55 protein-coding genes and 1 tRNA gene (1 of these 56 cut by a window edge) are annotated in these 56,680 nt (G+C 53.5%); 29 read left to right on the top strand and 27 right to left on the bottom strand.

Annotation, left to right across the window (positions count from 1 at the left end):
* The 3 genes from WBP50_RS01690 to WBP50_RS01680 form a co-directional block, all read right to left on the bottom strand.
* On the bottom strand, positions 1-45 hold the start of the coding sequence (locus tag WBP50_RS01690) for a hypothetical protein (protein ID WP_423931330.1). Its footprint begins 357 nt before the window's first position; the window shows 45 of its 402 coding nt (coding positions 1-45); the start codon lies at positions 43-45; its stop codon lies beyond the left edge, outside the window.
* A 78-nt stretch (positions 46-123) separates the two neighbouring features.
* Positions 124-732, bottom strand: a complete 609-nt coding sequence (locus WBP50_RS01685) for an RNA polymerase sigma factor (protein WP_423931329.1) — start codon at positions 730-732, stop codon at positions 124-126.
* Positions 733-903: 171 nt separating this feature from the next.
* The gene (locus WBP50_RS01680) at positions 904-2,286 is read right to left on the bottom strand and encodes a phosphoglucomutase/phosphomannomutase family protein (protein WP_423931328.1); all 1,383 of its coding nucleotides are present in this window, start codon (positions 2,284-2,286) and stop codon (positions 904-906) included.
* Positions 2,287-2,393: 107 nt separating this feature from the next.
* On the opposite strand from WBP50_RS01680, the gene lpxB reads away from it, so the two are divergent.
* Positions 2,394-3,536 carry a lipid-A-disaccharide synthase gene (gene lpxB, locus WBP50_RS01675; RefSeq protein ID WP_423931327.1) on the top strand — a complete coding sequence of 381 codons (1,143 nt, stop codon included), beginning with the start codon at positions 2,394-2,396 and terminating at the stop codon, positions 3,534-3,536.
* A gap of 7 nt (positions 3,537-3,543) precedes the next feature.
* Positions 3,544-3,819, top strand: a complete 276-nt coding sequence (locus tag WBP50_RS01670) for a hypothetical protein (RefSeq protein ID WP_423931326.1) — start codon at positions 3,544-3,546, stop codon at positions 3,817-3,819.
* A 20-nt stretch (positions 3,820-3,839) separates the two neighbouring features.
* Here the strand turns inward: WBP50_RS01670 and WBP50_RS01665 are convergent, their stop codons facing one another.
* The 4 genes from WBP50_RS01665 to ychF form a co-directional block, all read right to left on the bottom strand.
* The gene (locus tag WBP50_RS01665) at positions 3,840-5,816 is read right to left on the bottom strand and encodes an FAD-dependent oxidoreductase (protein WP_423931325.1); all 1,977 of its coding nucleotides are present in this window, start codon (positions 5,814-5,816) and stop codon (positions 3,840-3,842) included.
* Between the two features lie 38 nt (positions 5,817-5,854).
* Complete coding sequence (locus tag WBP50_RS01660; protein WP_423931324.1) at positions 5,855-6,820, bottom strand: 4-hydroxy-3-methylbut-2-enyl diphosphate reductase; 966 nt, start codon at positions 6,818-6,820, stop codon at positions 5,855-5,857.
* 124 nt (positions 6,821-6,944) lie between these two features.
* On the bottom strand, positions 6,945-7,763 hold the full coding sequence (gene murI / locus WBP50_RS01655; protein ID WP_423931323.1) for a glutamate racemase: 819 nt from the start codon (positions 7,761-7,763) through the stop codon (positions 6,945-6,947).
* 23 nt (positions 7,764-7,786) lie between these two features.
* Positions 7,787-8,878, bottom strand: a complete 1,092-nt coding sequence (gene ychF / locus WBP50_RS01650; protein ID WP_423931322.1) for a redox-regulated ATPase YchF — start codon at positions 8,876-8,878, stop codon at positions 7,787-7,789.
* A gap of 121 nt (positions 8,879-8,999) precedes the next feature.
* Here ychF and cmk point away from each other — a divergent pair, with 121 nt between their 5' ends.
* Both cmk and rpsA read left to right on the top strand, forming a co-directional pair.
* On the top strand, positions 9,000-9,713 hold the full coding sequence (cmk, locus tag WBP50_RS01645; RefSeq protein ID WP_423931321.1) for a (d)CMP kinase: 714 nt from the start codon (positions 9,000-9,002) through the stop codon (positions 9,711-9,713).
* A 108-nt stretch (positions 9,714-9,821) separates the two neighbouring features.
* Positions 9,822-11,603 carry a 30S ribosomal protein S1 gene (rpsA, locus tag WBP50_RS01640; RefSeq protein ID WP_423931320.1) on the top strand — a complete coding sequence of 594 codons (1,782 nt, stop codon included), beginning with the start codon at positions 9,822-9,824 and terminating at the stop codon, positions 11,601-11,603.
* Positions 11,604-11,725: 122 nt separating this feature from the next.
* Here rpsA and era read toward each other — a convergent pair whose 3' ends face one another.
* Positions 11,726-12,643, bottom strand: coding sequence for a GTPase Era (gene era, locus WBP50_RS01635; RefSeq protein WP_423931319.1), 918 nt, complete (start codon positions 12,641-12,643; stop codon positions 11,726-11,728).
* 101 nt (positions 12,644-12,744) lie between these two features.
* Between era and rodA the strand changes: the two genes are divergently transcribed.
* Positions 12,745-13,968, top strand: a complete 1,224-nt coding sequence (gene rodA, locus WBP50_RS01630; protein WP_423931318.1) for a rod shape-determining protein RodA — start codon at positions 12,745-12,747, stop codon at positions 13,966-13,968.
* A gap of 111 nt (positions 13,969-14,079) precedes the next feature.
* Here rodA and WBP50_RS01625 read toward each other — a convergent pair whose 3' ends face one another.
* Positions 14,080-14,847 carry a hypothetical protein gene (locus WBP50_RS01625; RefSeq protein ID WP_423931343.1) on the bottom strand — a complete coding sequence of 256 codons (768 nt, stop codon included), beginning with the start codon at positions 14,845-14,847 and terminating at the stop codon, positions 14,080-14,082.
* Here WBP50_RS01625 and WBP50_RS01620 point away from each other — a divergent pair.
* The 4 genes from WBP50_RS01620 to WBP50_RS01605 are packed head-to-tail and all read left to right on the top strand — an operon-like array spanning position 14,737 to position 18,523.
* On the top strand, positions 14,737-16,062 hold the full coding sequence (locus WBP50_RS01620; protein WP_423931342.1) for a MiaB/RimO family radical SAM methylthiotransferase: 1,326 nt from the start codon (positions 14,737-14,739) through the stop codon (positions 16,060-16,062). The genes WBP50_RS01625 and WBP50_RS01620 overlap by 111 nt on opposite strands.
* 54 nt (positions 16,063-16,116) lie before the next feature.
* Positions 16,117-16,650, top strand: coding sequence for an adenine phosphoribosyltransferase (locus WBP50_RS01615; RefSeq protein ID WP_423931317.1), 534 nt, complete (start codon positions 16,117-16,119; stop codon positions 16,648-16,650).
* Between the two features lie 34 nt (positions 16,651-16,684).
* Entirely contained in the window at positions 16,685-18,124 is a 1,440-nt protein-coding gene (locus WBP50_RS01610) for a sodium:proton antiporter (RefSeq protein WP_423931316.1), read from the top strand.
* Between the two features lie 12 nt (positions 18,125-18,136).
* Positions 18,137-18,523: a hypothetical protein gene (locus tag WBP50_RS01605; protein WP_423931315.1), complete on the top strand. Its 387-nt coding sequence runs from the start codon at positions 18,137-18,139 to the stop codon at positions 18,521-18,523.
* Between the two features lie 79 nt (positions 18,524-18,602).
* On the opposite strand, the gene WBP50_RS01600 is transcribed toward WBP50_RS01605, so the two are convergent.
* The 3 genes from WBP50_RS01600 to ftsH are packed head-to-tail and all read right to left on the bottom strand — an operon-like array spanning position 18,603 to position 21,313.
* Positions 18,603-18,911: an HU family DNA-binding protein gene (locus WBP50_RS01600; protein ID WP_423931314.1), complete on the bottom strand. Its 309-nt coding sequence runs from the start codon at positions 18,909-18,911 to the stop codon at positions 18,603-18,605.
* Between the two features lie 35 nt (positions 18,912-18,946).
* Positions 18,947-19,312 carry a sulfite exporter TauE/SafE family protein gene (locus WBP50_RS01595; RefSeq protein WP_423931313.1) on the bottom strand — a complete coding sequence of 122 codons (366 nt, stop codon included), beginning with the start codon at positions 19,310-19,312 and terminating at the stop codon, positions 18,947-18,949.
* A 42-nt stretch (positions 19,313-19,354) separates the two neighbouring features.
* Positions 19,355-21,313 (bottom strand): ATP-dependent zinc metalloprotease FtsH, encoded by a 1,959-nt coding sequence (gene ftsH, locus WBP50_RS01590; protein WP_423931312.1) that lies wholly within the window; start codon positions 21,311-21,313, stop codon positions 19,355-19,357.
* Positions 21,314-21,590: 277 nt separating this feature from the next.
* Between ftsH and gltX the strand changes: the two genes are divergently transcribed.
* The 5 genes from gltX to WBP50_RS01565 all read left to right on the top strand — a co-directional run bounded on the left by gltX (position 21,591) and on the right by WBP50_RS01565 (position 26,565).
* A complete protein-coding gene (gltX, locus tag WBP50_RS01585; RefSeq protein WP_423931311.1) occupies positions 21,591-23,099 on the top strand; it encodes a glutamate--tRNA ligase in 1,509 nt (502 codons plus the stop codon).
* Between the two features lie 115 nt (positions 23,100-23,214).
* Positions 23,215-23,290: transfer RNA gene (locus tag WBP50_RS01580), tRNA-Phe, on the top strand.
* 142 nt (positions 23,291-23,432) lie between these two features.
* Positions 23,433-24,560 carry a carotenoid 1,2-hydratase gene (locus WBP50_RS01575; RefSeq protein WP_423931310.1) on the top strand — a complete coding sequence of 376 codons (1,128 nt, stop codon included), beginning with the start codon at positions 23,433-23,435 and terminating at the stop codon, positions 24,558-24,560.
* A 136-nt stretch (positions 24,561-24,696) separates the two neighbouring features.
* The gene (locus WBP50_RS01570; RefSeq protein ID WP_423931309.1) at positions 24,697-25,242 is read left to right on the top strand and encodes a ubiquinol-cytochrome c reductase iron-sulfur subunit; all 546 of its coding nucleotides are present in this window, start codon (positions 24,697-24,699) and stop codon (positions 25,240-25,242) included.
* A gap of 36 nt (positions 25,243-25,278) precedes the next feature.
* The gene (locus WBP50_RS01565; protein ID WP_423931308.1) at positions 25,279-26,565 is read left to right on the top strand and encodes a cytochrome b; all 1,287 of its coding nucleotides are present in this window, start codon (positions 25,279-25,281) and stop codon (positions 26,563-26,565) included.
* Between the two features lie 187 nt (positions 26,566-26,752).
* On the opposite strand, the gene WBP50_RS01560 is transcribed toward WBP50_RS01565, so the two are convergent.
* From WBP50_RS01560 to WBP50_RS01535, 6 genes are all read right to left on the bottom strand, one after another.
* Complete coding sequence (locus WBP50_RS01560; protein ID WP_423931307.1) at positions 26,753-30,268, bottom strand: alpha-amylase family glycosyl hydrolase; 3,516 nt, start codon at positions 30,266-30,268, stop codon at positions 26,753-26,755.
* Between the two features lie 201 nt (positions 30,269-30,469).
* Positions 30,470-30,859 (bottom strand): hypothetical protein, encoded by a 390-nt coding sequence (locus WBP50_RS01555; protein ID WP_423931306.1) that lies wholly within the window; start codon positions 30,857-30,859, stop codon positions 30,470-30,472.
* The gene (locus WBP50_RS01550) at positions 30,846-31,241 is read right to left on the bottom strand and encodes a phage holin family protein (RefSeq protein WP_423931305.1); all 396 of its coding nucleotides are present in this window, start codon (positions 31,239-31,241) and stop codon (positions 30,846-30,848) included. Before WBP50_RS01550 ends, WBP50_RS01555 begins: the two co-directional genes overlap by 14 nt.
* Before the next feature lie 29 nt (positions 31,242-31,270).
* On the bottom strand, positions 31,271-31,540 hold the full coding sequence (locus tag WBP50_RS01545) for a hypothetical protein (RefSeq protein WP_423931304.1): 270 nt from the start codon (positions 31,538-31,540) through the stop codon (positions 31,271-31,273).
* Between the two features lie 56 nt (positions 31,541-31,596).
* Positions 31,597-32,334 carry an SDR family NAD(P)-dependent oxidoreductase gene (locus WBP50_RS01540; RefSeq protein WP_423931303.1) on the bottom strand — a complete coding sequence of 246 codons (738 nt, stop codon included), beginning with the start codon at positions 32,332-32,334 and terminating at the stop codon, positions 31,597-31,599.
* A gap of 277 nt (positions 32,335-32,611) precedes the next feature.
* A complete protein-coding gene (locus WBP50_RS01535) occupies positions 32,612-33,037 on the bottom strand; it encodes a TOBE domain-containing protein (RefSeq protein WP_423931302.1) in 426 nt (141 codons plus the stop codon).
* 587 nt (positions 33,038-33,624) lie between these two features.
* Here WBP50_RS01535 and nifH point away from each other — a divergent pair.
* The 10 genes from nifH to WBP50_RS01485 all read left to right on the top strand — a co-directional run bounded on the left by nifH (position 33,625) and on the right by WBP50_RS01485 (position 43,389).
* Complete coding sequence (gene nifH / locus WBP50_RS01530; RefSeq protein WP_423931301.1) at positions 33,625-34,446, top strand: nitrogenase iron protein; 822 nt, start codon at positions 33,625-33,627, stop codon at positions 34,444-34,446.
* Between the two features lie 21 nt (positions 34,447-34,467).
* Positions 34,468-34,785, top strand: a complete 318-nt coding sequence (locus tag WBP50_RS01525) for a P-II family nitrogen regulator (protein ID WP_423931300.1) — start codon at positions 34,468-34,470, stop codon at positions 34,783-34,785.
* A gap of 12 nt (positions 34,786-34,797) precedes the next feature.
* Complete coding sequence (locus tag WBP50_RS01520) at positions 34,798-35,163, top strand: P-II family nitrogen regulator (protein WP_423931299.1); 366 nt, start codon at positions 34,798-34,800, stop codon at positions 35,161-35,163.
* Between the two features lie 35 nt (positions 35,164-35,198).
* The gene (gene anfD, locus WBP50_RS01515) at positions 35,199-36,749 is read left to right on the top strand and encodes a nitrogenase iron-iron protein, alpha chain (RefSeq protein WP_423931298.1); all 1,551 of its coding nucleotides are present in this window, start codon (positions 35,199-35,201) and stop codon (positions 36,747-36,749) included.
* A gap of 12 nt (positions 36,750-36,761) precedes the next feature.
* Complete coding sequence (gene anfG, locus WBP50_RS01510; protein ID WP_423931297.1) at positions 36,762-37,109, top strand: Fe-only nitrogenase subunit delta; 348 nt, start codon at positions 36,762-36,764, stop codon at positions 37,107-37,109.
* Positions 37,110-37,165: 56 nt separating this feature from the next.
* On the top strand, positions 37,166-38,554 hold the full coding sequence (gene anfK / locus WBP50_RS01505; RefSeq protein ID WP_423931296.1) for a Fe-only nitrogenase subunit beta: 1,389 nt from the start codon (positions 37,166-37,168) through the stop codon (positions 38,552-38,554).
* A gap of 99 nt (positions 38,555-38,653) precedes the next feature.
* Positions 38,654-39,145, top strand: coding sequence for a pyridoxamine 5'-phosphate oxidase family protein (locus WBP50_RS01500; protein ID WP_423931295.1), 492 nt, complete (start codon positions 38,654-38,656; stop codon positions 39,143-39,145).
* Between the two features lie 67 nt (positions 39,146-39,212).
* The gene (anfO, locus tag WBP50_RS01495; protein WP_423931294.1) at positions 39,213-39,893 is read left to right on the top strand and encodes a Fe-only nitrogenase accessory protein AnfO; all 681 of its coding nucleotides are present in this window, start codon (positions 39,213-39,215) and stop codon (positions 39,891-39,893) included.
* Between the two features lie 73 nt (positions 39,894-39,966).
* Positions 39,967-41,241 carry a nitrogenase cofactor biosynthesis protein NifB gene (gene nifB, locus WBP50_RS01490; protein WP_423931293.1) on the top strand — a complete coding sequence of 425 codons (1,275 nt, stop codon included), beginning with the start codon at positions 39,967-39,969 and terminating at the stop codon, positions 41,239-41,241.
* A gap of 552 nt (positions 41,242-41,793) precedes the next feature.
* Entirely contained in the window at positions 41,794-43,389 is a 1,596-nt protein-coding gene (locus tag WBP50_RS01485; RefSeq protein ID WP_423931292.1) for a sigma-54 interaction domain-containing protein, read from the top strand.
* 116 nt (positions 43,390-43,505) lie between these two features.
* On the opposite strand, the gene WBP50_RS01480 is transcribed toward WBP50_RS01485, so the two are convergent.
* Positions 43,506-44,624 carry a YeiH family protein gene (locus WBP50_RS01480; RefSeq protein ID WP_423931291.1) on the bottom strand — a complete coding sequence of 373 codons (1,119 nt, stop codon included), beginning with the start codon at positions 44,622-44,624 and terminating at the stop codon, positions 43,506-43,508.
* A gap of 236 nt (positions 44,625-44,860) precedes the next feature.
* Positions 44,861-45,772 carry a LysR substrate-binding domain-containing protein gene (locus WBP50_RS01475; RefSeq protein WP_423931290.1) on the bottom strand — a complete coding sequence of 304 codons (912 nt, stop codon included), beginning with the start codon at positions 45,770-45,772 and terminating at the stop codon, positions 44,861-44,863.
* Between the two features lie 157 nt (positions 45,773-45,929).
* On the opposite strand from WBP50_RS01475, the gene WBP50_RS01470 reads away from it, so the two are divergent.
* The 3 genes from WBP50_RS01470 (at position 45,930) to WBP50_RS01460 (ending at position 49,693) form a co-directional block, all read left to right on the top strand.
* Positions 45,930-46,745 (top strand): uroporphyrinogen-III C-methyltransferase, encoded by an 816-nt coding sequence (locus WBP50_RS01470; RefSeq protein ID WP_423931289.1) that lies wholly within the window; start codon positions 45,930-45,932, stop codon positions 46,743-46,745.
* 279 nt (positions 46,746-47,024) lie between these two features.
* Complete coding sequence (locus WBP50_RS01465) at positions 47,025-48,917, top strand: TonB-dependent receptor plug domain-containing protein (RefSeq protein WP_423931288.1); 1,893 nt, start codon at positions 47,025-47,027, stop codon at positions 48,915-48,917.
* A gap of 389 nt (positions 48,918-49,306) precedes the next feature.
* Positions 49,307-49,693, top strand: a complete 387-nt coding sequence (locus WBP50_RS01460; protein WP_423931287.1) for a c-type cytochrome — start codon at positions 49,307-49,309, stop codon at positions 49,691-49,693.
* A 25-nt stretch (positions 49,694-49,718) separates the two neighbouring features.
* On the opposite strand, the gene WBP50_RS01455 is transcribed toward WBP50_RS01460, so the two are convergent.
* Genes WBP50_RS01455 through modD form a run of 6 tightly spaced genes read right to left on the bottom strand, consistent with a single transcriptional unit; the run spans position 49,719 to position 54,422 of the window.
* Complete coding sequence (locus WBP50_RS01455) at positions 49,719-50,600, bottom strand: ABC transporter ATP-binding protein (protein WP_423931286.1); 882 nt, start codon at positions 50,598-50,600, stop codon at positions 49,719-49,721.
* A complete protein-coding gene (locus WBP50_RS01450) occupies positions 50,597-51,025 on the bottom strand; it encodes a TOBE domain-containing protein (protein WP_423931285.1) in 429 nt (142 codons plus the stop codon). The genes WBP50_RS01455 and WBP50_RS01450 overlap by 4 nt, the downstream gene beginning before the upstream one ends.
* Before the next feature lie 3 nt (positions 51,026-51,028).
* The gene (gene modC, locus WBP50_RS01445) at positions 51,029-52,084 is read right to left on the bottom strand and encodes a molybdenum ABC transporter ATP-binding protein (protein WP_423931284.1); all 1,056 of its coding nucleotides are present in this window, start codon (positions 52,082-52,084) and stop codon (positions 51,029-51,031) included.
* Positions 52,081-52,767, bottom strand: a complete 687-nt coding sequence (gene modB, locus WBP50_RS01440; protein ID WP_423931341.1) for a molybdate ABC transporter permease subunit — start codon at positions 52,765-52,767, stop codon at positions 52,081-52,083. Before modB ends, modC begins: the two co-directional genes overlap by 4 nt.
* A 36-nt stretch (positions 52,768-52,803) precedes the next feature.
* Positions 52,804-53,553, bottom strand: coding sequence for a molybdate ABC transporter substrate-binding protein (gene modA, locus WBP50_RS01435; protein WP_423931283.1), 750 nt, complete (start codon positions 53,551-53,553; stop codon positions 52,804-52,806).
* Positions 53,554-53,573: 20 nt separating this feature from the next.
* Positions 53,574-54,422 carry a ModD protein gene (gene modD, locus WBP50_RS01430; RefSeq protein ID WP_423931282.1) on the bottom strand — a complete coding sequence of 283 codons (849 nt, stop codon included), beginning with the start codon at positions 54,420-54,422 and terminating at the stop codon, positions 53,574-53,576.
* Between the two features lie 638 nt (positions 54,423-55,060).
* Between modD and phoU the strand changes: the two genes are divergently transcribed.
* The gene (phoU, locus tag WBP50_RS01425) at positions 55,061-55,759 is read left to right on the top strand and encodes a phosphate signaling complex protein PhoU (protein ID WP_423931281.1); all 699 of its coding nucleotides are present in this window, start codon (positions 55,061-55,063) and stop codon (positions 55,757-55,759) included.
* A gap of 46 nt (positions 55,760-55,805) precedes the next feature.
* Positions 55,806-56,246 (top strand): arsenate reductase ArsC, encoded by a 441-nt coding sequence (locus tag WBP50_RS01420; protein ID WP_423931280.1) that lies wholly within the window; start codon positions 55,806-55,808, stop codon positions 56,244-56,246.
* Between the two features lie 105 nt (positions 56,247-56,351).
* On the opposite strand, the gene WBP50_RS01415 is transcribed toward WBP50_RS01420, so the two are convergent.
* A partial coding sequence (locus WBP50_RS01415; RefSeq protein WP_423931279.1) for a molybdopterin dinucleotide binding domain-containing protein occupies positions 56,352-56,680 on the bottom strand: 329 nt, incomplete at its 5' end.

The raw sequence follows: 56,680 nt of genomic DNA, 5'->3' as shown, positions 1-56,680 counted from the left end.
GGTTCTCCTGATCTCTGCCTCTATGTGTTCATCTGGTCTTTTCATGATGTTTTCCTGTTTTCATCTCTTTTGACGACAGCTTTCTGAAAACCTTGCACGCCACTTTTCCGGTTGTTGTTATCCTCAGTTGTTTGTATAGTATCGCGAAAGCTTGTCGTGCAGATTTTTCTTTGCACGGTGAATCAGCGATTCGACTGCCGAAACCGAGGTCTGGAGAATGTCGGCAATTTCACTGTTGGTGTATCCGTCCTGCTTGCTGAGCAGAAAAGCGGTTTTCTGGTTATCGGGAAGCGTGTTGAGCGCGTCCTGCAGAATGCCTGCCCGTTCTTTGCCTGCAAGAGCCTGTTCCGGGTTGTCGCCTGATGTTGACGGCAGATCTTCGGCCGGATCGTCGATGCCTATGATTCTTTTGATGGATGAAAAGCGTTTCTTTCTTTTCATTCTTCTCAGGTGATCGAGGGATTTTGTTACCGCGATCCGGTATATCCAGGTAGAGAGTTTCGACTCCTCCCTGAAGCTTTCAAGTGAGCGGTGAACTTCGACGAAAACATCCTGTGCGAGATCTTCCGCGTCTTGCCTGTTCATGACAAAACGATAACAGGTATTGAGCACCATATCCTGGTGTTCGGCAACGAGAGCCCTGAAAAGCTCATTATTCGATGTTACAGCGTTATTGCCCAAGCTTCTGCTCTTTACCTCTGCCGTTAATGCGATTTCTCCAGCTTCTTCCATAAACAAGTATCGACTGATCTGCAGGTGCGGTTGGGCGTTCGGGTATCCGTTGTTCAATGATCCTCCCGCAAGGGTGTTTCGTTGGTCCCTCCCCGCCGGAATCGGAACCCTGCAGGTTTGACGTCATATTTCGGCTGTTCCTGCAGGTGTTCATCGAAAAAAAACGCTTTTTCAGGCGAGTCCCGCAGCAAACGCCAGTACTTTATCGACCTTGTCCTCGGAGTCGGCTTCGCAGTAGAGGCGCAGAACCGGTTCGGTGCCTGAGGCACGGATGAGCAGCCATCCACCCTCGAAGTGATACTTGCATCCGTCAAGATTGCTGAACTTCACTACCGGGTATCCGGCAATCGATGGGAGATCGCCGGTTGCAGCCCGGGTGATGATGGCCAGTTTTTTCTCTTCGCTGACATGCAGGTCGTTGCGTTTGTAACAGAAAAAGCCGTATTCGTCGTAAAGTTCCTGAACGAGTTCCGAAAGGGTTTTTTCCTTCCGGGTCATGATTTCAAGAATCAGGAGCCCGATGTAAACGCCGTCGCGTTCCGGAAGGAATGCGGTAATGCCGATGCCTCCGGACTCTTCGCCTCCGATGAGGATATCGTTGGTCGTCATGAGCTGGCTTACATACTTGAACCCTACCGGCAGTTCATGCATGATCAGTGCGTGTTTTTGGCAGATTCTGTCGATAATATCGGTCAGGGCGAACGTTTTTGCCACTTCGCCGTGCTGCTGACGGTCTTCGACAAGGTATTTGAGTATAAGGGCGAAAAGCTTGTGGGAATCAACGAAGCAGGCGTGTTCGTCAAGCATGCCGACCCTGTCCGCATCTCCGTCGTTGATGATAGCCACATCGGTTTCGACCTCCCGGAAAAATTCCACGAATTCTCCGATGTACTGCGGCATCGGTTCCGGATTGATGCCGCCGAATCCGGGATTGATGGTGCAGTGGTAGCAGTTCACCATGGACTCGTCGAAAAGCCGGTTGATGATGTCCTGTCCGGCTCCGTACATGGCGTTATGGGCGATTCTGATGCGCGAGTTGCGAATGAGCTGCAGATCGACGTTCGCCTTGATGTGGTTCATGTAGAATGTTTTCAGATCGGCTGTTTCAATCAGCTTGCTGTCGGGCGTGACATTCGTGTCGGGATCGATTTCGGCAAGGTAGCGCTCGATTTCAGCAATCGCTTCAGGATGGGCAGGTCCTCCGTAGGCGGCCTTGACCTTGAATCCGTTATAGACAGGAGGGTTATGAGATGCGGTAATGACGATGCCTCCGGCAAGCTGCCGGGCTTTGGTGAAAAGCGATACCGCCGGGGTGGACACAAAACTGTCGGCGAGATATACCTTGATACCCTGCGAGGAGATCACTCCTGCGGTGAATTCCGCAAACTCTTTCGACATGAACCGGGTGTCGTATCCGATGCATATTCCTTTTGCCTTTTCGGGTCGGGTATGAATATATCGGGCCGTTGCCAGTGCGGCAAGCTTGAGGTTGTCGAATGTATAATCCTTTGCGATAATCGCACGCCATCCGTCAGTACCGAATTTGACTTGCATTCTTTTCTGTTTTTGATATAATGGGATTTGAAATGCCGTACGGCGTTTTTTTTCAGATGACTAAAATACAGTTTCCCTTTCGTTCATCCAATTATCAGCCGTTTTTGATGCCGAGGAAGCTTTTTGTTCTGGCCGGAGAGGTTTCGGGCGACATGCACGCAGCAGGGGTGATTGCCTGCCTGCTCGACCGGAGGCCCGATGTCAGGGTGTTCGGCATCGGAGGGGAGCGGCTTCGGGGACTTGGAGCCGAACTTGCTTACGATACCCGTCAGATGAGCATCATGGGGTTTGTCGATGTGCTGCGTCACGCAGGTTTTCTCAAAAAGGTGATACGGGAGATGAAGGCGCTGATAATGGAGGAGAAACCCGATGTGGCTCTGCTGGTCGACTATCCCGGCATGAATCTCATGATGTCCCGTTTTCTTCATGATCTCGGCATTCCGGTCATCTACTACATTGCTCCTCAGGTATGGGCATGGAAAGAGGGCAGGGTTAGGAAAATACGCGAAACGGTAGATCGTCTGCTGGTGATTTTCGATTTTGAGGTCGCGTTCTACCGTCGTCACGGCGTGATGGCCGAATTTGTCGGTAATCCGGTTATCGAAGAGCTTCATGAAGAACCGCTTCATTCTTCCTCCGATTTCAGGATGGCACACGGAATCGAAGAAGGCGCGGTATTGGTCGGCCTGCTTCCCGGAAGCCGGCGTCAGGAGATATCGATGATGCTGCCCGAGATGCTCGGAGCTGCAGGGATGCTCGCCGGGACCCGCAATGCGGTTTTTCTTCTCGGTCGGGCGCCTCACCTCGACTATCGCTGGCAGGAGTACGCTCCGGGAGACAGCCGGATAAGGATTGTCGAATGCCCCGGCCATGACGTGATGAAGTACAGCTCCGTGGCGCTTGTCACCTCAGGGACGGCGACACTCGAAGCGCTCTGTTTCGGGCTTCCGATGGTTGTGGTTTACCGGACGGGGTGGCTGAACTACCAGATCGGAAAACGGCTCGTGAAACTCAAAAGCATCTCTCTGGCCAACATTGTCGCCAGGGGGCTCGGTTCTTCGGACCAGGCCGTGCCGGAGCTTATTCAGCATGAGGCAAATGCTGCAGGGATGGCAAGGGAGGTCGGGCTTCTGCTCGATGATCCCGTCCGTGCCGGCCTCATGCGCAAGGAACTGCTCGAAGCTCGCGACAAACTTGCCAGCGCGTCCCCTTCAAAGGCCGTTTCGATGGTTATCGAGGAATATTTATAACAGGAACATGGAACAGTTTTTCGAACTCCTCTCCGGAAATCCGCTGCTGCTTTCGGTCGTGCTTGTCGCCGCCGTTCTGGCAGTGTTTTCGTTTTTCAGAAGAGCTCTTCAGCTTCTTGTTGTCGCCGTCGCTGCGGGATTGCTCTATGCAGCCTGGCTTCAGCTGAGTGGCGGTGATGCCCCTGAATTCTTCCGCCAGGCGAAGGATACCGTTTCCTTGTCGCTCGTCCGTCTCGGAGCCATGCTCAAAGAGCTGTTCGGACTGTTGAAATCCTTAAAATAAAATACTTTGCGGTATCTTGCCTAACGGTTCACCAGCGGCTCGCTCAGCGCTCCCGTAGGGCATGATGCGGCAAGCTTGTGATAATCCGGATGCTCCGGCGATGCGCACGCTTCGAGCGTTCTTACGCAGATGCCGCAGTCTACACATTTCTCGCGTTCAAGAAGAATGTCCGGCGTTGCCGAAATACTGAATTCCGGGTGCTCCTGCTGACGGCAGGTGTAGTCCGGCAGGTATTTTGCCGCAAGATCGCGGAGACGACAGGTTTCGATAGCCTTGCATCGGCACTGCAGGCACCTTTCGGCTTCCGTAATGGCATCGGCACTGCCGAACCCGGTAACCGCCTCCATGAACCCTCCGGTTCTGATTTCCGGTTCAAGTTCCGGTACCGGTACCCGTGGCGCGGAAGGTGTCCGTTCATAGAACGCTGCCGGCGCCTTGTCTCTCGGTCCGTAGGATGAGTTGAAGGGCGTTGTGTGTTCTTCTGCCGGCAGGTTTTTCAGAAAGCGGTCGATGAAATAAGCCGCCCGTTTTCCCTGTGCAACGGCGCGGATGGCGATATCGGCACCGGTAACGCAGTCCCCTCCTGCAAATACGCCTGTTGCTGAGCATTCGAGGGTTTCCGCATTGACCGAAAGCGTGCCGTTCGGGTTCAGCGCGATGCCCGGTACGGCTTCCGCAGGGCAGTGTACCTGCTGTCCGGTGGCGGAAATCACGGTATCGGCATGGAGCGTGAATTCCGAACCGGCAATCGGCTCCGGTCTTCTTCTGCCGCTTTCATCCGGTTCTCCCGGCTGCATGGCTACGGCCGTAACGGCAGCGGCTCCTCCAGTTGATGCTATTGATACCGGTGCGGCAAGCAGGTGCAGCCTGACGCCTTCTGCAAGCGCCTCTTCGATTTCTGCCTGATTGGCCGGCATTTCGCTGCGTGTTCTCCGGTAGAGAATGGTCACCTTTTCCGCTCCAAGCCGCAGCGCCGTGCGGGCAGCGTCGATTGCCGTATTGCCTCCACCGACGACCAGTACGCTTTTTCCCGGATGAACGGTTTTGCCGCATGCAACGTCGCGCAGAAACGCAATGCCGCTGGCAACGAACGGCCCATCTTCTCCGGGAATGCCCATCAGAGAGGCTTTTGACGCGCCGATGCCTATGAAGATTGCATCGAAATCCTCCCGGAGCGATGCGATGGTGATATCCCGTCCGAGCACGGCGTTCATGCGAAGCCGGGCTCCCATCTGCCGCAGAGGTTCTATCTCCTTTTCGATCACGTTTTCCGGAAGCCGGAAGCGGGGTATGCCGTAACGCATCATGCCGCCAGGCGCTTCGTTGGCGTCGAATATGGTGACATCGTGGCCAAGAGCGAGCAGATAATAGGCGGCACTCAGTCCGGCGGGACCAGCCCCGATCACCGCTGCAGTTCTGCCGGTTTTTTCCGGGATTTCCGGAACATAGCGGTCGGCACGTTCCATGTCCCGGTCTGCGGCATACCGTTTGAGTGCGCAGATAGAAACCGGTTCATCCACGCCGTGGCGCCGGCATTCGTTTTCGCAGGGTGCCGGGCATACCCGTCCGAGAATGCCCGGAAGGGGAATGGTCTCCTTGATGATCCTGATCGCTTCGCCGTTCTCATGCCGCCTGATTTCCGATATGAAATCCGGAATGTTGCAGCCTGCCGGGCAGGAGAGTTCGCAGGGCCCCATGCAGTCGCCGCAGTGGAGGTCGATAATGCGCTCCAGGCTCTGCCGCCGCATGTCGTGCAGTTCAGGGTTTTCGGTTTCTACAACCATACCCTCCGAGGCTGCGGTGCTGCATGCCGGAACGAAACGGTTTTTCCCCTTGAGCTCCACGATGCACATCCAGCAGGAGCCGGTCGATTCAAGCGTTTTGTCGAAACAGAGTGTCGGTATGGCGATTCCCGCCGAGAGTGCGGCCTGAAGAATCGACATGCCCGGAGATGCGGAAACGGTTTTGCCGTTTATGGTAAGGCTCAGATCATTCATGGTCGGTTGATCGGTTCAGGAGCGCCCGGGGGAGCAGCTCAATGGTTAAAACGCCTGTCGATGAATCCTGCAACCTTTTCAAGCAGCCACATCGGCGTCGATGTCGCACCGCAGATTCCGACGCTCTCGACGGCGCCGCCTTCAGTGCCTTCAAACCAGGATTCCAGGATGTCTTCGACATCCTCGATGAAATAACTCCTCGGATTGGCTGCCCGGCAGATGCCGTAAAGCACCTGGCCGTTCGAGCTTTTCTTTCCGGCCACAAAAATGATGCAGCTGTTTGCCAGTGCGAACTCATGGAGTTTCCGGTTCCGGCTCGAAACCTGCCGGCAGATAGTGTCTTTGAATACCGTGCGGGGCATGGGGCGCTGACCGGTTATGGCCGCAGTGATATCGATGTCCCTGACCTCCGTCCAGGGCTTTGTCGGCTCGCCTGCAGCCGAAGCGAAACGGGTTTCGAGATTCGCTTTCAGTTCATAAAAACCGGGCACGTCCATGGTGGTCTGCGAGATCAGCGCGGTTTTTTTTCCGGTATCGAGCTTTTCCAGTTCTTCCGGATCCGACAGATCGGCATGTTTGATGATAACCCCGCGGTTGCCGCAGTGTCCGTTGATGCCGACGACTTCAGGATGGGCGCGTTTGCCGTAAATGACCACCTGGTAACCCAGCCGGTCGAGAAGGCGTGCGGTGCGCTGCAGTTTCGATACCACCGGGCAGGTGGTGTCGGTAATATCGAGGTTGTTCCGTTTCGCTTTGCTGTAGGTTTCCGGCGGTTCGCCGTGTGCCCTGACAAGCACACTCGAATCCCTGAGCGCCTCGAAAGCGGCTTCATCGATGGTGGTGAGGCCGAGTTTCTCCAGGCGCTTTACCTCCACTTCGTTGTGGACAACATCGCCAAGCGAGAACAGCCGCTCTTTTGCAGCGAGTTTTTCTTCCGCCACGTGGATGGTGCCCTGCACACCGATGCAGAACCCGGATGATGTTCTGTCGAGGTTTATTTTCACGTTGATAACGGTAACAGAATCAAAAGTAACGAGTCAAACAGACAAAAGTAACATCCCCGGCCGTCAAGACAAAAAATCAAGGGAAATCCATGAGCAGGCTAACGTTTCCGGAGGAGGTTCCGGTTCAGACGTCGACAAGCTCGACATCGGGCATGTCGGCGCTCATGAAGAGCCGGTAAAGCATGCTGAATTTCTGGGGAAGATCGCTGACAAGCAGATGGGGGTTTGCCGGTTCTCCGGATGTATGCAGCATGCCGGTTTCCTCGAGCAGCGCTTTTGCCCTTTGTGCGACGGCTTCAGCCGAATCGATGATGCGGATGTCAGGTCCGACGGTCTCTGCGATCATGTTGCGCAGGATCGGGTAGTGGGTGCATCCGAGTACAAGGGTATCGATATGCTCTGCGTGGAACTCCCTGAGGTACTCTTCTGCGATAAGGCGGGTTGCGGGATGATCGGTGAACCCCTCTTCAGCCAGCGGAACGAAGAGCGGGCATGCCTTCGAGTAGACCTCGATATCCGGATCGATGCTGTTGATGGCGCACGCATAGGCATTCGAGCAGACGGTAGCCTGTGTGCCGATCACGCCGATATGTTTTCCTCTGCTTACGCTGACGGCAAGTTCGGCGCCGGCATCGAGTACCCCGATCACGGGAATGCTTCCACCCGCTTTTTTTACGACATCAAGCGCCAGTGCCGAAACGGTATTGCAGGCGACAATTATCATTTTCGGCTGGTATCGCATCAGAATGGCGGTGTCATCCTGGGCGTACTTGCGAATGGTGACCTGAGATTTCGAACCGTAGGGGACCCTTGCGGTGTCGCCGAAATAGATTATTTTTTCGGCGGGCAGCAGTGCCTGCATCGCCTTCACGACGGTCAGGCCGCCGACACCCGAGTCGAAAATGCCTATCGGGCTTTCAGGAGTTGTTTTACGATGATGCACCGGCTGAAGAGAATCGTTAAAGGTTACACATTGAACCTGAACACAATGACATCTCCGTCTTTGACAATATAATCGCGTCCTTCGGATCGCAGTTTCCCGGCCTCTTTTACCTTCTGTTCCGAGCCGAGTTCGATGAGATCCCGGTACGACATGACTTCGGCCCTGATGAAGCCTTTCTCGAAATCTGAATGGATGGCGCCTGCAGCTTCCGGAGCGGCGGCTCCCTTGCGGATAGTCCATGCGTGCACCTCTTTTTCACCGGCAGTAAAGTAGGTCTGCAGGCCGAGCAGATCATATGCGGTTTTGATGACCCGGTCAAGCCCGGACATCTCGAGGCCGAGGCTTTCAAGGAATTCCGGGCGCTCCTCTTCGGGAAGCTCGGATATATCCGCTTCGCTTTTTGCGCTGATGATCAGCATTTTGGAGCCGGATTCCGCAGCGATTTCCGCTACCTGCCTCGTATAGGCATTGCCCCCGGGCAGATCGGTTTCGGCAACATTTGCCGCGTAGAGAATAGGTTTTGTGGTGAGCAGGAAAAACTGGCGGGAGAGCTCTTTTTCTTCGGCATCCTGAATGATGGCTCTTGCGGGAACTCCCTCGGAAAGTCCGGCAATGATCCGTTCGGCAAGTTCCACCTGCAGCAGCAGATCTTTTTCCTTCCGTGCGTTTTTCCGGAGTTTTTCTATCCTCCGTTCCATGCTGTCGAGGTCTGCAAGCATCAGTTCCGTTTCGATGGTCGTGATGTCGTCGGCAGGATCGATTTTTCCCTCCACATGAATAATATTGCTGTCGTCGAAACACCGGACGACATGCACGATGGCATCGACCTCCCGGATATGCGAAAGGAACTGGTTTCCCAGGCCCTCGCCTTTACTGGCGCCCTTGACAAGACCTGCGATATCGACGATTTCAAGTGTGGCCGGAACCAGTGTCGGCGTTTTGACCACATCGGCAATCAACTGCATCCGTTCATCGGGCACCAGAACCGTGCCGACGTTGGGTTCTATGGTGCAGAAGGGGTAATTCGCCGCTTCAGCCTGTTTGGCGGTAATGGCATTGAACAGTGTCGATTTTCCGACATTCGGCAATCCGACAATCCCGCAGCGGAGAGACATATCGATACAAGGAAGAGGTGTTTACGTAAAAGCGTGCCCCAGGGTGGCACAGGTTGTTAACATGTAATCATTAAGTTTGGAAAAAGCAAATTTATTTTATAAAATTGCAGGCTAAGTCAAAATGCTTGTGAAACACACGACAGGGAACAGACGCATCATTATCGCCATCGACGGACCGGCAGCTTCCGGTAAGAGTACTACCGCCCGCAAAGTAGCGGAAATGCTGGGTTATACCTATATCGACACCGGTGCAATGTTCCGTTCCGTTACCCTGAAGGTTCTCGAGCTGGGCATGATCGACACCGTCCGGTCCTTACCCGATTCCATTGAAGCGTTGTTGCAGGACCTGTCCATCACCTTTTGTGATGACCGGGTTTTTCTCGATGGCAGGGATGTTACCTCGGCTATCAGGGAAAACCGTGTCAGCCGCGAGGTCAGTTTTATCAGCTCTCTGGGGCCCGTTCGCCAGAGGCTTCGCCTGATGCAGCAGGAGATGGGGCGTTTGAAAGGTGTTGTCATGGATGGCCGGGATATCGGTACGGTTGTGTTTCCCGATGCCGAACTGAAAATTTTTCTGATCGCCGACGCCCGTGAGCGGGCGGCAAGGCGTTATGCCGAACTGGTCGCTAAAGGTGCTTCAGGAAGCGATCTGCCGGATCCGGGCATGCTCGAAAGGGAGATCGTCGAAAGGGACAGGGCTGATGCACAGCGGGCTCTTGCCCCCCTGAAAAAGCATCCCGATGCCATTGAAATCGATACGTCGGAGCTGAGCATTGACGAGCAGGTGAAGATGGTCCGCGATCTGGCACTTGCATTGCTGCAGCGTGAAGGATAGCGGGTTCCCGCCTGAAGAGGGTTTTGTTGTTTCATTAACCTAAAAACCGGGTGCTGAAATCTCTCGCGGCACCGAGGGTAAATCACAAGAGAGGAAGGAAAACATTTAATGCCAGAAACACTAACGCTGGAGAAGAAAGTCCAGGAACGGCCCGCAAGAAAAAAGGTCAAAGTCTTCGCTCACTACGATTCCGCGGCACTTGCCGAGATGGAAAAGCTCTATACGAGCACGCTGAGTGAAATCAGGGAAGACGAGATCGTCAAAGGCCGTATCGTCTCCATTTCCAACAAGGACGTCACCATCGACGTCGGTTACAAGTCGGAGGGCATCGTCTCCCTGCTTGAGTTCCGCGACGAGGAAGAGGGTGAAGTCAAGGTCGGCGATGAAGTCGAGGTTTACCTCGAAAACATCGAAGACAAGATGGGCCAGCTCATTCTTTCCAAAAAGAAGGCCGATGTCCTGAGAATCTGGGACAAGATTTACGATTCAATTGAAAATGACACGATCATCAACGGCAGGATCATCAACCGCGTCAAGGGCGGTATGACGGTTTCCCTGTCCGGTGTCGAGGCCTTCCTTCCCGGTTCGCAGATCGATGTCAAACCGGTTCGCGATTTCGATGCTCTTGTCGGCCAGACGATGGACTTCAGGGTCGTCAAGATCAATCCCGTTACGCAGAATATCGTCGTCAGCCACAAGGTCATCCTCGAAGAGGAGTACGCCGCACGCCGCGAAGAGATGCTTGCCAATATCAAGGTGGGCATGGTGCTCGAGGGCACGGTCAAGAACATCACCGATTTCGGTATCTTTGTCGATCTCGGCGGTCTCGACGGTCTTGTACATATCACCGACATCACCTGGGGCAGAATCAACCATCCTTCGGAAGTTGTCGAGCTTGACCAGCCGATCAAGGTTGTTGTCGTCGGTTTCGACGAGAACACCAAGCGAGTCTCTCTCGGTATGAAGCAGCTCGAAGCCCATCCCTGGGAAAATATCGAGATCAAGTACCCGGTGGGTTCCAAGGCGAACGGCCGGGTGGTTTCCATTACCGATTACGGAGCCTTCGTGGAGATCGAGAAAGGCATCGAGGGTCTTGTCCACATTTCCGAAATGAGCTGGACCCAGCATATCAAGCATCCGGGTCAGTTTGTCACCCTCGGCCAGGAGGTTGAGTGCGTGATTCTCAATATCGACAAAGAGCACACCAAGCTCTCTCTCTCCATGAAACGGGTCAACGAGGACCCCTGGATCGCGCTCTCCGAAAAGTACATCGAGGGATCGCTGCACAAGGGCACCGTCAGCAATATCACCGATTTCGGTGTGTTTGTCGAGCTTGAAGCCGGAGTAGACGGTCTGGTGCATATTTCCGACCTTTCGTGGACGAAGAAGATCCGCCATCCAAGCGAACTGGTCAAGAAAAACCAGGAACTCGAAGTCAAGGTGCTTAAATTCGATGTCAACGCCCGCCGTATTGCGCTCGGCCACAAGCAGATCAATCCTGATCCGTGGGATGAGTTCGAACAGAAATATGCCGTAGGCGCTGAAACACCGGGAAATATCTCCCAGATCATCGAGAAGGGCGTCATCGTCATTCTTCCCGGCGATGTAGACGGCTTCGTGCCGGTATCGCATCTGCTTCAGGGCGGCGTGAAGGATATCCACTCCTCGTTTGCTGTCGGCAATGAGCTTCCTCTCCGTGTGATCGAGTTCGACAAGGAGAACAAGAGGATCATTCTTTCGGCTCTCGAATATTTCAAGGACAAGAGCAAGGAGGAGATCGAAGCCTATCTCCAGGCTCATCCGAACGAAAAGAAAGAGATCGAGGATGCTACCGCTGAACTCGAACCGCAGGCAAAGTCCGGCGACAGAAAAGGCGGCGATTCGAAGTGATTCGGCTTGCCGGTACTGTAATTGTTACAAAAAAGCCTCTCCTGTTTCAGGGGAGGCTTTTTTTGTTGTGCGTCTGCTCCGGGGTCGATCGTTGTTTCCTGCAGGATCGATAGTGCTTTTCCTCAGTAGCCGTAGCTTTTCAGAAGGTTCTGTTTCTTTCTCCAGTCGGGTCTGACTTTTATGAAGAGTTCGAGAAAAACCGGTCTGCCCAGCAGTTCCTCGATATCGGTACGGGCGGCTTTTCCGAGTTTCTTGAGGGCGTTGCCGCCGCTGCCGATCAGGATCTGTTTCTGGGTGTCGCGTTCGACGACAATCGAACAGCGGATAAGATCCTTTCTCGACGGGTCGTTTTCATGCTGTTCCCTGAATTCATCGACCACAACCTCCGCTGCATAGGGGACCTCCTTGCCGTAAAGGAGAAAGATTTTTTCCCTGATGATTTCCGATACGAAAAACCGTTCCGGGGCAGTGCTCAGTATATCTTCAGGATAGAGCGGATCGTTCATCGGAAGAAACGGAACGAGGACGTCGACAAGCTGTTTCAGTCCGGTTCCTTCCAGTGCTGAAACGGAGATAACGGAGGCGGGACAGAAGAGCCGGGCCATCACCGATTCGGCTTTTTCCTGTACTGCACGGCTAACGAGATCCGACTTGTTCAGCACGGCGATTACCGGTTTCCCTGCAGGTTTCAGCCATGCATTGAAGAGTTCGGCGGCGAAATCGATGTCAAAAGGTTCGGCGCCTTTCGTATAGGGAATCAGGGCGATAACCGCGTCGGCTTCTTCAAGTGTCCTGCGGGTGATGGCAAGCATCGATTCATGGAGCTTCTGCTGCGGCTGCATGATGCCCGGAGTATCGAGAAAAATGATCTGGCACCGCTCGTCATGGTAGATGCCGGTTATTTTTTTTCTTGTAGTTTGCGGTTTAGGTGTTACAATAGAAAGTTTACAGTCAAGCAGCTTGTTCAGCAGTGTTGACTTGCCTGCATTCGGCGGTCCGGCAATAACAGCGAAGCCGCACGAGAACGATGAAGTATCCATGAAAGGTAGGGTTGAAACAGTGATGCAGAGGATGGCAAATCTCTGTGTACGATACAGAATTCTCCGCGGATGGGGAAGAAAAAGATGCTGGAAAGCGCGAAATGGAACAACAAGGCAAACTTGACATCTGGCTTCTCGTCGCTACTGCCGGCCTCATTATTCTCGGGCTTCTGGCAATATACAGCGCAACCAACGGTGCGGGAGAGACGGTTCTGTTTTACCGGCAGCTTGCATGGGGGTGTATCGGCGCCTTTGTCATGCTGTTCGTGTATTTCAACGATTACCGGTTCATACGCGATAATTCATATATCTTTTATCTTGTCGGGGTGGTGCTGCTTGTAGCGGTACTTGTTTTCGGTAAGAAAATCGCCGGGCAGACAAGCTGGGTCCGTATCGGTTTTTTCAGTTTCCAGCCTTCGGAAATAGCCAAGATGACAACGATTCTTGCGCTTGCCCGTTTCCTTTCCGAAGATGAAACCGATATCCGTTCGATACCCCATCTTTTTATTGCGCTCGCTATTCCCCTCTTTCCCGCACTGCTGATCATGCTGCAGCCCGATATGGGGACAACCCTTACCTGCCTTTCATTTATAGCGCCGATGATCATTATGGCGGGATTCGATTTCTATCTGCTGCTGCTGCTCGTCATACCCGTTGTGCTCATGCTCAGCGGTTTTTTCAACATCTATTTCATTTTCGGTCTTGCCCTGCTTATGTTTTTCGGGCTGGTGTTTCTCAAAAAGAAATTTCACATGCATCAGCTTGCCGTTACCTCTGCCGGCCTGCTCGCCTCACTTTTTACGCACCGTTTTGCCGGAGAGATTCTCAAGCCCCATCAGATGAAAAGGATTCAGACCTTTCTCGATCCCATGTCGGATCCGCAGGGGGCGGGCTATAATGCGCTGCAGGCGAAAATAGCGATCAGTTCCGGCGGTTTTTTCGGCAAGGGGTTTCTTGAAGGAACGCAGACGCAGCTTCGTTTCATTCCCGCCCAGTGGACCGATTTTATTTTCTGTGTCATTGCAGAAGAGCTTGGTTTTATAGGATCGGTTCTGTTGCTTGGTTTTTTCCTTGTCCTGATTCTTCGGTTTATCCGTATTGTTTTTTCCATCAAAAACCGGTTTGTCGAACTGACCTTTGCCGGTTATGCATCGCTTCTTACGGTTCATGTCGTCATCAATGTAGGTATGACGCTCGGGCTTATTCCTGTTATCGGCGTGCCGCTGCCGTTTGTTTCCTACGGGGGTTCTTCACTGCTCGGCAACATGATCATGGTGGCGCTCGGCCTGAATTTTGTAAGAAACCGGCGAAGTATCGGTTACTGAAAGAATGTTCCGGTTTATTCAGGTATTCGAAAAAACAGGGAAAAGCATGGAATGGAAAAAGCGCAAACATTGCGCTTTTTCTATAAGCCGATAGATGATTTTTTTGCTGGGTTACCTGATTTTGTAAACAAACCGTTTACTGCCTGAGCCTGAAGGAATGCGTTCGATTTCTTCATCGGTCATGCCGTATTTGTTCAGCCAGAGGCTTACGGTTGTGCTTTTGGTATTGAGCGCGTCAGCAATTTCTTTCGGTTTGAATGCACGTTCCGGATTTGAGCGGAGCAGATCCTTGACCGATTTTCCAAGCTGTCCGCGCCCGAACCGGGAAAAACCTGTTTGAGCCGGATCGGTGACTTCAAGTTTTGGGAGATTGAGTTCAAGTTTTTTCAGTATTGCGGAAAGCTCATCTTCAAGCAGTTTTATTTTTTCCTGGAACTCACGTTGCAAGAGCATGATTTTTTCCTGAAGATTTTTTTTCTCTTTTACAAGGGATTGAAAATGATCAATCTTCTGGATAAAAAGATCATACTTGTCGGGTGATGCAGCATCTTTTTTCATCATGTTCGAATAGTGCCTTTTCTGATTGAAATGATACAGATCGATAACAATCGTGAATATAAAAGAATGCCTTTGTGCATGCAAATTGATGCGATGAGGGTTGTATCGGATAGTGTTTTGCACATTTTCCGTTCCTGATGCAAAACGGAATGAAAAAAACAGATAACTGCGATGAGTAAAACGGGTTTGCCGAGTGTTGCCGCGGTAACACTGGGATGTAAACTGAATTATTCCGAAACATCGGCGATACTCGATCGGCTTTCTGCGGAGGGCTGGCAGCTTTCCTCTGTCGAAAAGGGTGCGGATATGATCGTTGTTCACACCTGTGCGGTTACAAAACAGGCCGAACAGAAATGCCGCCAGAAAATACGGAAGCTTATAAAACGTAATCCGAAGAGTGTCGTTGTGGTAATCGGCTGTTATGCCCAGCTGCAGCCTCTCCGGCTTTCGGGTATCGAGGGTGTTCATGGCGTTCTCGGCAGCAACGATAAATTCAGGACAGGCCTCTATCGGGAAATTTTCGAGACGAGGCCGGAAGCTCCGCTCGTGCAGGTCTCGGATGTCTGCGGAATGGAAGAGATCCATGCGGGTTACTCCCTGCCGGAACATTCCGGAGTTTCCAGAACACGGGCTTTTCTGAAGATCCAGGACGGGTGTGATTACGGATGCGCCTACTGCACCATCCCCCTGGCTCGGGGTCGTTCGCGCTCCCTTCCGGTGGCGATGATTGTCGAGCGTGCGCACGCGCTTGCCGCATCAGGATATCGCGAAATTGTGCTGACCGGCGTCAATATCGGCGATTACCGTTCGGAAGGAACCGGTCTTGCCGGACTGCTCCGGATGCTTGAGCTGGTTGAACTGGACCGTATCAGGGTGAGTTCCCTTGAACCGGATATTCTCGACGACAGGCTCCTGGATGTCGTGGCCTGCTCACAAAAAATAGCGCCTCATTTTCATGTGCCGCTGCAGAGCGGTTCAGACCGGGTGCTGAAGGCTATGGGGAGAAGATACACGACCGCAGTCTACCGGGAGCGCGTCATGAGAGCGGTGGAGAGCATTCCTGATTGTGCCATCGGTATCGATGTCATTGCCGGATATCCCGGGGAGAGCGAAGAGGATTTCCAGGATATGTACCGCTTCATCGAGGGACTTCCGGCTGCCTACCTGCATGTTTTTACCTGCTCTGTTCGTCCCGGTACGCGGCTTGCTTCCCAGACGGCATCCGGGGAGCGGAAACTTTCCCTGCCTGCTGATATTGAGCGGCGCAGTGGCATGCTTATCGAGCTTGGCATCCGGAAAAAATCCTCCTATACGGCAGGCTTTCTGGGAAAAGAACGCAAGGTGCTTGTTGAGACGTGCATGCGCGACGAGGGCGGAAGGGTATGCTGCAGCGGGTATACCTCAAATTATCTGCAGGTTACAGCGGCAGCTGAAGGTTTCGAGGGCGATGCAGGGCGGTTGAAGGGGATGCTTGTGCCCGTAGTGATCGGAGAGATGGACCATGATTTGAATTTACAGGGGAGACTGTTATTTTAAGTGCTCGATTTCTTCTGTGGCCCGACGCTTGCAACCCTTAAACCCGTTTATTCCATGCCTATTAAATCCCGAATCCGTTCGATTCCCGATTATCCTAAAAAAGGGATCATGTTTCGTGACATCACTACCCTGATCAAGGACCCGGTGGGGTTTCGTCTTGTGATCGACAGCTTTACCCAGCACTATCTGCAGAACGGGGTTGATTTTGATGTGATAGTAGGCATTGAAGCTCGTGGATTCATTATCGGCGGAGCGCTTTCCTACACGCTCGGCAAAGGATTCGTTCCTGTCAGGAAACCCGGGAAATTGCCGGCGGATGTGGTTTCCCAGGAATATGAGCTCGAATACGGCAGCGACAAGATCGAGATTCACATGGATGCGCTGGAAAAAGGCACAAGGGTGCTGCTTGTCGACGATCTTCTTGCAACCGGGGGTACGGCACTTGCTGCCGCGGCTCTGGTGGAAAAAGTCGGTGGCGTTGTTGCCGAGATGGCCTTTATCGTCAACCTTCCCGATGTCGGCGGTGAGCGGAAGATTCGCGAAAAAGGCTACGACATTTATGCACTTACCGATTTTGAAGGAGATTGACATAATTCCCATTCATTTTTTGACCAGTTTGGCCATGAACCGGATTAACAAAGCACTTCCTGTCTTTTTGTTTTTCCCGTTTTTCGCCCTTGCCGGCAGCTCTCCGCTGTTTGCTGCCGGTGAAGCGGTCTCTTCAGCAGGACACCTTCCTCCGGTCTGGCTTGTTGCGCCTTTCGTGCTGCTTTTGCTCATGATTGCAACCGGTCCGCTTCTTTACCACCGTTTCTGGGAACACAACTACAGGAATGTTTCTATCGGCCTGGGGGGAGTTGTCGCGCTTTATTACGGGTTCTTGATGGAGCATGGTGTGCATGTTCTCAGACATACCCTGGAAGAATATCTTGCCTTTATCGCACTGATAGCATCGCTTTTTGTGGTATCCGGCGGCATTCTCATCAAGATCGAACGAAGGGGCACGCCGTTCGTCAACGGCATGCTTCTTCTTTTCGGCGCCCTGCTCTCGAATCTTATCGGTACTACCGGGGCGTCGATGCTCCTCATAAGGCCATTCATGAGGATCAACGAGGGTCGTCTTCATGCGTTTCATATCGTATTTTTTATTTTTATCATCAGCAATATCGGCGGAGCCTTGACTCCGATCGGCGATCCGCCGCTTTTTCTGGGTTTTCTCAAAGGCGTGCCTTTTTTCTGGGTGATATCGAAAGTGTGGCTTCCCTGGGCGGTTACGGTGGCCGGTCTGGTTATTCTGTTCATGTTGTTTGACGCAAAAGCCGGAGATGCCGGCCATTCAGCGGGTGAGCAGCATGGTGGCATCGTCATTGCGGGGAAAAAGAATTTTATCTATCTCGCCATGATCATTGCCGCGGTCTTTCTTGATCCGGCGGTTATCGACGGCTTTCCGAGTCTTCAGAAGCTTTTCCATCTGCCTTTCGGTATCCGGGAGCTGATTCTTCTGGGCGTATCGGTAGCAGCCTACAAAACTGCGGATCATGAAGCGCTGAAGGGCAATGAGTTCAACTTTGAACCGATCAGGGAGGTCGCATTTCTGTTCATCGGCATTTTTGCCACCATGATTCCGGCTCTCGAACTGATTGGAGCTTATGCCTCAGTACATGCGGGTGATTTTTCCGTAACGGCTTTTTACTGGATGACCGGCGCTCTTTCAGGGATTCTGGACAATGCGCCAACCTACCTGAACTTTCTTGCCGGCGCCCTCGGTAAGTTCGGCCTCGATATCGGTTCCCCTGCTACGGTAAAGATGTTTGCCGAAGGGGTGGCTTCCCCGGTTCAGGGTGATGTTTCTTCGGAATTTTACCTGATGGCCATCACTGTTGCTTCGGTCTTTTTCGGCGCGATGACCTACATCGGCAATGCACCCAATTTCATGGTGAAAAATATCGCAGCCCAGGCGGAAGTGGACGTTCCGGATTTCCTCGAGTATATCTACAAATATTCGGTTCCGGTGCTCGTTCCGTTTTTTGCGGTGATATGGCTTCTGTTCTTCAACCATTAACGTTTCCAGGTCATGAAGCGCTTTACCGAGGCAATAAGCAACGGGGAGAAAGGGTTCTATCTCGGGAACTCCGTTTTTTTCCCCTTTCATTTCGATCTGGTAAGCATCTGGATCGGAAAAGAAATGTCACTGCTCTCATCCCCGGAGATCATTACGGATCTTTCCGATCCTGCAACGCTGGGGGTCAGGGAAGGAGAGTCGTTCACCAATCTGGTCTTCAGGAAATGGAGCGATCTCGGCAGGGAACTGGGTCATCACAAAGGCCATATCGTTCTGCATGCTGCAGAAAAAGGCTCCGATATATTCAGACCGGAAAATCTTCACTACATTCAGGCCTGCTTTCAGCATAAACATAAAGATATCGCCTTTAACATCATCAAGGATCCCTTCGAGCTGTAATCTGGCGGTTACCGGGTTTTTCGGGCGTGCGTATGCCCAAAGTCCCGGTTCAGTTCCCTCGCTCCCGGCGCCTCTACGGCTAGCCCGCGCCGTTCTTGAGGCTTTCGCTTACAGCGTGCTTGAACTCCTTGGAGATTTTAAAGGTAGGAACGTTTTTAGGGTCGACCGTTACCTTCTCTCCGGTTCTCGGGTTTCTTGCCTGGCGCAGGTTCTTGTGCCGGATATTGAATGATCCGAACCCCCTGATCTCGATTCTTTTGCCGGCCTTCAGCGACTCGATGATGCTTTCGAACAGGCAGTCAACCACGGATTCGGTTTCGTTTTTTGTCATGCCTGTCTTGTGAGCGATCACATTGACCAGATCAGCTTTAGTGGTTGTGTTTCCCATGGTGACGATGACTTAGGTTATTGTAGTGTATGCAGTTATTTAAACCATAAACGAAGGGCAACAATTCCTGTGAAAATCGCAAAAGCTTTACGGAGCAGATCTCCTGAGAGCGACGTCGCTATTCTGGCGCCGAAAAAGGCGCCCGCGAAAAGTCCGGCGGCAATAACCAGCCCCAGCCAGATGTTTTCCGTGGTGATCTTGCCGGAGCGGTAATACTCCATAATGCCGAGAAGACCGACAGGCAGCAGGAGGGCCACAAGGGAGGTTGCATTGGCGCTGTGCTGGCTCATTCCGAAAAGCAGCACCAGTGCGGGAACGATAATGATTCCGCCTCCGACGCCGAACAGCCCCGACAGCATACCTGCCGCCAGGCCTATAATGAGCATGAAAACCGTCTGCATAAGCGTTGACATTCTGTTACTCCGGAAAAAAACCGCGTGACACTATGTTGTACCGATGATGGCGGCTATCTCTTCCGCATTCAGTGTCTCTTTCTCGATAAGGTTATCGGCAAGGCGGTGGAGCAGCTCTTTTTTCTCGCTGAGAATCCTTTTTGCATTGTCCATGCACTCGATAATGATCTTGCTGACTTCATTGTCGATCTGCAGTGCGGTTTCCTCGCTGTACTCCCGGATGTGCGAGTAATCCTTGCCGAGAAATACCTCTTTATGACTGTCGCCGTAATTGATCGGCCCGAGCTTGTCGCTCATGCCCCATTGCCGCACCATTCTTCGGGCAAGGTCCGTAGCCCGTTCGATGTCGTTGGCCGCTCCGGTGGTGATTTCGTTGAATACCAGCTCTTCGGCAACCCTGCCGCCAAGCGCATAGGTGATGATGGCCAGCAGGTACTTCCGGTTCTGGGTGTAGCGATCCTCGAGGGGAAGGTATGCGGTAAGCCCGAGGCTTCTGCCTCTCGGTATGATGGTTACCTTGTGGATGGGGTCCGAACCCTCGGTATTGGCAGCTACCAGTACATGACCGGCCTCATGATAGGCGGTAAGCTTTTTCTGTTCCTCTGAAATGTACATGCTTTTCCGCTCCGGACCCATAAGCACCTTGTCCCGGGCCTGCTCGAAATCGCTGGAGTCGATGCTCTCCTTGTCGCTTCTGGAGGCTATGAGCGCAGCTTCATTGACCAGATTCGCCAGATCGGCGCCTGAAAACCCCGGAGTGCTTTTTGCGAGAACGGAGATGCTTACATCGCCGGCAAGCGGGGTGTTTCGCGTGTGGATGGCAATAATTGCCTCCCTTCCCCGAATATCGGGCTTGTCGATGGTGATCTGCCGGTCGAATCTTCCCGGTCTGAGCAGTGCGGAATCAAGCACATCCGGACGGTTTGTCGCCGCGATCAGGATGACATTGTCGGTTGTTGTAAACCCGTCCATTTCCACCAGCAGCTGGTTAAGGGTCTGTTCCCGTTCGTCGTGCCCTCCGCCGAGACCCGCTCCTCGGCTTCTGCCGACCGCATCGATTTCATCGATGAACACAATGCAGGGAGCGTTTTTCTTTGCCTGTTCGAACAGGTCCCGCACGCGTGCAGCGCCGACGCCGACAAACATTTCAACGAAATCGGCACCCGAGATCGAAAAGAATGGAACCTTGGCTTCGCCGGCGATGGCTTTGGCCAGAAGGGTTTTACCGGTTCCCGGAGGGCCGAGCAGCAGAACTCCCTTGGGGATTTTGCCGCCTATTTTCTGGAACTTTTCGGGACTGGTGAGAAATTCAACGGTCTCCTTCAGCTCCTCGACAGCTTCGTCAACTCCGGCAACATCCTTGAAGCTGACCTTCACGTCGAATTCACTGATCATCTTGGCGCGGCTCTTGCCGAAGCTGAACATGTTCTTCGCCGCGCCTCCGTTCTGCTGCGCCATACGCCGGAACATGAAGAAGTAAATCAGCCCGAAGATTATCCAGGGAGCGAAGAGCATCAGTAAGGTATTGATGCTGTCGGCGCCCTCCTCGACGGTGACCTGAATCCCTTTTGACGCAAGCAGATCGGCCTGTTCCGTGGTGAATGAGGGAATGGTGACGCTGAACCGGTCCGTTTTCAGAAAGGTTTTGTTTTTCAGTTCAAGCGGAGCGGGCGTTTTCAGTTTTCCGTTCAGTTTAGCCGATCGGTCGGCATAGGTTTCAACCGTGACATCGGTGACAAGGTCGCCGTCAAGCACCTTCCGGTAATGGTTGTAGGTGATTTCCGGATTTACCGGAGCTGAAAAAAACCGCTGGAACACAAACAGCGACAGAAGTCCCAGCATCATGATTACAAGAAAACCGGGAAACCTCGCCGGACTGCCGCCGCTGTTTTCCGGATCGCGATCCGGCTGCCGTCTGCTATCGCGTACCGGTCTGAAAATATTCCGGCTGCTCTCTTTTGCTGTGTTTTTTTTTCCGGGTTCGGGCATAAATACGCTCGGTGATTGAAGGAAAAAGCCAAGTCAAGGTTAACTTACGCCTTTAAAAGTAATTAAAAGTAAACTGCAATCGAATGCAAAAAGTTTATTGTTAAATGCTTCCGAAAGCAGGCTTTTGAGGGTGCAGGAGTGGTTTTTTTATCGCCTTCGGGCGCCATGAGATTTTGTCCCTTCAAAAAACAGCGGGATTTTTATAAATTCATTGCTCCTGACACCGGTATTCAATCTCCTGTCAATGAAAATTCAATAAACAGTTTTACGTCACATTATGGTCGCTCAAAGGGTCAGAACCAGGTTTGCTCCCTCTCCGACAGGTTATCTGCATGTCGGCGGTCTCCGGACAGCTCTCTACAACTACCTGTTCGCAAAAAAAATGAAAGGGGACTTCATTATCAGAATCGAAGACACCGATCAGAGCAGGAAAGTGGAGGATGCGCAGCGCAACCTCATCAAAACGCTCGAATGGGCGGGGATTGTGGCTGACGAAAGCCCCGAGCACGGAGGAAACTACGGCCCTTACGTCCAGTCTGAAAGGCTGCATATCTACCGCCAGTACTGTGACCGTCTGCTTGAAGACAAAAACGCCTACTACTGTTTTTCAACATCCGAAGAGCTTGAAGAGAACCGGCAGCTGCAGCTGAAACAGGGACTCCAGCCGAAATACAACCGGAAATGGCTGCCCGAGGAGATGGGCGGTTCCATGCCTTCCTCCGAAGTCAGAAAGAAAATGGCCGAAGGCGTCCCCTATGTGATCCGCATGAAAGTCCCCGATTATGTTTCGGTATGGTTCGAGGATATGATCAGGGGACCTGTTGAGTTCGACTCCTCGACCATCGACGATCAGGTGCTCATGAAATCCGACGGATTTCCGACCTATCATTTCGCCAGCGTTATCGACGATCATCTCATGGAGTTCACGCACATCATCCGGGGTGAAGAGTGGCTTCCCTCCATGCCGAAACATCTGCTGCTCTACGAGTTTTTCGGGTGGGAGCCGCCCCGGTTCGCCCACCTTCCGCTTCTGCTCAATCCGGATCGTTCGAAGCTCAGCAAACGCCAGGGCGATGTGGCTGTCGAGGATTATATCCGCAAGGGGTACAGCTGCGACACCATCGTGAACTTTGTGGCCATGCTCGGATGGAATGAAGGAGAGGGTACCGAGCAGGAGGTCTACAGCCTCCAGGAGCTTATCGAGAAGTTTTCACTCGAACGCGTCGGCAAGGCCGGCGCCGTCTTCAACGTCGAAAAGCTCAACTGGCTTGAAAAGCAGTATATCAAGAGCCGCCCGGCGGCAGATATCATCAGGACGATCAAACCGCTGCTTTCGGCGGAACTTGCTCGCAAGGAGACCCCGCTCTCCAAAGAGGTGATCACCAGCGACCTTTATCTCGAACAGGTTATCGAGCTGATGCGCGAGAGGGTTGGGTTCGAGCATGAATTCGTGACTTTCTCTTCCTACTTTTTCTTCGAGCCGGAGGCCTATGAGGAAGAGGCGGTGCAGAAGCGCTGGACAGCCGGAACCAACACTCTTCTTCGGGAGTTCTCTTCGGTGCTCGAGACTCTCGATCCCTTCAGTGCCGAAACGATCGAGGCTGCGCTCAAGGAGTTTGTCGCTCCCAGAGGCCTGAAACCTGCCGTTCTGATTCATCCCCTGAGAATTCTCGCTTCGGGGGTCAGCTTCGGTCCGAGTCTCTATCACATGCTTGAAGTGCTGGGCAGGGAAGCCGTGCTCCGCAGGGTTGCAAAAGGGGTCGAGCGGTTGGCCGCGCAGGGATAGCTGCCGCAGGCCGGAACGGAAGGTGCCGCTCCGGCCTGTATCGGAAATCATATTTTCCGGTTTTTTTTCTTTTTGATTTTTGGAGTGTGTTTGTTATTATGTGCCTCACAAACATGGACAGATAGCTCAGTTGGTAGAGCAAAGGACTGAAAATCCTTGTGTCGGGGGTTCGATTCCCTCTCTGTCCACCAGGTTTTTCCGCAGTTCCTCGCTGCTCCGGGAAACACAGATCACATTTCTTCCTTCACTTCCAGCCTTATTCCTTTTGATTTCCATGAGAAAGCCTGTATTTGGCGTAGCGGCTTTTTATGGCAGAACCGCATAATTCCCGGTATGAATATCACCACAGAACCTCATCAGGAAGTCTGGCACGACATGCAGGAGCCGGGCGCCTATGAATGGTGGTATTTCGACGCGGAAGACAAGGCAAGCGGAGTTTCCGTCGTAATCATCTGGTTTTCAGGCTTTCCCTTCTCTCCCTACTACATGCAGCACTATGACGACTGGAAAGGCAGGGCCGTGTCAGCTCCTCCGTTGTCATCCGACTATGCGGGCTTCAGCTTTCAGCTTTATGAGCAGGGCAGGGAAACACTCAATTTCATCAGGGAGGGCGGTAAGGATCTTTTCGAGTGCAACAGGGAGCAGATCGGTTTCCGGTTCGAGAACAGCCGCTTTCTCTATGACGCGCTCAGGGACGAGTACCGGCTTGTCGTTGATTTTGCCTTTCCTGCACGCAATCGGAAGGTCAGTGCGGAACTTCTGTTCAAGGTCACCCGGCGGGCGCTGTATACAAAAAAAGACGGCAATGGCGCGGCCAATTCCCGGCATCAGTGGCTTTTGAGTGTTCCAAGGGCTGAGGTGGACGGTTATGTCGAAATTTCCGGAGAAAACGGCGGCAGTCTGAGACGCATCGTTCTCAGGGGTCACGGTTATCATGATCACAACCTCGGGACCATGCCCATGCAGGAGTATATCGCCCGCTGGTACTGGGGCAGGGCGTTTTCGGAACGGTACGACCTGGTCTACTATATGATTTTTTTCAGGAATACCGCCTACCAGCCGGTGAGTCTGCTGATGCTGCATGACAATATTGCGGGGAAGGTTTCGTTTATGGACTCGCTCCAGTTCAGGGAGCGGGATTTTTCGACCGGCTTTTTCTCTCCGCTTCACGGAAGAACACTTGAGCTGGATGGGGGAGGCGCTTCGGTAACCGTTTCGCAGAAAAAAGTGCTCGATGCAGGGCCGTTTTATCTCAGGTTTGCATCGGACATCTCGCTTTGTATCGACGGTCAGCATCTCGATGGGATCAGCGGGATTTCGGAGTTTCTCAATCCGGTAAGGCTGCAGTCGCGTTTCATGAGATTTTTTACCCGCAGCAGGATATGGAGGGACAAAGAACCCTCCTTCATGTATGACTATTATAATTTTTTTAAAAGCTGTTCTGATTGGTTTAAACGGTAAAAAATTATAACTTCTGAGTTTGTTTATACTACCCAGCAAGAGAACTGTGCATGTCGCTGAAACGGCGGTATGGAAAACAGTCGGTCGGCAAGGCATTGATTTCTTAACAATAGCTTTAAAAAGGAGATAGATCGTAATGGCACAACAAGGTAATTTCAAGAGTCCAGCCCGGATGGGTGGACTTGGTGAGAGTGCTTCAGCCTCTTCCTCCGGAGCGGTTTCCGGTGGAAAACCAAGGGAAGATGGGTTGAAGGGCGTTAATTTCGAGCGTCGCAGTTTTCTGGGCAAGGTGGTCGGTGGAGTTGGTGCCGCAGTGGCGGTATCGACGCTCTATCCGATCGTCAGGTACATCATTCCTCCTGTCAAAGAAGTGAAAAATGTGAACGAAATGGCTGTCGGCAAAGCTTCGGAAGTACCGGAAAATACCGGAAAGATCTACCCGTTCAACGAGGACAAGGTCATTGTTATCAACGACAACGGCAAGCTTACCGCATGCAGCGCCGTCTGCACGCATCTCGGCTGTCTTGTCCGCTGGGAAGACAAGGATAACCTCATTTTCTGCCCCTGCCACGGTGCGAAATACCAGCAGACCGGTGAAATCATTTCCGGTCCGCAGCCGCGTCCTCTGACCCCTTACGCCGTCCGGGTCGAAGGCGATGATCTTATTATATCCAAAGCTTAATTTTAACGTTGTTGAAAACCAATGGAGTCAGAAAATATGGCTGAGAACAATCAGAATGCTCCGGCAGGAAATGCTCCTGCCAAGCCGAAACCCGCAGCCCCGGGTGCCGCCAAGCCGGCAGCTCCAGGTGCTGCAAAGCCAGCAGTCGGAACGGCAAAACCGTCCGATCCCGCTGCAGCAAAACCCGCGGCCTCTTCCGGCGGCGTTTACAAACCTCCGGTAGACCGTCCCGATCCGAATCCCTACAGGGACAGCAAGCAAAGCGCTCTGGCATCCTGGTTTCAGGAGCGGTTCTACGTGATGATACCGGTCATCGATTACCTGAAGAAAAAAGAGGTGCCCCAGCACCGTCTCTCCTTCTGGTACTACTTCGGCGGTCTCACTCTTTTCTTCTTTATCATCCAGGTCATTACCGGTCTTCTTCTGCTCCAGTACTACAAACCGACCGGCGCGGAAGCGTTTACATCCTTTGTGTTCATCCAGAAAGAGGTTCCTTTCGGCTGGCTGATCCGTCAGGTTCATGCGTGGTCTGCCAATCTCATGATCGGCATGGCTTTTATCCACATGTTCAGCACCTTCTTCATGAAGTCCTACCGCAAACCACGTGAGCTCATGTGGGTCAGCGGTTTTGTGCTGCTTGTGCTCTCTCTCGGGTTCGGCTTTACCGGCTACCTGCTGCCGTGGAACGAGCTGGCTTTCTTTGCAACCCAGGTCGGTACCGAAGTTCCCAAGGTCATGCCTGGCGGCGCCCTGCTTGTCGATATCCTTCGCGGCGGAACTGACGTCAGCCCTGAAACCCTTACCCGCATGTTCTCGCTGCACGTGGTCCTGCTTCCCGGTCTTCTTCTTCTGGTGCTCTCCGCACACCTTCTGCTGGTACAGGTGCTTGGTACCTCTTCCCCGATCGGTTACAAAGAGGCCGGTCTGGTGAAAGGCTACGAGAAGTTCTTCCCGACCTTCCTTGCCAAGGACGCTATCGGCTGGCTGATCGGTTTCGGTCTGCTTGTCTATCTGGCAGTCATGTTCCCCTGGGAAATCGGCGTACAGGCCAACCCGCTCGGATCGGCTCCTGTCGGCATCAAGCCTGAATGGTATTTCTGGGCGCAGTTCCAGCTTCTGAAGGACTTTACCTTTGATGGCGGTGAACTGCTTGCCATCGTGCTCTTCACGGTCGGCGCCATTCTCTGGATTCTTGTTCCTTTCCTCGACCGTCAGGCATCGAGAGAGCAGAGAAGCCCGGTGTTCACCATTCTCGGTCTGCTCGTGATAGCTTTCCTTCTGATCAATACCTACAGGGTTTATGCTGAATACAGCCAGCTGTAAGCCGTAACGGTCTGCGATACCATAAAGGCCGCCTCATCTTTACGGATGAGGCGGCCTTTTTTTTGCCACCCGCGACGTGCTGCAATGCCGAAGGGCCGCCTTTTCAGGCAGCCCCTCTCTGTTTTTCAGTGTAGTTGACCGGGCGGTATTCCCCGACAGTCCGGGATATATATGGCAGGCGGCTCTCTCAGGCCTTTTCCGGAAGCAGTTCGCTGTTCCGGGCCGGGGCATGTTCCGGAGCCCTTTGCAAGAGGGCGCCCAGTTCATATCCCGAAAGAAATGCCCGTATGTCGAGATCTTTCAGGGCATCGTCACCCGGCATTCCCGCATCCGTTCCGAGGCGCTGTTCATCATGAGTCACCCCCCGTTTCAGAGAATCCGTCAGGATAAGCCATGATGCGAGTACACTGAATCCCTGCTCCCGGAACCATGTTTTCTGATGCCGGTATGCGATCTGCAGCAGCCGCTCCATAGAACCCAGGCATGTTCGCTGCAGCGTTTCCAGGCTTTCCAGCACGACGCTTTCAGGATCCGGGGTTTCAGGAGTTTCCGGAGCCGAAAGCAGACAGCAGAGGAGATCGGCAACTGTGCCGCCGGCAATGCCGGTAAAGCCGCTTTCCCTGTAATATGCTTCGAGGCTGTCATGCATCAGCCATTCGTCTATGAGATTCGACTGCAGGAGGTTGTTCGCCTTAATCATCTTCTGAATCGAGTCCATAATGATCCAGTGCATCATGAGCGTAGGATCGGGATGTTCCTCAGGGCCGTCCGCTGTCCGCCTGTTCTCCGTGAAAAGTGCCTCGGCTCCGCGGAAGAGGGCGATGGCCTCATCCGGAAGGTTCCCTGGAACCGTGATCTGCTGTTCGACAAGATCTCCGAAAAGGGCTGCTATTTCCTCGAGCAGTTTTCCGAGATCCGCGCTGAACGCATCCTGCTCTTTTTTGCCGGCGCGGGTTTCGCCGGGCACGGGAATTCCGGGGATATCGAAGAATCCGGTAATTACCCGGTGAAGAGGTGCGAGACTCATGGAAAGCACGGCATGTTCTATCGAGCCGATTCCCCGTCCGTCGAGTTCACGGCAGAGCATATCGTAAGGGCGAAGCTTCGATGGACGTACCTCCCTGAAGTCGAGCAGAAGATTGTAACGGTATCCGTCGAGCGACAGGAACAGGCCCTCAGAGGCAAGCTGTGCTGCAGGGCGGATGAATTCGAGCCCGCAGGCATGATCCCTGAAGATTACGTACAGGTTCTCATCCGTTCCGAGTCCGAGGCCCTCGAAAAGTGACGACTGCCGGATGGCTTCCTCGAACTTGTACCCGGAGGAGGTCCTGATCCAGCCTGAAGCCTGGTTGATGGTATTGTTGAAGATGAAAAGAGCCCTGTCATCGCCAAGCCTGTTTGAATAGGCGAAGATGTTTTCGTTTACCGTTCCTTCAGGACTGTAGACATCGTAGAGGAAGAAGTTGCATACTTCGGCAAAGAGCGGGCGTTTCTTCATGATCGGGAAGATTTCCCTGTAGTGCCGCGCAACCAGATTGTCGTCGGGTTGTTCGTCGTAATAGGCTTTGGCATACTCCATACCGTATTTCTCGTGGAACCCCTCAACCTGACCGTGGCCGAACATCGGCAGGCCAGGCAGGGTGATCATCATCATGCAGATGCCGAAATATTTGTCGCCGCTTCCGAATTGCGATATCGCGGTATCCTCGTCGGGATTGTTCATGAAGTTTACGTAACGCTTGAGGATCTCCGCATCGAACTCCAGCGTGTTCTTGATCAGGTAGCGGTAACCGGCATTGTCCTCTTTTTTCAGCATGTGCATGAATGCGCTGTTGTAAACGCGGTGCATGCCGAGCGTGCGCACGAAATACCCTTCGAGCATCCAGAACGCTTCGGCAAGCAGCAGGGTGTCGGGAACTTCGGTCTGCACACGGTCAACCACCTCACGCCAGAACTCGACGGGTATGGCGGCGTCGAAATCAGCCATGCTCAACGCATGAGCGGAGCGGGAAGGTATTGCCGCGGCATGGCCGGGCAGCGGGAACCAGAGACGCTGGATATGCCGTTTTGCAAGCACCATGGCGGCGTCGAAGCGGATGACCGGGAACATGCGGGCCACATGCAGAATCTGCTGGATCACCCCTTCCCGGACTTCGGCGCTGAGGAAGTTCAGCTGTGCGGTATCGTTCCACGGCATGTTGGTGCCGTCGTTGCCGTGATAGATATAGCGGGTATCGCCGTTCGAATGATCCACCCGCTTGAAGGTGACCGCGGCATCGGTGCGGTTCCAGTAGCCGTCCTCGATATAGATGCCGTACCGGTGGTCGTCGCTGAGGTTCGGCCCGTTATAGGTGTAGTTCGCGTAGGGAGGCCAGGGCGAGGAGAGAAACCAGTCGGGCTGGTTTTTCACCAGCTCCGAATCGATACCGGTGTGGTTCGGAACCATGTCGCTGGCAAGGCGCATGCCCCGCTGCATGGTCCGGTGCCGGAGGTTGAGGTATCCGTCGTAACCACCGAGATCGTCGGCAATGTCGTAGCGGTCGAGCGCATAAGCGGAGGCCTTTGCTTCGGGGTTTCCCTGAATCTGCTTGACCTTCTGCGATGCAGGGCTCCGCTGCCAGAGTCCGATCAGCCAGAGCGAGGTAAACCCTCTTCCGGCGAGCATGTCGAGTTCTTCGTCGGGAATGTCCTGCAGTCTCGATATGTGGCGTCGGTACTGTTTGCTGAGCTGATCAAGCCAGACGTAGGTGCTTTTGGCGATCATCACCACTTCCGGCATCCATGACGAATCCGGAGAGTAGTTGGCCGGAGCATTGTCGAGCGAACTGTAATCGGGCGCCTCGGCCCCCTTTTCAAACCAGCCGCTCTCCCTGCGCCCACTTGTTCCCGCAGCAGCCTGGCTTTCAAAAAAAAGATAACGATCTTCATCCTGAATGAAGGAGATGGCCTCGTCGAGCAGAGGCCAGAATGGCGAGCCCTCAAGCAGTTCCGCCCAGTTCAGACGGATATAACGCAGTTGGTCGAGAATCGAGTTGGGTGCATGCCGGATAGGCATGGTGATCAGTTCCGCCAGATCGGTATTGTCAGGTCCGGCCGGTCCCATGGCCTTCATGGCGCCCAGCATTGTCCGGATAAGTTTCGGATAAGCGGTTTCGCCGCGGAGATCACGATCGGAGATAAACGCCGAAAAGCGGTCGAAAGCCGGGTTCTGGTTGTTCAGCCAGACAAGCAGCGACTCCTCGATAACCTCTTCACGGTTTTCGGGGTTTCTCAGAAAATTTTCGGTGCGCTCGACGCCGTTGTAGATTCCCTGCGTAGGAAACGAATCGAGGAACCGGTTGAGGTAGCGGAGGGAGTCCTGCTCCGGAAGAGTCTCCTCGAAACTTTTTCTGATGGTTGCAAAAAGTGCGGGATTTCGCACTGCAGCTGTTTTCGAGAGCACATAGTGCAGCACTTCATGGAGCAGCTTCATGCCGTGAAACTGTGCCGGGAGAATGGTTTCCGCCGTTTCGGATTTCCGTTCGGAAAGATGGGCGTTCAAAATCCTGGATTGCTCTTCAGCTTTTTTCTGGCTTTCATGCATGTCTGCCGGGAGACGAAGAAAGTCCGGGTCGTTCAGATGAAACAGCGATCTTGTGGGTCTGTTGACATAAAAATGCTCTTTGATGCCGGAGACCGGGTTCTGCTGGTTACTTGTGGTCATTATTGATTCAGTGTATGGAATACATATATCCCCTTGGTCGGGGATGTTTCATGCTCCTGTCAAGGTACGGAAATTCTGGATAAAACATCCGTTTCAGGAGCTTCAGGCCATGGACTCCGGTCATGGAGCTTCCGGGAGGGGATCTCCGGGCGGAGGTCTCGGGAAACGGCTCCTCGCGCCTGTCGGCAGGGAGCTGTTTGCCTATCGGATTTTCCTGTCGAGATAGCGTTGCAGGTAGGTGAATCCGAGATCTTTTGCGGAGCGCAGAATATCCACTCCGATGGTGCCCATGGCGATTTTTGCCGGCGAAGGGTGGTGTACGGGAGGTGCGGAAAGGATATCGGCGGCCTCGATGCTCGAGGGCTTTGCGGAAGGTTTGATTGCCCTGCCCAGAAGAAAACCGACGGCAAGCACCGTACCGGCGGCTTCAAGAGGATGTTTTTTTATAACCTCCAGAGGGGAGAGTTCCGCCTGCAGGTCTTCTTTCAGATGGCGGGCACGCTGTCTGATCTGCTCCTCCTTTTCGGCGATGGTATTCTGCAGATCCTCTATACGGGCCTGAATGCCGTCCAGATGTTCATTTGTAGTCATGTGAGGAAAGAAGGATTTTCTGTATCAGGTTCGGCAGCACGGCCGGCCTGATCTTGATGAAAAAGAAAAAACACGACAGGAATGCCAGGCTTACCAGGAGGTAACCCGTGAACGGATGACCGGTCAGTTCGCCAAGCAGCAGCGCCATGGTGGTGATCAGATAGGCGACGCCGATAAGCAGCACCACTACCAGGATGAGCAGGGCTGCTGCAACGGCGATCTTTCTGGTGATATCTATCTTGACCAGCTCGGTTTTCGCTTCGATAATAGCCATCACATCATCGAAAGTCGAGGTGACGGTGTCGTCAAGCAGCTTCGGCAAGCCTGCGTGTTTCTGCTTCGGCAGTTCTGTCCGGCTGTGCGGCGGAGTCTGACGGTTCATGTTGATAAGGGAAATATGGACGGTGCGGTTCAGCGTTTCCGTTTCAGGATAAAACCAAGCACCGCACCGGCGCCGAGCGTATAAAGCATGGCTGGTACAGGGTTTTCACGGATGTATGTTTTGGCCTTTGCTGCCGTTTGCTTCAGTTGTTCGTACTGTTCGCTTTCCATGAAAGCGGATACGGCATCTGAAATCGTGCTGCCGATCTCTTTGACCTGTTCGGGTATCGGTGACGCACCTGGTGTTTCCGGCTCTTTTTCACCGCTGCTGTGGATAATAACCGGGACTTCCTGTTCCATAAACGTTCGGCTTATTGTTGATCTGAATTCGTACAACGGAATATAACGACATTATGCTAAAACAACAGCCTTCCCCCGTCGACATTGATAACCTCTCCGGTGATATACTCGCTCTCCATGAGAAAGAGTATCGCCCGTACGATGTCGAGCGGATCGCCGGGTCGGCCGAGCGGAATCTTTTCCACCAGTTTTTCTTCGGGTTCATCCTCGCGTCCGGGGTAGATGCTGATGGTTCCGGGGGCTACCGAGTTGACCAGAATGTCCGGGGCGAACTCACGGGCAAAGATTTTCGTGAGGTGCTGGATGCCGGCTTTCGAGACCGTGTAGGGTGCGTAACTTTTCCAGACAAGTCCGGCCGAAATATCGGTCATGGTGATGATGCGAGATACAAAAGACTGTTTTCGCATAATTCCGGCCGCTTCCTGCATGGTGAAAAAAGTGCCCTTCAGATTGGTGTCGACAAGATCGTCCCACTCCGTTTCCGTCACCTCCGGCAGCAGGGTCGGATAAAAATTCGAAGCACTGGCGATCAGAAGGTCCAGTCTGTCGTACAACTCCCTGAAGAGGGCGAACGCTTCAGCGATTTCCGCCGGTTTTGCAATGTTGCACTGCACCATATCCGATTCCGGGCTCACCCAGCGCAGCCGTTCGAGCGTTTCGGCCGCTTTTTCTTCAGAGTGATGATAGGTGAAAAATACCGTGTAGCCCTGGCCGGCAACGGAAAGCGCTATCTCGCTGCCGAGTTTTCCCGAGGCGCCGGTCATAAAACAGACCTTTCTGCCGGATGCTGTCATGGCTTTATCTGTTACGTTCAGACACCAAAAAGACTTAACCGCTGTGGAGCGCAAAAAGTTGAAGAAATCTTCGTTTCCGGAACAGGTTATGCCTGTCCGGATTTTCTGGTCATATGTGTTGCCGGGTACTCCTGCGGGCAGCCCGCCGTCGATGCATGCGTTGCAGGCATGCATTTCGTGTCGAAGACTGGAAGACTGTTCTTTTGCCGGAAACCGGGGGGCGCGGACGGACAGGCGCGGGCGAAGCTCCGCCTGTCCGCTTTCGTCGCGGGGTTGTTCATGCGATGCCTACAAGCACGCTCGATGCCTTGAAAATGGCGCATACATGCGAACCTTCCTGCAGTGCAAGCTTTCTGGCGCTCTCGTGCGTGATGACTGCTGAGAGCATGGTTCCTGCGCCGATTTCGATATCGATTTCGGCACTGACCGGCCCGTCGATGACGCGCTGTACCTTGCCGCACATGAGGTTCCGGGCGCTGATTTTTGCTTCGTGCAGGTTCGTGCCGAGAATGATGGAGTTTGCCTTGATGATGGCATACGCTTCCATTCCTGTCTGCAATCCGAGCTTTTCAACCGCGCCCATGGTGATAACCGAACAGATCGAGGTGCCGTCAGCAAGGGCAAGGTCGATTTCGGCATTGACGGCGCCATTAACAATAGCGGTTATGGTTCCCTTGAATACATTCCTTGCGCTGATGTTCATGGTTTTTCTCCTGAATATTGAGATTGATTTAAGGTGCTTCCGTGAGATGCTCTTCATGGTGCTGTCCCGGATAAAAATATAGAGTTTTTTTGCCGTTATATGGCACATGCCTGAAAAGTGAGGTGAGCGCCTCCGGCAGGAACCCTGAGGCCCGGATCGGGCCTCAGGCCAAACAGTTGCGCCTGATGACTGGAGGTGCTTTACTTTTTAGTTTAAACAGCTACTTATCCTTAATTAATTATACATAACCGGCATTAATCTTTATTTATTTCGTTCCTTTGTGTGCGGACTTAAAATATTCTGTACGTATCCGTACAATTCGTGCGCGTATTCAGGGCGGGAATCTGGTCGTTTACCGGACGGCATGACACCTGTGATTTTTTGTGAAGGCGGCTTTACTCTGTCGATAAGTTGTTTCCGGGTTTCTTTTTAAGAGATTCTTTCGTGTTTGCCGGGAAGTCGTTTTGCCTTGATGTTCATGTTTTTTTTAAAGCCGGCATGTTTCTTGTATATCGATATGTATCTCAGGATATAACGAAATCGCTTTCAGCCTGAGTTGATTCATGAAACCAAAACAACTTGTAGCTATGAAAAAAATAGCCATTTACGGAAAAGGCGGGATTGGAAAGTCGACTACCCAGCAGAATACCGCTGCAGCCATGGCGTATTTCCACGACCAGAAAGTATTCATTCATGGCTGTGACCCGAAAGCCGATTCGACACGTATGATTCTTGGCGGCATGAACCAGGCAACCATCATGGACATGCTCAGGGATTCAGGAGCGGAAAAGATATCCGATAAAATGGTCATGGCCGGTTTCCAGGGGATTCGCTGCGTGGAATCGGGTGGTCCTGAGCCGGGTGTCGGTTGTGCGGGGCGCGGTGTCATTACGGCTATCGATTTGATGGAACAGAGCGGAGCGTATACGGAAGACCTCGACTATGTGTTTTACGACGTGCTCGGCGACGTCGTCTGCGGTGGATTCGCAATGCCGATCAGGGACGGCAAGGCTCAGGAGGTCTATATCGTGGCTTCCGGCGAGATGATGGCTGTCTATGCCGCAAACAATATCTGTAAAGGGCTTGTCAAATATGCCAAGCAGAGCGGCGTGCGTCTGGGAGGTATCATCTGCAACAGCCGGAAAGTAGACAAGGAGAGGGAGTTTGTCGAAGAGTTCGCCGCTGCAATCGGCACGCAGATGATTCACTTCGTACCCCGCGACAACATTGTTCAGAAAGCCGAATTCAACAGGAAAACGGTCATCGAATTCGCTCCTGAATCGGATCAGGCGAAAGAGTACGGTGAACTGGCGCGCAAGATCATCGAAAATCAAATGATGGTGATTCCCAAGCCGCTTGCCATGGATGAACTCGAAGAGATGGTCATCAAATACGGACTGGTCGATTAATCAAAAAAAGGAGATACCGCAATGAAAATGGTTAGAGCAATGCTGCGACCTGAAATCGCAGATGCAGTGGCAGACGAACTGGCTGATGCCGGATTTATTTCGATGACCAAAATGAATGTTTTCGGAAGGGGCAAGCAGAAGGGCATCAAGGTTGGTGACATGCATTACGATGAACTGGCGAAAGTCATGGTACTGCTGGTTGTTGACGATGAATCGGTCGAGGACGTTGTGGCTGTCATGAAGTCGAAGGCTTATACGGGGAATTTCGGTGACGGCAAGATTTTCATAACCCCTGTCGAAGGCGCGTATACCGTGCGTACCGGCGAAGCAGGCTTATAAGGAGGGCATGCTATGAAGGAAATATTGGCAATCATTCGCCCAAAACAGGTCAGCAGGACCAAGGATGTCCTCGAAAAGCTCGGATTTCCGGGGTTTACTGCCGGGTGTGTGCTCGGGCGCGGAAAACAGCGGGGTATTGCCGGCGAGATAACCTGCGAATTGCCGGCGGATCTGCACAGTGTTCCCGGCGGTTCGAAATACGTACCGAAAAGGCTGGTTTCACTGGTGGTGCCGGATGAGGATGTTGAGCTTGTCGTCAAGGCGCTCATAAAGGTCAACCAGACAAGGCAGTTCGGAGATGGCAGGATATTCGTCTGCCCGGTCGACAATGTGGTGAGGGTAAGAACGAATGAAGAGGGAGACGCCGCCCTGAAGTAAGCTTAATGCTAATTACAAACTGAGAGGATAATTATATGCCATACCATGAATTCGAATGCAGCAAATGCATTCCAGAGAGGAAAAAGCATGCGGTGACGAAGGGGCCGGGGGAGGACCTGACGCACGCATTGCCTCTCGGCTACCTGAACACGATTCCTGGCTCGATCTCCGAGCGCGGCTGCGCTTACTGTGGCGCGAAGCACGTGATCGGAACCCCGATGAAGGATGTGATCCATATCAGCCATGGTCCGACGGGCTGTACCTACGATACATGGCAGACAAAGCGGTACATCAGCGACAACGACAACTTTCAGCTGAAGAGGACGTTTGCCACTGATGTGAAAGAGAAACATATCGTTTTCGGTGCCGAAAAGGTGCTCAAGCAGAACATCATCGAAGCGTTCAAGGCGTTTCCCGACATCAAGCGCATGACCATCTATCAGACCTGCGCGACGGCTCTTATCGGTGACGATATCGATGCCATCGCCGATGAGGTGATGGAAGAGATGCCGGATGTGGACATTTTCGTCTGCAACTCCCCGGGTTTTGCCGGTCCGAGCCAGTCAGGCGGCCACCACAAGATCAACATCGCCTGGATCAACAAGAAAGTCGGCAATGTCGAACCGAAAATCACCAGCGACTACGTCATCAACTATGTTGGCGAGTACAACATTCAGGGTGATCAGGAGATCATGCTCGATTTTTTCAGGCGGATGGGCATTCAGGTGCTTTCAACCTTTACCGGCAACGGCTCGTACGATGACCTGAGAGCCATGCACCGCGCCCATCTGAACGTGCTTGAGTGCGCGCGTTCGGCCGAGTACATCTGCAACGAGCTTCGCACCAGGTACGGCATTCCGCGTCTCGATATAGACGGATTCGGTTTCGAACCGCTTTCCTCGTCCCTCCTGAAGGTCGGCAGATTTTTCGGTATCGAAGACCGCGCCCAGAAGATCATCGACGAGGAGACCGCGCGCTGGAAACCGGAACTCGACTGGTACAGGGAGCGCCTTCTGGGCAAAAAGGTATGCTTGTGGCCGGGAGGTTCGAAACTGTGGCACTGGGCTCATGTCATTCATGAAGAGATGGGACTGGACGTAGTATCGGTTTACACGAAATTCGGACACCAGGGCGACATGGAAAAAGGCATCGCACGTTGCGAAGAGGGCGCGCTGGCCATCGACGATCCGAACGAACTCGAGGGTCTGGAGGCGATGTACAAGCTGAAGCCGGATATCATTTTTACCGGAAAGCGTCCCGGCGAGGTGGCCAAGAAGATAAGGGTTCCTTACCTCAATGCCCATGCATACCATAACGGTCCTTACAAGGGCTACGAAGGGTGGGTGAGGTTTGCCCGCGACATCTATAATGCCATCTATTCGCCGATCCACCAGCTTTCGTTCCTCGACATCAGCAAGGACGAGATTCCGGATGAAGGCGGTTTCAAGACGCAGCGGATACTCTCCGACAACGGTCTGAGCGAAGAGGTGCGCAAGTCGAACTACATGAGGGAGTACACCGGATCGCTGGATATCATCACTCCTCTCAGAGAGAAGACCTATCCTGAATTCAACAAGAAACCGTGAGGGAAGATGACAATGGCAGATATAAACGAAAAGATCGCGCAGCTCGAGAATTTCATCATGAAGAAGTGCCTCTGGCAGTTTCATTCCCGAGCATGGGACAGAAAGAACCAGAACGAGAACATTCTGAGGATGACGGCTGAACTGCTCTGCGGAGAAACCGTCAATACGGAAGACCCTGCAGACCGGTGTTACTGGGTAGATGCCGTCTACCTTGCCGATTCGTACAGAGAGAGATTCGACTGGCTGGCTTCGATGAGCAAGGACGAGATCAGGGAACTCTTTCTGGCCCTGAGGGAGCGTCTGGATTACGTCCTGGTAGACGGCTCTCTCAACGAAGAACTCACCGATCCCCGCTATTAGGGGGTGACGAATCGCAACAACATGGAAAATATGGATAATTATTTAACCGACTACTTATGAACTGTGAACTTAAAACCAAGGAACGGACCGGCGTTATCAACCCGATCTTCACCTGTCAGCCCGCCGGCGCCCAGTTTGCCAGCATCGGCATCAAGGAGTGCATCGGCATCGTGCACGGCGGTCAGGGTTGCGTCATGTTCGTCAGGCTGCTGATTTCCCAGCACTTCAAGGAAAGCTTCGAAATCGCATCTTCATCCGTGCACGAGGATGGCGCCGTGTTCGGTGCGCTCGACCGTGTGGAGCAGGCCGTCGACGTTCTGCTGATGCGCTATCCCGACGTCAAGGTCATTCCGATCATCACCACCTGCTCGACGGAGGTGATCGGCGACGACGTGGATGGTGTCGTCATCAAGCTGCAGGAGGAGCTGCTCGACACCAAGTATGCCGGCCGCGAGGTACACCTCATCCCGATCCACTGTCCGAGCTTCGTCGGCAGCATGATCAGCGGGTACGATACGGCGGTGAGGGATTTCGTCAGGTACTTCGCCGAGAAAGGCGAACCGAACGGCAGGATCAATCTTATAACCGGCTGGGTCAACCCCGGTGACGTGACAGCCCTGAAGCACCTGCTCTCGGAAATGCAGATCGATGCGACCGTGCTTTTCGAAATCGAGAGTTTCGATTCGCCGCTTATGCCGGACGGCAACCATGTTTCGCATGGGAATACGACCATTGCCGATTTGAAAGATACGGCAAATGCCTATGGAACGATTGCCCTGAACCGGTACGAAGGAACCAAAGCGGCGAAATATCTCGAAAAGGAGTTCGGGATTCCTTCCATCATAGGGCCAACTCCGGTCGGCATCCGCAATACGGACACCTTCCTGAAGAATCTTAGCAGGATGACGGGCAAGCCTGTTCCGGAGTCTCTTGTTCTTGAACGGGGCAGGGCGATCGATGCACTTACGGATCTTACCCATATGTTTCTTGCCGACAAGAAGGTCGCCATTTACGGTAACCCCGATCTGGTCATCGGTCTTGCCGAGTTTTGCCTCGATCTGGAAATGAAGCCGAAGTTGCTTCTTCTCGGCGACGACAACACCGCCTATGCGGAAGACCCCCGTATCAGGGCGCTGCAGGAAAACGTCGATTACGACATGGAAATCGTCATGAATGCCGACCTTTGGGATCTTGAGAACAGGATCATCAACGAAGGGCTCGAACTCGACCTGATACTCGGCCATTCGAAAGGCCGGTTTGTGGCAATCGATCACAACATTCCCATGGTCCGGGTAGGCTTTCCGACCTACGACCGAGCCGGCCTTTACCGTTATCCGGTTGTTGGATATGCCGGTGCGACATGGCTTGCCGAACAGATGGCAAACACGCTTTTCGCCGACATGGAGTACAAGAAAAGCAGAGAATGGATTCTCAATATGTGGTGAACATCGTCATGGTGCCGGATTTTTTCGGGAATCCGGCACCATGACGATACAGGAGAAGATAAACAGAAGCAGCAACAGGACACACAACAACAGTACACCATGAGCAACAGTACCATTCCTCCCTTCGGAGCCATGCGCCGCAAGGAACGGGAGATCACCAGTCGGGATGAGATCGACGCCATTCTCGGCTTATCGACCGTGATGAACCTTGCCTTCAGCGACAACAACGTTCCGTTTCTCGTGCCGGTTTTTTACGCCTATGATGGAGCGGCGCTCTATTTCCATTCATCCAGCAAGGGCACCAAAATGGAGATTCTCAGCCGGAACGACCGGCTCTGTTTCGAGGTCTCGGTGGATCAGGGCGTGATCGAGAACGATATGGCCTGCGATTTCGAGGCGCGCCATCGTACGGTGATCGGTTTCGGCAAGGCAGGCATCATTGAAGACATTTCTGAAAAAGTGAGAGTGCTTGACATGATCGTCGCACGTTTCACCGACAGGAAGTTTTCCTACCCGCAGGGAAGCCTCGATAACACAGCGGTTGTCCGCATCGAAATCGAATCGATCAAGGGCAAGAAACACGGATTCTGATGGGTCCTTTACCATAATGCATCCGCTTTTAGCGGATCCCTGGTGTGAACATGAAAACGGAGTTACCATGCATATAGCAGCGATAGTCGACGGCAATGGCCATGCCATACCTTTTGGTGAGCCGGGAACGGTGATCATCTACACCCTGGCGGGAGATCGATGGAAAGCTGGCGACGCCTTTGCTTTCGAACCCGGAGGCCACCCCGGGCTGGCCTCCCTCAAAGACGCAATCCAGACGCTTGCGGCGAAACTTGGCGACTGCCGTATCATGCTTCTCCGGGATGTCCGGGGTTTTCCCCGTACGATGCTGATCGAGCTTGGATTTACGCTCTGGTCCGTCGCTGGGGATCCTGCGGACCAGCTTGACAACGTCATGCAGCTGACTGCTCAGGCTGCCGAAGCGGCAGCAGCGGCTGTTGCGGCAAACCAGGCATCTGCTTCGGATATGGCGGTACCGGCATTTCTGGGCGGCAGCTGCGCGGGGATCTACACGATCGATATCAGTCAGGTGCAGGGCAGCGGAACAGGTCATAACTCAAAAGATATCCTGCTTCCCTTTTTGCAATCGACCCCTTTCACCAGGCTTGATATTGTCTGCGACCATGTTCCGAAATGGTTCCCGGGTGAACTTGGCGCCATGAAGCTGAATTTCTCTACCACGCCACTTGAAGATGGCCGATGGCTCATATCCGTCCGTTCGGATGCTCGCCGCAATGGGCATCGATCGGGATGTTCATCATGCGGGTAATGTTCCGGAGAATCATCATCCAACAGGCTTTCGAGCATTTTGTCACCATTCTGATTTATGAAGGGAGGAATCCATGCCACTGAAAACAGAAAACCACCCCTGCTTCAACGATGAGTCGCGTCACAGGTTCGGGCGAATCCACCTCCCTGTCGCGCCGAAATGCAATATCCAGTGCAATTACTGCAACAGGAAGTTCGACTGCATGAACGAAAACCGTCCGGGCGTCACAAGCAAACTCCTTACGCCGGCGCAGGCCATACACTATCTGGATCGGGCAATGGCGATGTCTCCGAACATTTCCGTGGTGGGCATTGCCGGACCGGGAGACCCGTTCGCCAATCCATCGGAGACCATGGAAACGCTGCGGCTGGTAAGGGCAAAATATCCCGAAATGCTGCTTTGTATTGCAACCAACGGTCTCGATCTGTTGCCTTATATCGATGAGCTTGCCGAGCTGGAGGTCAGTCACGTCACCATTACCATCAACGCTGTCGATCCGGAAATCGGATCGGAGATCTATACATGGGTACGTCATAAAAAGAAACTCTACAGGGATGTCGATGCCGCTAAACTCCTTATAAAAAGACAGCTTCATGCTCTTGAAAAGCTGAAGGAGGCGGGTGTCACCGCCAAGGTGAACTCCATCATCATTCCCGGCATAAACGATGCCCATATTGTCGAGGTATCACGAACAGTTGCCGGCCTTGGCGCGGATATTCTCAACTGTATGCCCTACTACAGTAATCCCGGAACCGTGTTCGAAAACATTCCGGAGCCATTACCGGAAGTGGTTCTCGAAATACAGGATGCGACAGCCGAATATCTGCCGCAAATGAAGCATTGCGCCCGTTGCCGGGCCGATGCGGTCGGCATTATCGGAGAAGCCAACAGTGACGGCATGATGCGGGAACTGGCAACCGCAGCACTGATGCCGGAAAATCAGGAAGGGCCCCGACCCTGTATAGCCGTCAGCAGTCTGGATGGCGTACGGATCGGTCAGCATCTGGGAGAAGCGGACCGCTTTCTCGTTTATGCCATGGCTCCCGAGGGCGACAGGTGTGTTCTTCTGGATTCAAGAGTCGCACCTCTTCCAGGCGGTGGCCGGAAAAGGTGGGAGATACTGTCGGGTATTCTGAAAGACTGCAGGGCGCTTCTGGTAAGCGCCGCAGGTGATTCGCCGATCAGCGTGCTCAGGGAGAAGGGCATAGAGGTCATGCTTATGGACGGCATTATCGAGGATGCCGTTTTCGGACTTTTTACGGGAAAGGATTTGACCGCTTTTATGAAAAGCAATCCGATACACGCCTGCGGAACCAGCTGCGGCGGAACCGGCGGCGGCTGCGCCTGAAGACGAGGCGCCTGTACTCCCTCGAAGAGGATGTTTTTTTTGTACCACGTTATGTTTTTTATTACATAACGATTGACTGTGCGGCGCAGCCCGCCGTCAATGGCGATCGCATCGCTTCAACGCGGATATTCCGTCGTTACAGCGATGCGATGTTCCTGTTATGGAACCTCCGATTCACTGTCGTCAAAAAACAGGGCGCAATGCGGAGCGTATGGGAGGCGATGGACATCGGCACTGCTGCGGATCGGGCGGCCGGGATATCGTTATGTATCCGTATTTATCATGACATGGTGTGATCAAGGTGTCTATGTATTCGGAACTGTTTGGTGATGCCCGGGTCGGAATGCCTCAGCAACGTATCTCCCTGACAAATGCAACCAGTTCCTGCCGGTCCGGCGGAACAGGCCCGGTTTCGGGAAGGGGCGGTCATTTCGTGCTCAGTTACGGGACCCTTGACGTCATTCCTGGGAAACATGGCTTTTGCTGGGGGGCAACGCCTCGAAGCTCTGCCGGGTGAATTGTTAATTGTATCACGCGAAAAGAAAATGAACCATGAGCGCAAAAAAACGGCTACACTTCTGCGCAACCAAGGCGTGTGAAAAATCCCTGCAGAACGACTGCTCGATCTGTCGTGCGAACATATTGTCCTCCCTGTTCCGCATAAGCAAGGTGGTTGTCGAATCCTCGAGTCTTTCGGATACGCTTGCGGTGCTGCTGAAGATCATGAAAGAGGATATGGGGGTTATCAGGGGCATGGTCAACCTGCTGAACAGCAGAACCGGGAAAATCTTCATCCATGACAGCATAGGGCTCTCCAGGGAAGAGGAAACCCGTGGAGTCTATTCCATCGGCGAAGGGATTACGGGAAAAGTGGTAGAAACGGGCAGGAAAATAATCGTGCCCGTAATCGGCAAGGAGCCGAATTTTCTGAACCGGACGAAAAGCCTTCTCTCTCAGGAAGACAGGGAGCTTTCTTTTGTCTGCATACCTATTTTGCGGGGCAAGAAGGTATTGGGGGCCATAAGCGTCGAACGGGTCTGCGAAGATCACGAGCTGCTTGCCTTCGACGTTGAACTGCTCGGTATCGTTGCCGCCATGATTGCCCAGGCGGTTGAGCTCTATCTGCTCGAGAATGAGGACAAACACTTTTTGCGCATGGAAAACGAGCGCCTTCAGAATGCGCTCAAAGAGAGATTTCACCCTTCGAATATCATAGGTAATTCGAAGCCTATGCTTGAGGTTTATTCCCTGATCAATAAAATCGTCAGAACAAGGTCCACGGTACTGATTCTTGGAGAAAGCGGCGTCGGCAAGGAGCTTGTCGCCAGTGCGATACATTACAACAGCGTGGATGCCGATAAGGCCTTCGTTACCTTCAATTGTGCCGCACTGCCTGAAAGCGTCATAGAGAGTGAGCTGTTCGGTCATGAGAAAGGCGCTTATACCGGTGCGGAAAGGGCCAGAAAGGGCCGGTTCGAGGAGGCCGACGGAGGGACTGTCTTTCTCGATGAAATCGGAGAGTTGTCGCTGCCTGTCCAGGCAAAACTCCTTCGGGTGCTGCAGGAAAGGACGATCGAGCGTGTAGGCGGGAATCAGACCATAAAAGTCAATATAAGAATCATAACCGCAACGAATCGCGATCTGCAGCAGATGGTCAAAGAGGGGCGTTTTCGGGAAGATCTGTACTACAGGCTTAACGTGTTTCCTATCGTCATCCCTCCCCTGCGCGAAAGAAACAGTGACATCATTGCCCTTGCGGAATTTTTCGTTTCCCGTTTTTCGAAGAAATTCAGCAAGTCGATAAACGGCATATCGATTCCTGTGCAGGAGATGCTGCTTTCGTATCCCTGGCCGGGAAATGTCAGGGAGCTTGAAAATGTTATCGAGAGAGCGCTCATTATCGCCGAAGGTGATGTCATTCATGGTTATGACCTTCCGCTATCCCTTCAGAAAACAGCCGTATCGGGCAGCAGCACACAGCAGGGGCTTGGAGCAAAAGTCAATTCCGTAGAGTACGAGATGATCATCGAGGCCTTGTGCGATCATAAGGGCAATATTTCAGCTGCAGCAGAAACTCTTGGGCTCACCAGAAGAACCTTGAGTCTGAAGATGCAGAAGCTCGGTATCAATTATAAAAAATACCGGTGAGGGCCATAATAAGCATGTCTTGGCATGCAGCAGCCTTATGGGAGCCTCCTGAGGGCTATGGAATAAACCATGATGATGGATCGAAGATTTCTCATGCGGTATGTTTTTAACAGGTATTACACCCAGTGTATTGCGGCAAGGACAAGCACCGCAAGAAAAATCGTTTCGGCAACGATAATCGAAACTGGCTGCCAGCCTGCCTCGAAAAGCGATTTCAGGGATGTTTTCATGCCAAGAGCACCGATGGCCGCAACAAGGCACCAGCGAGAGATATCTCCGACAACGGTTCGGAGCTGTTCGGATACGATTCCTGTGCTGTTGATGCCCACCAGCAGGACGAAAAAGATGATGAACGGCGGCAAGAGAAAACTCTTTGTATCACTCCCTTCCATTGCTCTTCTGCTATGGAAAATCAGTGAAAGGGAAAAGACCGCGGGTACGAGCATGGAAACCCTGAGCAGCTTGATAACCGTAGCGGTATCGCCGGTCTTGTCCGACATGGAATATCCAGCCCCGACAACCTGGGCCACATCATGAATGGTGCCACCGAGGAAAACTCCGGCAGCCTGCGGATCCAGTCCGAGTTGAACGGCAATGATCGGGTACAGGATCATCGCCAGGGTGCTCAGGGCGGTGACACTGATGACCGTGACTATGGTGTTGCGTTCGCTGTATTCGTCTTTGGGAAGTATGGCCGCAACGGCAAGCGCAGCCGAGGCTCCGCAGATCGCGACACTGCCTCCTGTCAGGATGCCGAACCGCTTGCCGCGACCCATTGATTTTGACAGAAAAAGACCGAACAGTATGGTCAGCAGAACCGAACATATGACGATGGATACCGCCTTTATGCCAAGCGACTGAATCTGATTGACCGTAATGCGCATTCCGAGAAGCGCCACGCCGATGCGGAGCATGGTTCTGGATGCGAACTGGATGCCGGGAAACGCCTTTCCCTCATCCTCGGAAAGGAAGCGGAACGCCATGCCGATCAGGAGCGCGAACAGCATCGTCGGAGCACCGTAATGGTCGGAAAGGAATGTTGCTGCGGCCGCTACGGTAACGGATGCCAGAACCCCCGGAAACAAGCTGTCAATCTTGTGTTTCGCTGTTTTTGCCCGGCACCGGAATCCGCGTCGTTCAGCTTCACGGATCAGTTCCCCGGTTGGCAATTCCTTTTCTACACGATTGGACGCGTTGTCAGTCGGCATGTTTTCTTTGTTTGTGTTGGTATTCATCACTCTCCTTGTTGATGTCTTTTACGGGCGCCATGGGAAACGCATTGCATGAATTGTCTCTGCCCGGGCTGGATCCGATACGCTCATACCATGTTTTCAGGGGGCCCCTGTAGAGGTGTTGTATTACTGCAGGTCGCGGTTCAAGATTGCCGAAAAACCAGTTGCCATGCCAATGGTAAAAAGTGATCCGGCATAACAGCAGGTTATCGGAAGCGCTTACTGTTGCATGAACTGCTTCAGTATTGAGCGGGGAGCAGGTCGCTGTAATGATCGGAGGCAAATCGCATGAACACTTCAGGCAGCCCTCCGACCTGGCCCTCGGGAGTGATGAAGAAGAACCTCCGTCGGATCGAGAATTTTTTGATCCTGACCATTTTCAGCAATCCGTTTGCAACCTCATGCATGACGGCATGTCGAGAAATGAAGGCCATGCACTGCGAATGCACCAGATAGGATTTTATCGCTTCCGAACTTCCGAGATACATTTCTACGGCAAGATCGGAAATCCGTATGTTCGAGTTCTTGAGGGCGTGAGTGACGACCTCAAGCGTTCCGGATCCCGGTTCCCTTAACAGCAGGGGAATGGTGAGGAGATCTTCGACCCTGATTTCCTCTTTTTTTGCGAAGGGATTTTTCGCGCCGCTTACCAGTATGATGTCATCATCGGCAAGCGGGGTATACATCATATCCTTTCGCTTCGTATCTCCTTCGATGATACCCAGTCCAATTTCCTTGCGGATCAGCGCCTGTTCTACCTGCTCGGTATTGGCGGTAAGCATCTGCAGGTTCACGTCATGGTATACGCGGTGGAATTTCGCAAGCAGCGGAGGCAGGGCGTATTGGGCAACTGTCGTGCTTGCTCCCAGTTTCAGCAGGCCCTGATGGGAATCATGGAGCCGGTGCATCTCATACTCGAGTTGCCGGGTTATCTCCCGTAGCAATCCGGTATGCTTCAGTATCAGAAGGCCGCCTTCGGTCAGGGCTACCCTGTTCCCCTTGCGTTCGAAGAGTTGCAGTCCGAAATGTTTTTCAAGCTCCTTGACATGCTTCGTGACGGCGGGCTGGGTGATGCAGAGCTCCTCTGCGGCTTTGGTGAAATTCAACCGCCGTGCCACGGTATCAAATACTTTCAGACGATAGTCAAACATGGTATTTCAGGTTTATTGCGTATAAGTCGCACTGTTTTTCGGCCTTCTTTCGGTTTCTCCTTATTGATTCAGCTTATGGCGCGGTTTTGATGTCGATATAAAGGCTTCCCTTTGCGAAACGTTATATCTTTTATTATATAACGAACAAATAAATGGTATGGAAAGAACAATGAATGGTGAACCAGTCCACCATCCGGTTTCCATAGTAGGGACCGGGCCTGGCGATCCGGACCTGTTGACCGTCAGGGCGGCACGGATCATAGGGAATGCCGAGGTTATTCTCTACGATTGTCCTACCGTCGAACCGGCTCTTTGCATCGCATCGCCCTCGGCCACTGTACGGTTTATCGAACGGGTAAGGCATGATGGGCCTTCCGGTCAGGCAGGGAGTTCGCGCATGCTCCGGCTTATGCGTGAATTCTTTTACGAAGGGCTCCGGGTGGTTCGTCTCAGAGCCGGCGATCCTTTACTGTTTGGCTCTCCGGAGGATGAGTGCCTTGCTCTCGGCAGCATGCACATTCCGTTCGAGGTCGTACCGGGATTAAGTGCCGGAGCCGCGGCGGCGGCAGGCTATGCAATGCCGGTCAGTGAAAAATATCAGAGCGATTCGGTGACCAGCCTCATCGCCAACGAGATAACCGATGATTTTGCGCTGGTGCGTGATGCGGCGAAGTTGATCAGGCACGGATCAACCATTGTGCTCTACATGGCGACACGGAATCTTTCCGGTATTTTCAGGGTGTTTGCCGAAGAGGGGGTGCCTTCCTGTGTGCCGGTCGTTGCGGTTGCACGATCGGGGTGGCCCGATGAGGCGTGCGGGCTTGCGACAATGGGAGATATCGCGGGGTTGCTGGCCTCCGGAAAGCTCAGGGAGCCGGTCGTTTATTTCATCGGCAGGCATCTCGGGGTGAGAAACAGCCCTGAGGGCGTGTTGCCCCCGGGCGTACTTGTTTCGAACGGTTTCATCCGGTAAGTTTTTTTTGCCTATCGTTATGTTTTTAATGTTATAGCGATGTGGCGATTCATAGATGAAAAAACTGTTTTCCGCTTTTGGTTTTGCGCTTTCCTGCCGGATAGATCCGGCAGTGGAAGCGTTGGAGCAAGAGGCATGAGCGGGATCAAAGGTCTTCTCGGCTGGCAGGGAGATGGTCGAGAAGATCTGAAAGGATACGTTGCTTTTTTTATTAATCGTTATGTAAATAAATCTATAATGCCTGACCGCGATATGAAGAAACAATCCCTTCAATTACTTATGCTTGCAGGATGTCTGCAATTCCTGCTGAACCCTGAAGCTGCCGGGGCGGCAGAGTCCGCGAAATACTATGAGACAGGAGAGGTCGTGGTGACGGCTACGCTCAACCGAACGCCGGTTTCACAGATTCCGGCGGCAGTTGAAGTAATCGGCAGGGAAGAGATTGTCGAAAGCGGGGCGAAAACCGTCGCCGACCTGCTGACCGAGGTGCAGAGCGTCAGTCTCGAACCTGCAAGCGGGCGTCAGAGTGTTGCGCGGCTCAGGGGGCTCGACGGCAGGCATGTGCTGGTACTCATTGACGGCATGCGGCTGACCTCCGGTTTTCAGGATTATGTCGATCTCTCCGAAATCCCGGCCGGTATGATCGACCGGATAGAAGTGGTTCGCGGCTCAGGATCGGCCCTGTACGGCAGCGATGCGGTAGCCGGCGTCGTCAATATCATTACCAGAAAACCTTCGGACACGTTTCATGCGGGTCTGACATTGCGCGGGGGCGAAAGCCGTCACGGTGATGCGGCTACTGTCCTGACGGAGGGTTGGCTGAGCGGCAGAACGGGGAAATTCGGTTATGTGGTTTCAGGGGGATACAGCAACAAGGACAGGTATGACCGCGACGAATCCGACCTGATGACCGACGGCGACGACCGGATTCTTGGCTCGGCGCAGACTTCACTGACCTATGATCTGTCGCCATCGGCAACGCTTTCTTTCGGGTTCAATTATGCCGATACGGAACTTGAAGGGTATCGTACCCAGACAAGCGGCGATTTTGAACGCACCGTCGATGCCGAAAGGATTTCAGCCTATGCCGGTGTCGAACTGGCCACGGGAGCGGAGTCTTCGCTGCATGTCCGGGCGTGGCAGTCTTCGTATGACTGGACCTCGGATATGACCGCTGTGGTCGGGGGCGCCACGACCACCACGACGCTCGAACAGACGAGCCGGCAGGCGGAGGCCCGCTGGACAGGGCCGATCGCAGGAAACCATCGCATCACCACCGGGGTGGAATACCGTAACGAAGATCGTACCGACGGTGAACTCGACCATGATTCCGACAATTTCGGGGCCTTCCTCCAGGATGAAATGCTGTTCGGCGACAGGGCCGGCCTCGTGATCGGGGCACGGTACGACACCCATTCGGATTTCGGATCGGCCGCGAGCCCGAAGGCCGCGCTCTGGTATCGCGTCAGCGATCTTCTCCGCCTTCGGGCATCCTACGGCGAAGGATTCCGCGCCCCGTCCCTCTATGAGCTTTATACCGGGTCTACCTATACGAAAAAGAAGATCGTCTACGCCAATGCCGATCTCGATGCCGAACGCTCCCGTTCCTATGAAGTGGGCGCCGATCTTTCGTGGAAAGACTTTTCTTTCGGGCTGACGGCTTTCCGCAACGATATGCGGGACATGATCCATGAAGTGTTTGTCGGCTATGTCAGAGAGGGAAAGAACAGCATTCCCTCGTATGAACTGCGGAATATTTCCGAAGCCATGACCAGAGGTATCGAACTGACGGCAGCTCTCCGGCTTCCTTACGGATTTACGGTTTCCGACGAATTGAGTTTCATCGATACCGAAGACGGCAGCAACGGAGAGAACCTGCTCTACGTGCCGGGAGTGACCAATACCCTCAAGCTTGCCTACAGCGACAGTCAGGGAGGACTCAGGGGAAACATCCGGGTTGTGAGCGCCGGCAGGCAGTGGGTCGAAGGGTACGAGCGTGCCGACGGCTATACACTGGTGCACGCTTACCTGTCCAGGCAGGTCAGCGATGTTGCGAACCTGTTCATCGGTGTTGACAACATCTTCGACGTGGAACCTGACGTTTATGGCAATATCGGCGGTTCAGGTGCTACAGGCACCTGCTTCTATGGAGGTGTCGCCTTCAATATTTAATCAGTCTGTGCCGGATGAAGTCGATGGTGCGAACCATCGACTTCATCCGGCATAGAAAAAAAGAAACTTCACTGTTCGGGTGCGCTCTGTCCCGTGATGCTGAATGCAGACGAGGTGGCTTTGGGCAATCCCCGTCGGAAGGGAACTCGTGAACAGGCCTGCTCGACTGGCGGTTGTTATGTTCTCTTCACCGGCAACAGTACCCGGATCGTGTCCGAAGAAAACGGACAGCCTGTTGCCGAAGACGGCCGGTTCTTGGTATTTTCCGCGAGCGTTATTGGCGGTCTCCGCCACGTGAAGCGGATGGCTCGTGTCGAGGCGGGTATGATCGAAGCGCCAGATAAACAGCGGTGTTGTACAACCGGATAAATCAAAACAGTATTATTGACATGAAAAAAATCATCGGCGTTATCGTCGCCCTCTTCCTTGTTTACGGTATGCCGTCCTCAGGCCATGCTTCGCCGGTAACAACCGGAGGAGAAGCGCTTTTCAGGAGCAACTGCAGCGTTTGCCATTCGATGCAGCCTCCGCCGAAAACGGCGCCTCCTGTGCTGGGTATCGCCTCGCACTACCGGAAAGCTTTTTCCGGCAGGGATGAGGCTGTGGCGCATATGGTGAAGTTCATGCAGCAGCCGAAAGAGGACGCATCGATACTCGGCAGTCAGGCTGTCGCCCGGTTCGGGCTGATGCCCGCCATGTCGATGGGCACCGAAGAGCTTCGTCGGGTAGCCGGATGGATGTGGGACCAGTACGATCCAGCCTTTACGTGCAAATGAACGGGAACCTGGCGGCTGCGAAGTATTATTCCGGTCTGTGGAGTTTGACGATGACTGGGTTGAAGGCTTTGGAGGCCACCAGCACCTCGTCTCCCGGTTTCATGGTCGCCACGTCCTTTTCGCTCAGCACCACTTCCACCAGTTCATTGCCGGTGCCGATAACGGCAAGATAGATGCAGTCCACCTTGCGGATCGAGAGGATCGTGCTGACGAAGGAGAACTTGTTCGAGGTGATCCGGTCGAGAAATACATCGTGGGGCGTACCTGTTTTCGTTATGCGACCATGCCTGATGACGGCTACGCTGTCCGACAGTTTGAATACCTCCTGCTTGTCGTGCGAAACCAGCATGGTTGAGAGTCCGAAGTGCTGGTGAACCTTGATGATCTCGTCCTGCAGAACGCCTCTGGTCTTCTGGTCGAGCGCCGAAAGCGGCTCGTCAAGCAGCAGGATTTTCGGTCGGCGCAGAATGGCCCGCGCAAGAGCCACCCGCTGCTGTTGTCCGCCTGAAAGTGTTTCCGGATATCGTTTCCGGAGCGCGAGAAGCCCGGCAAGTTCGAGCATTTCGTCAACTTTTACCGGATCTTTTTTCTCCTGAGCGAACAGCAGGTTATCCTGAACCGTCATGGTGGGGAAGAGCGCATAGTTCTGAAATACCAGACCGACTTTCCGTTTCTGCGGCGCCAGACATACTCCTTTGTGGCTGTCGAACCAGATTTCGCCGTTTACCTCGATACGGCCGCTGTCGGGTTTCGTAAGGCCGGCGAGCATGCGCAGCAGCGTGGTTTTGCCGCTGCCGGATTTTCCGTAGAGTGTCAGGAGCGAATGCGGTTGCATTTCCAGGTCCACCGCAAGCGTGAACGGCCCATCAGCACCCGAAAGGGTTTTCTCGACGGTAATGCTGATCATTCGTGGATGCGGTTTTCCGGAATATTGTCGCGGGTTACCAGAGATATCTGGCTCGCCTGAAGCAGTACGGTTACGGAGTCGCCGATGTCGAGTTTCATGCGCTGCAGACTCCGGAGTGTGACGATGGCCGTGCACTCTCCTGCAGCGGAATCGAGTGAGATATCGGCAAGGACGTCTCCTGATCGAATGGCGGTAACTGTAGCGGGAAACCGGTTGCTGAGGCTGATTTCTCCGCTGAGATTTCTTGCGAGAGCCGTTCCGGTTTCCTTGAAAAGCACATTTACCGGGGAACCTATGGCAAAGGCCGGTTTGAGATCGAAAAGCAGCATGGAGAGCTGTAAGCCGGATGCATCGAGTTCAACCAGAAAAAGTGAGCCGGATTCATCGTTTTCAATGCCGGTAATGAGAGCCGAGAAACTGTTCATGGTTCAATCGAGCCTTCTGAAAGACGATGCCTTGATGGCCGCAAAGATGGTTGACCCTTCGGTGATGTCGAGCTCCTCTGCAGCGGAACGCACGATCTCTGCAATGAGTTTTTTGCCGCAGGAGGAGAGCACGACGCCGAGCCTCCCATCTGAGCGAAACAGTTCCGTGACCGTGCATGCAAGCAGATTGCGTGCGCTGATGGCTTTCGGGTGCTGCTTGAAGAGGATGATATCGCGTGACGAGAGTTCGAAGAGCGATGTTTTCCCTTCCTGTCCGTCGGAAACGAGCAGGCGACCGGAGCCCCATGGATAGGAATAGAGGCCGTTTTCCACAGACGGCTCCTCCAGATGGAGCAGGTTGAGATACCCGGTCTGGCTTGTAGCCATCCGGTTCCGGGCCAGCTGGTCAGGGCTGGTCTCTTCGATGATTTTTCCCTCTTTCATGACGAGAATCCGGTCGGTCATCAGCTGCATTTCAAGTACGGAATGCGAAATGAAGAGGTAGGGTATGCCGAACTCCGCGCTCACGCTTTTCAGATAGGGAATGATCTGGAATCGCAGGGTGTCGTCGAGTGCCGAGAGCGGTTCGTCCATCAGGAGCAGACGCGGGTTGGAGAGTACGGACCGGCCCAGCGCCACGCGCTGTTTTTCACCGCCGGAAAGGCGGTTTACACCCCGATTCAGCAGCGGTTCGAGCTGCAGGACATCGATGATCGCTTGCGGGTCGATGCGACGGTTTGCCTTGCTGCACCGTTTATAGCCGTACAGGAGGTTTGCCTTCACTCCGAGATGCGGAAAGAGCATGGCCTGCTGGAATACGATGGCTATGCGGCGCTGTTCCGGGGGAAGTGATATCTTTTTTTCGCTGCTGAACAGGGTGAGCCCGTCAATTGCGATTTCCCCCCTGTCCGGCTGCAGGAGGCCGGAAATCAGGTGTACCAGCGTGGATTTGCCGCAACCGGACTGGCCGAAAATGCCGGTGCGCTGGCCTTCAACTGCAGCTGCCGCCTGCAGTGTAAAGTGCCCCTGGGTTTTTGCGACATCGATCTGCAGCCTCACGCAGCCTCCTGCTTTTCGATGTTGCGGCTGAGCACTTCATGTACAAAGAGCACCAGTACCGAAATAACTACGGCAACCAGGCAGAGCGAGAGCGCCATCATGGTGCTCGACGGTGAGCTTGCATAGTCGTAGATGGCCAGAGGAATGGTCTGCGTGATGCCGGGAATATTGCCGGCAACGATGATTGTTGCACCGAATTCGCCGAGGCTTCGGGCGAACATCAGTGAAGATCCGGCAAGAATACCCCGTATCGAGAGCGGCAGCACAACCGTTATGAGCGTATCGAACCAGCGGGCGCCGAGGCTGCGTGATGTCTCGATGAGCTGGCGGTCGATCGATTCCATGCCGAGCCTGACGGAACGCACGAGCAGGGGAAACCCCACGGTTGCCGAGGCGATCACGGCGGCTTTCCAGGTAAAGATAAAATGGATGCCCCATGCATCGAGAAACCTGCCAGCCCAACCGTTCTTGCCGAGCAGCAGCAGCAGGAAATAGCCGATAACTACCGGAGGGAGGGTGAGCGGAAGATTAACGAGCACTTCCAGCAGCACCTTCCCCCGGAACGAGCGGAACACCATCAGCCATGCCGTTGCAAATCCCAGCGGCAACGCCAACAGGGTTGCCGTGAGGGCCACTTTCAGGGAAAGCAGGATGGCCTGGATATCTTCAGCAGTCAATGACAGCATACCGTTACAATCCGCTCATTTTTTTCCGGACTCTCATTTCAGTACAAACCCGTACTTTTTCAGCACCGATTTGGCTTCGCTGCCCTGCAGGTAGGCATGGAAGCTCTGTGCCTCCCTGTTTGTCGCGGCTTTTACGGTCAGGGCCATCGGGTAAACCACTCTGGGATAGAGTTTCTGCGGTACGGTAAAGAGCAGTTTAGCCTTTTTGCCCTGCAAGGCATCGGTACGGTAGACGAATGAACCGTCAACCTCGCCGAGTTCGGCGTACATCAGACACTCCCGTACATCCTTTGCCATGACCAGCTTGCCCTGAACCTGCTGTTCCAGGCCGGCATTCCTGATGGCCGTTGTGGCATATTCTCCGGCAGGTACGCTTTTCGGGCTGCCGATGGCAATCTTGTCAAGTTTGACAAGGTCGCGCATCGATGTGACTTTTTTGCCGGTCGATCCGGCAAAGACCAGGGTGTTGTAGGCGAAGGTTTTCTGGCTTTTCCTGTCGACAAGGTTTTTCCCTTTCAGGTAATCCATCCACTCGCTGTTTGCGGCTATGAAGAGATCGGCAGGAGCACCGTTTTCTATCTGGCCGGCCAGGGCGCCCGAAGCACCGAAATTTTTCACGAAGGTGATGCCGGGATGAGTTTTTTCATAGTTCCCGGTCAGCTCGTTGATCACCTCTTTCATACTGGCGGCTACCGAAAGGTTCAGTTCACCCGCCATTGCGGGAGCTGAAGTGAGCAGGAACAGGAGCAGGAGGATTGCGGAACGTCTTATGGATTGTAGCATGGCAGTAAGGTTTTTGTTTTTCAGGGTTGTATGACGACACTGATGTCTGCAGGTTTTCCGAAATAGACCGCCGAGAGCACGAGAATATCCACGCCGGTACCCGCGTAAGCCGCGGCGTTTTCGGCATTGATGCCGCCCGCGGCCGAAAGCTTCACGCCGGGGAACTTCCGGTGTATTTCGTCGGCCAGTATGGCGAGCTCCCCGACCGCCATCTTGTCCACCTGGACCACGTCGGCTCCCGCAGCGGCTATTATCAGCGCCTCATCGGCGGTATCGGCCTCGACGATGACCTTGTTTTCCGGTGCACGCGCTTTCAGGGGAGCAAGCTGATCGAGAAAACGCTCCACTCCTCCGAGGAAAGCAGTATGCTGACGGAACACGAGGATGGTTTCCGAAAGGCCAAGCCTGTGGGGCAGCGCACCTCCGGCCATGATGGCCTTGATGGCAACCTTTTTCGTTCCCGGAAATGATTTCCGGGTGGTGACGATCGAAATTCCGGGATTGGCCGAGCGTGCGGTTCGAACCACTTTGGCAGTTCTCGTGGCGATGCCCGAAGCGTATTCCAGCAGGTTCATGGCGACCTTCCACCCCGCATGCAGGCTTGCCGCGCTTCCGGACGCTGCCAGAAAAGCTGCTCCGGCCTCCACCTCCGTGCCACTCGGCAGGCGGGAGATTACCGTGGCTCCGCACTTCTCCAGTACCCGGCCGGCCTCTTCGGTGCACGAAATTACGGTATGGTGCCGGCTCGTGAATGTAATGGTTCCCTGTTGCTCGCCGATGCCGAGCAGTGATGTGGTGAGGTCGCCGTACGGTACGTCCTCCTCGAGAAATCGCTCGATATCCGAATCCGGCAGCTGGTGCAGTAGCATGGTTTTCTGTATTCGTTATAGCATCGACTCTATTCCGATCAGCAAAAAAAGAGAGGGTTTTCTTGTCGGAAGGCGAAAGATTACGCTTTTTACTTCTGACGCCATACGGGATGTTCTCTGATTCCGCTATCGGTTTGCTTTTTGTCTCTGGTTGACTTAATTCTGCTGTTGGCGGGTATAATATAGTGTTTTTTTAGTTGAATCAACCATTACGCCTAATAAATTAAGATTTATTGACTTGTGATGTCGGCTGTTTCTTACATTTTCGTTGAAATGATGTTGATCTCGTTATCTGCGGGGGAGTCTGATGACGGTCTTTCCCGTTATGCATAAGAGAATATAACGAAAAGGCATTGAATGCGGAAACGCCCGCCAGCCCGACCTGTCAAGTTCCTCCCGGCTCGCTCTGGCCTGTTGTCTTTTGCCGGATGGCATCCTGCCTGCCTTATTTAACTGTTCCGTAACCTGCCTGTAACAATTCCTCAACACGCCAGTGTCTATCTTGCAAGGCATGCATGATTATGCAGTGACAGGTTCTCCGTCGGCATGGCGTATACAGACGGATGCGAGTATGACCGGTCGCTTCGGAACATTTTTCCGGGAAGTGCGCCCTTTTCGTTTTCAACAACCATTTTTTAATGTCCGCAACCATGGCTGAACGGCCTGTTCACGAACACATCAGGGAGCTGTCTGATTCACTGGTGGCGTTATCCGGAACCGTACTCCGGAATTTTCTGCTTGCCATCGATGTGCTGCAGTCGCTCGACACGGACAGGGCGCGAGAGGTGAAGGATGCCGATCGACAGATCGACGATGCCGAAATTCTTCTTGAATCGCAGTGCCTCTCGTTTCTTGCCTTGCAGCAACCGGTGGCCAAAGACCTCAGAACCATTGTGGCCATCATGAAAATCAACGACTATCTCGAACGCATCGGCGATCTGTCGGTCCATGTCGTTGAGCGTCTTCCGGAAATCGGTTCCGGATTGCAGCGAGCATACGATTTCGGATCCATGGGCATGAAGGTCGGCGAGATGCTGAAAAAGGCTGTCGATGCATTTGCATTCAGGGACGACGGGCTGGCCAGGCAGATCGATATGTTTGAAGCAGAGATCGACCTCATGCACCGGGTGATTTTCAAAAAAGCAATGGCATCGATGAAGGAGCCCGCTGCGGATATCGATCAGCTTATCGCCGTTCTGAGCTTATCCCGTTATCTGGAGCGCATAGCCGATCACGCCGTAAAAATAGCCCGCGAGGTTGTTTATCTGGTAACGGGAGAGAGTGCGCGTCAGAAGGACAACTCCTATGAAAAGCTGATCGATTCGCTCAGGAATTAAACCGCGCCCTTCCGGCCAGGTGTCATCCAAATCATTATTGCCATCTATGGAAAAGAAAAAAAACGTGCTCTTTCTCTGCACCGGCAATTCGGCCCGCAGCCAGATGGCTGAAGGATTGCTCCGCCATATCGCCGGCAACCGCTTCGAGGCGATGAGCGCCGGACTCGAGCCCAAAGACGAGGTGCATCCGCTCGCCGTGGAGGTCATGCGGGAAATCGGCATCGATATCGGCGGTCAGAAACCAAAAGCTGTTGACGCCTATCTCGGCAGGGTGCCCGTGCACTTCCTCGTCGTCGTATGCAACAGGGCCCAGGCGACATGCCCCCGTATCTGGCCCGGCCTGATGGACGGCAACCGGTATTACTGGCCGCTCGACGATCCAGCGGCGGCAACAGGCGGTGTTGACGAACAGCGAGCCCTGTTCCGTCAAGTGCGCGACGAGCTGCAGCAGAAAATCGGCGAGTGGGTGAACGGGCTGAGGGTATAGCACGGCAATAACTCCACGGACATTGCAAAAACAGAAACGGCGCAGACCTTGTTGCAATTGAGGACTGCGCCGTTTTCGGCTGAAGATGCGGGCAGAACCTCTTTTTTAGAGGCTGACGTCATTGTTGGCCAGGAGGCTTGCGGTTTTGATGGCCTCGTCCGGTTTGCCGGTGTACTTCCGGATTCCCACTTTGGTTCCCTTGTACCACGGGATGGTGGTTTTCGGATCGGTATACGACGAGATCAGGTGGTTCATCGATCCCTTTGCATGGTACATGATGCCGAAGATCAGGCCGGGTTTCGTGGAGTCGTTCACGTACACGAGCGCCGTGCTCGATCCCTCCTCGTTGAACACATCCACCATGTCTCCGCTTTTTACTGCCAGTCGGCCTGCATCCTCGGGATGGATTTCCACATAGGGAAGAGGAAGCGTGA

Origin of the sequence: Chlorobium sp. (assembly GCF_049593655.1) — a bacterium.
Taxonomy (GTDB): Bacteria; Bacteroidota; Chlorobiia; order Chlorobiales; family Chlorobiaceae; genus Chlorobium.
The sequence above is the reverse complement of the archived record's forward strand: the minus strand, read 5'-3'. Positions and strand labels throughout refer to the sequence as shown.

Excerpts from the sequence above, each read along its gene's own strand:
- modD (WP_423931282.1), bottom strand. The coding sequence starts at position 54,422 with ATGCTACTGCACCAGCTGCCGGATTCGGATATCGAGCGATTTCTCGAG.
- WBP50_RS01570 (WP_423931309.1), top strand. The coding sequence starts at position 24,697 with ATGGCACAACAAGGTAATTTCAAGAGTCCAGCCCGGATGGGTGGACTT.
- WBP50_RS01525 (WP_423931300.1), top strand. The coding sequence starts at position 34,468 with ATGAAAATGGTTAGAGCAATGCTGCGACCTGAAATCGCAGATGCAGTG.
- phoU (WP_423931281.1), top strand. The coding sequence starts at position 55,061 with ATGTCCGCAACCATGGCTGAACGGCCTGTTCACGAACACATCAGGGAG.
- anfO (WP_423931294.1), top strand. The coding sequence starts at position 39,213 with ATGCATATAGCAGCGATAGTCGACGGCAATGGCCATGCCATACCTTTT.
- WBP50_RS01455 (WP_423931286.1), bottom strand. The coding sequence starts at position 50,600 with ATGATCAGCATTACCGTCGAGAAAACCCTTTCGGGTGCTGATGGGCCG.
- WBP50_RS01485 (WP_423931292.1), top strand. The coding sequence starts at position 41,794 with ATGAGCGCAAAAAAACGGCTACACTTCTGCGCAACCAAGGCGTGTGAA.
- modA (WP_423931283.1), bottom strand. The coding sequence starts at position 53,553 with ATGCTACAATCCATAAGACGTTCCGCAATCCTCCTGCTCCTGTTCCTG.
- WBP50_RS01685 (WP_423931329.1), bottom strand. The coding sequence starts at position 732 with ATGGAAGAAGCTGGAGAAATCGCATTAACGGCAGAGGTAAAGAGCAGA.
- rpsA (WP_423931320.1), top strand. The coding sequence starts at position 9,822 with ATGCCAGAAACACTAACGCTGGAGAAGAAAGTCCAGGAACGGCCCGCA.
- WBP50_RS01420 (WP_423931280.1), top strand. The coding sequence starts at position 55,806 with ATGGAAAAGAAAAAAAACGTGCTCTTTCTCTGCACCGGCAATTCGGCC.
- WBP50_RS01465 (WP_423931288.1), top strand. The coding sequence starts at position 47,025 with ATGCTTGCAGGATGTCTGCAATTCCTGCTGAACCCTGAAGCTGCCGGG.
- WBP50_RS01595 (WP_423931313.1), bottom strand. The coding sequence starts at position 19,312 with ATGCAGACGGTTTTCATGCTCATTATAGGCCTGGCGGCAGGTATGCTG.
- WBP50_RS01475 (WP_423931290.1), bottom strand. The coding sequence starts at position 45,772 with ATGTTTGACTATCGTCTGAAAGTATTTGATACCGTGGCACGGCGGTTG.
- cmk (WP_423931321.1), top strand. The coding sequence starts at position 9,000 with ATGCTTGTGAAACACACGACAGGGAACAGACGCATCATTATCGCCATC.
- lpxB (WP_423931327.1), top strand. The coding sequence starts at position 2,394 with ATGCCGAGGAAGCTTTTTGTTCTGGCCGGAGAGGTTTCGGGCGACATG.
- WBP50_RS01550 (WP_423931305.1), bottom strand. The coding sequence starts at position 31,241 with ATGAACCGTCAGACTCCGCCGCACAGCCGGACAGAACTGCCGAAGCAG.
- WBP50_RS01575 (WP_423931310.1), top strand. The coding sequence starts at position 23,433 with ATGAATATCACCACAGAACCTCATCAGGAAGTCTGGCACGACATGCAG.
- WBP50_RS01565 (WP_423931308.1), top strand. The coding sequence starts at position 25,279 with ATGGCTGAGAACAATCAGAATGCTCCGGCAGGAAATGCTCCTGCCAAG.
- gltX (WP_423931311.1), top strand. The coding sequence starts at position 21,591 with ATGGTCGCTCAAAGGGTCAGAACCAGGTTTGCTCCCTCTCCGACAGGT.
- WBP50_RS01500 (WP_423931295.1), top strand. The coding sequence starts at position 38,654 with ATGAGCAACAGTACCATTCCTCCCTTCGGAGCCATGCGCCGCAAGGAA.
- WBP50_RS01665 (WP_423931325.1), bottom strand. The coding sequence starts at position 5,816 with ATGAATGATCTGAGCCTTACCATAAACGGCAAAACCGTTTCCGCATCT.
- WBP50_RS01460 (WP_423931287.1), top strand. The coding sequence starts at position 49,307 with ATGAAAAAAATCATCGGCGTTATCGTCGCCCTCTTCCTTGTTTACGGT.
- rodA (WP_423931318.1), top strand. The coding sequence starts at position 12,745 with ATGGAACAACAAGGCAAACTTGACATCTGGCTTCTCGTCGCTACTGCC.
- WBP50_RS01615 (WP_423931317.1), top strand. The coding sequence starts at position 16,117 with ATGCCTATTAAATCCCGAATCCGTTCGATTCCCGATTATCCTAAAAAA.
- ychF (WP_423931322.1), bottom strand. The coding sequence starts at position 8,878 with ATGTCTCTCCGCTGCGGGATTGTCGGATTGCCGAATGTCGGAAAATCG.
- WBP50_RS01540 (WP_423931303.1), bottom strand. The coding sequence starts at position 32,334 with ATGACAGCATCCGGCAGAAAGGTCTGTTTTATGACCGGCGCCTCGGGA.
- WBP50_RS01450 (WP_423931285.1), bottom strand. The coding sequence starts at position 51,025 with ATGAACAGTTTCTCGGCTCTCATTACCGGCATTGAAAACGATGAATCC.
- WBP50_RS01520 (WP_423931299.1), top strand. The coding sequence starts at position 34,798 with ATGAAGGAAATATTGGCAATCATTCGCCCAAAACAGGTCAGCAGGACC.
- WBP50_RS01535 (WP_423931302.1), bottom strand. The coding sequence starts at position 33,037 with ATGAACATCAGCGCAAGGAATGTATTCAAGGGAACCATAACCGCTATT.
- WBP50_RS01670 (WP_423931326.1), top strand. The coding sequence starts at position 3,544 with ATGGAACAGTTTTTCGAACTCCTCTCCGGAAATCCGCTGCTGCTTTCG.
- WBP50_RS01555 (WP_423931306.1), bottom strand. The coding sequence starts at position 30,859 with ATGACTACAAATGAACATCTGGACGGCATTCAGGCCCGTATAGAGGAT.
- anfG (WP_423931297.1), top strand. The coding sequence starts at position 36,762 with ATGGCAGATATAAACGAAAAGATCGCGCAGCTCGAGAATTTCATCATG.
- anfD (WP_423931298.1), top strand. The coding sequence starts at position 35,199 with ATGCCATACCATGAATTCGAATGCAGCAAATGCATTCCAGAGAGGAAA.
- WBP50_RS01480 (WP_423931291.1), bottom strand. The coding sequence starts at position 44,624 with ATGAATACCAACACAAACAAAGAAAACATGCCGACTGACAACGCGTCC.
- ftsH (WP_423931312.1), bottom strand. The coding sequence starts at position 21,313 with ATGCCCGAACCCGGAAAAAAAAACACAGCAAAAGAGAGCAGCCGGAAT.
- WBP50_RS01680 (WP_423931328.1), bottom strand. The coding sequence starts at position 2,286 with ATGCAAGTCAAATTCGGTACTGACGGATGGCGTGCGATTATCGCAAAG.
- era (WP_423931319.1), bottom strand. The coding sequence starts at position 12,643 with ATGGATACTTCATCGTTCTCGTGCGGCTTCGCTGTTATTGCCGGACCG.
- anfK (WP_423931296.1), top strand. The coding sequence starts at position 37,166 with ATGAACTGTGAACTTAAAACCAAGGAACGGACCGGCGTTATCAACCCG.
- WBP50_RS01600 (WP_423931314.1), bottom strand. The coding sequence starts at position 18,911 with ATGGGAAACACAACCACTAAAGCTGATCTGGTCAATGTGATCGCTCAC.
- WBP50_RS01605 (WP_423931315.1), top strand. The coding sequence starts at position 18,137 with ATGAAGCGCTTTACCGAGGCAATAAGCAACGGGGAGAAAGGGTTCTAT.
- WBP50_RS01560 (WP_423931307.1), bottom strand. The coding sequence starts at position 30,268 with ATGACCACAAGTAACCAGCAGAACCCGGTCTCCGGCATCAAAGAGCAT.
- nifB (WP_423931293.1), top strand. The coding sequence starts at position 39,967 with ATGCCACTGAAAACAGAAAACCACCCCTGCTTCAACGATGAGTCGCGT.
- WBP50_RS01610 (WP_423931316.1), top strand. The coding sequence starts at position 16,685 with ATGAACCGGATTAACAAAGCACTTCCTGTCTTTTTGTTTTTCCCGTTT.
- nifH (WP_423931301.1), top strand. The coding sequence starts at position 33,625 with ATGAAAAAAATAGCCATTTACGGAAAAGGCGGGATTGGAAAGTCGACT.
- WBP50_RS01545 (WP_423931304.1), bottom strand. The coding sequence starts at position 31,540 with ATGGAACAGGAAGTCCCGGTTATTATCCACAGCAGCGGTGAAAAAGAG.
- WBP50_RS01470 (WP_423931289.1), top strand. The coding sequence starts at position 45,930 with ATGGAAAGAACAATGAATGGTGAACCAGTCCACCATCCGGTTTCCATA.